Source organism: Stappia sp., from assembly GCF_048268045.1.
Taxonomy (GTDB): Bacteria; Pseudomonadota; Alphaproteobacteria; order Rhizobiales; family Stappiaceae; genus Stappia.
In genome coordinates this window covers 1-55,910 of the sequence record NZ_JBLWWG010000003.1, presented here as the reverse complement: position 1 = coordinate 55,910, position 55,910 = coordinate 1, and the positions used below count along the sequence as shown (strand labels likewise).

The window sequence follows — 55,910 nt, the reverse complement described above, 5'->3', positions numbered from 1 at the left end:
GGTTGCGCAGGCCGCTGACCGGCCGCAGGTAGGGATAGTGATAGTCCTCCGCCGCCGTGTAGCCGGCCGTCTCCAGTTCCGCGACCAGTCTGGCACGCGACAGCATCCAGAAATCGGCGACACGGCGATGCGGCTCGACGTCGCGTCCCGTCTCGAGCGGCGCGTCGTTGGAAAAGATCAGCCACGCGCCGGGCTTCGGCGCCAGCCGGCGCAGCGTGCCGAAGAAATCCGCAAGCCCGGTGTCGGACCGGTAGAGATGCCCGAGCAGCCCGTCGGCATAGATCGCGTCGAAACCCGACAGATGACCGTCGGGCAGGGTGAAGAAGTCGGAGACGAAGGCTTCCAGCCCCTTGCGCGTTGCCAGCGCCACGGCCTCCGGGTTGCAGTCGATGGCCTGCACGTGGCGCCCGCCGCCGACCAGATCGGCCTCGACGAAGGCGTTGCCGCAGCCGATGGAGAAAATGCGCGCGCCCGGCTGCGTCAGCGACACGATCTTGAGCCCGATATGGGCGCGGTAGTCGGGACAATAGGTCGAGGGGGTGACGGAATCATCATGCGCCTCGCCCGCCTCCCAGATCTCGTAAATGGTGCGCCGGCGCGCCGCCGGGGCGTCGAGCCGGGTGCAGTAGTAGGCGTGCACGCGGTCAAGGACCGGGGTCCGGGGCAGGCTGTCGGTGATCATCTCGGCCATCGGTTGGCTCCTTTCGCGGATCCTGTCGCCCGGTCCCTCGGGCTAGCTTGCCATGGCGACCGCGGCACGCGCCGCGTCCGCCGGTTCCTGCAGGTATTCGATCGTCGTCGCCGGGTGCGCGGCCAGACGGGCAACCAGCGGGGCGAGCCGGCGCAGGCCGCCGGACGGGCCGAAGTCGCGCGCCAGCGCCAGCGAGCGCTCGACATCGCCGGCGAGCAGCGTGTCGGCGAGCACCCGGGCGAGCGCGCGGAAGGCGGCAAGCACCGCATCGGGGGAGCCAGAAAGCCGGATGGCACGCCCGGCGCCGTCTTCGGCGATCTCCAGCACGCCGAAGTCCGCGAGCCAGGCAAGCTGGAGAAACATGCCGTCGCTGTCGGGAAAGAGCCCGAGGCCGCGGTCGACGTAACGCAGGCATTCGGCCAGGTGATAGGCGACCGCGTCCTCGCCCGTCGCGCCGGCGGCGGGCGCCAGCACCTCGGCCAGCGCGAGCAGGCCGAAGACGTCCGCGGCCGCCTCCTGCAGCACCACCGAGGTCCAGCGGTCGGCGGCGTTCAGCCCCTGGAACGACACGCCCCCTTCGCGGTGAACGAAATGGCCGGCCTCATGGGCGAAGACGCCAAGCGTCGGGATCGGCCCGAGCGCCGCGACAGTGCCGGGCAACGGCCCGCCGAGATCGAGCAGCGCCCGGGCATGGGCGAGCGACACGCGCTCGACCAGCGCCGCATGGGTGTTGGCGAAATAGCAGGTCTTCTTGTAGGGCGAGCGCTTCACGCCCTCGTCCTCCGGCAGGAAATAGGCGATGTGCTTGGGATGACGGTTGCCCTCGCCGGCCATGAAGAAAAGCCGCGTCGGCACGAAGGCGGGAAGCGCCGCCAGCCGCAGATGGGTGTGCAGGTCCCGAAAACAGGCTTCGACCGCCGCGAGCTGTCCGCAGGCCGCGCCGATGACCCCGGCTCCCGCCTCGTCGCGCCGGCAGGCGAAGGCCGTGGGCAGACCGCCCGTCTGCTTGCCGTACCAGGTGGCGATCTGGCCGATGACGACCATCAGGTCCTCATCGAGGGCGGCAAGCGTGCGCAGTCCCTCCTCGGTGTAGCCCGCGCGAATGGCGGCGGCGCGCAGGCGCAGCGCGGTGCGGTCGGCATCGCGCGGCAGATGCTCGGCCAGCCGCGCGAGCAGGTCGGCAACGGGTGCGGGATCGTGGAACCGGCCGCGCGACGGCGGCGGACTCGCCTTGCAGGCGGCCCATTCGCGCTCGATCAGCCGGCCCAGTTCGTCCAGAAGCGCAAGGGCTTGCGCATCGAGCGGCGGCGCAGCGGCAGCGATGTCGAGGCTGAACAGCGCATGCGCCTCGGCCGGTGGCCAGAATGCCCCGCGATGGGCGCGGTGATCACCGGCGCGGGCAAGGTTGCCGGCGTGGTCGAACCGGTCAGGCATGGCGCACACTCCTTTGAGGTTGCGGATCGAGCGGACGCGTCAGGAAGACGCTGAGCGGGTCGGGGCGATAGGCGCCGAAGGGCGGGCATGCGCCGAAACCGGCCGCGCGGTAGAGGGCCAGCGCCTCCGGTTGGGCGACACCGGTCTCCAGCCGCAGCGTGTGCAGGCCGTGCGCCGCCGCCTCCGCGTCGAGCCCGGCAAGCAGCGCGCGGCCGACGCCGCGCCGGCGGGCGTGCGCCGCCACGAACATGCGCTTGAGCTCGCCGAAGCCGCCGCCTTCCAGCACAAGCGCGCCGCAGCCGAGCGCGCGCCCGAGACCGTCGCGCGCGACGAGAAAGCGCACATGGTCATCGGCAAGCGCCGCGCGCGGCAGCAGATGCACGCTCTCTTGCGGATAGAGCGCGCGGGCAAGTTCCTCGGAGGCGGCAAGGAGCGCCACGACATCCGCCGCCAGTGGGTCTCCGGCGGCGACGACGAGGTCGCCCGGCCGGGCCGGCGCAGGGCTGACCCACGGCGCGACGGCGGCCGGGCTTTCGGCATCGGCCCGGATCATCGCAGCGCCCTTCTCGGCGATCATCATCGCCGCCGCCTGGGTGTTGCCCGAGACATGGGTCGGCATGATCGAGGCATCGACGACACGCAGGCCCGCCAGCCCGTGAACGCGCAGACGCGGATCGACGACGGCATTCGCTCCGGTTCCCATCCGGCAGGTGCCGACCGGGTGAAAGGAGGTGTCGGCGCTCTCCCGCAGATGTGCCAGCAACGCCTCCTCGCCGATGACGCCGGGACCGGGCACCAGCTCCTCGCCGCGACAGGCGTCAAAGGCGGGGGAGGCGACGATGCGCCGGGCCATGGCGATGCCGGCCAGCAGGCGCCGGCGGTCGGCGGCGCAGGACAGGAAGGCGGTGGCGATGGCGGGCGGAAGGGAGGGATCCGGCCCTTGCACATGGACCGTGCCTTCCGCGTCGGGCCGCATCGGATAGACGCCGATGGTCATGCCCGGTTGCCGGTCGAGCCGACGGCTCTTGCCGGAGACGGGATAGCTTGCCGGAGCGAAATGGAACTGAAGATCCGGCACCGGCTCGCCAGGGGTGGAGCGGGCAAAGCCGACGGCTACGGCGATGGGCTGGGCAAGCACGCCGGTGCGGCTCACCCCGTAACGCAGGATCTCGCGCAGCAGGGCGAAGCCGCGTGTGCGCTCGTTGAAGGTGAGATGCCGCGTCCCGGGGGGCGGGCGGACCCGCCAGCGCAGCCGCGCGGCCAGATGATCGCGAAAGCCCGTGCCGACGCCGGGAAGCGCGTGGCGGGGGGCGATGCCGGCGCGCGCCAGCACCGCGGGATCGCCGATGCCGGAAAGCTCCAGCAGCTTCGGCGAACCGATGGTGCCGGCGCAGAGCACCGTCTCCGCCCGGGCGCGCAGCATCGTCGTCTCGCCTCCCCGCGTCAGCGCGACGCCAAGGCAGCGTTCCTTGTCGAACCACAGGCCGGTCGCCTCCGCATCGCAGAGGATCCGCAGATTCTCGCGGCCGGCGGCTTCGGCGAGATGCCCGTCGAGAACGCAGGACCGACGGCCGGAGCGGGCGGGGATCTGTGCCGGCGCGAAGCCCTCCAGATCGCCGGAATTGTAGTCGGGATTGAGCGCGAAGCCGGCCTCGACGGCGGCCTTGAGAAAGATCTCGGCAAGCGGCTCGCGGTGACGCGGAAGCTCGACGCGGATCGGTCCGCCGACGCCGCGCGCGGTCTCCTCCCCGCCCTGCCAGTCCTCCAGCGCGCGAAAGAAGGGCAGGACATCGTCCCACCCCCAGCCCTCGCAGCCGGCGCGCGCCCAGCCGTCGAAATCGTCGCGCTGGCCGCGCACGAAGATCATGCCGTTGATCGCCGTAGAGCCGCCGAGCAACCGGCCGCGCGGCACGGCGAGCTGCCGGCCCTCGAGGGTGCCATCCGGCTGCGTGCAAAACCGCCAGTCGTAGCGCGGGTTGCCGAGAAGCAGCGTCTCGCCGGCGGGAACGGACAGGAGCGGCGAGCGCCGCCGCCGCCCGGCCTCGATGACCACGACGCGCACCCGCGGATCGGCGCTCAGCCGGTCGGCGAGCACCAGTCCGGCCGCCCCGCCGCCGACAATCGCATAGTCGCACTCGCCGATCATCCACCCCTCCTCTCGCCCGGCCGACGGGCCGCGTCAGTGTCGCGTGGCGGCCTCGTCGGGCCCGTGCCGCGCGGCCAGCGTGGTGCGGTGCATCAGGCGCCGCCAGCGGGTCATGTCGTAGCCGGTCGCCCGGTGCATGGCGCTACGGTTGTCCCAGAGGATGATGTCGCCGGCCCGCCAGCGATGCCGGTAGGTGAAGCGCGGCTGCACCGAGAACTCCTGGACGAAGGTGACCAGCGGCGCGCTATCGCTCTCCTCCATGCCGACGATCCGCCAGGGCACGTTGCCGCCGGCATAGACCGCCTTGCGGCCGTTCTCGGGGTGGGTCAGCACCATCGGCTGCGGCATGTCGCGCCATTCAGCGCGTTCCGCCTCCGTCGGCGGCGGCCGGTCGGGATAGTTGTAGGGCCGTGACTGGACGCGGGAGATGACCACCTCGCGCCCCTCGATGCGCCGCTTCACCTGCTCCGGCAGGTCTTCCCAGGCGGCGAACATGTTGGCGAACCAGGTATCGCCGCCCTGCGGGGGAACCTCGAGGGCATGCAGCATCGAACCGGCCGGCGGCTCGGCCAGATAATGGCCGTCAGTGTGCCAGACCCGCCCGCTCACCGGCGAGCCGATCAGCCGGCCGTTCCTGGCGATGTTGGACAGGATGAGGATCTCGGGACGCTCGGCGGCGAACTCCTTGCGCGTGTAGCTCACCACCTCGCCGAAGCGCCGGGTGAAGTCCACATGCTGGTCAGGCGTCATCGACTGGCCGCGAAACAGCAGGATGGTGCTGTCGATCCAGGCTTGATAGATCCGGTCGAAGTCCCGTGTCGAAATCCCCTCGGTGACGTCGACGCCGCGAACCTCGGTTCCGATCCGTTCGGTAATGGGAACAAGCTCAATCATGAAACCCCCTCTTTTTTGTGGGAGAGGCGGCGGAAAAACCTAAAGACACTTAAAACGTGTATAATACCAAGATTGCAACGGAGATTTTTAAGAGTCAAGCAGACTCTACCCCTACGTCATTTAAACCCCGCTCAGGAGCGCGACCGCGCGGCGAAACCCCGACGCGGCCGCAGCCGAGCGCACCAAATCCTTCCGATTTCCGCCAATCCTCCGCGCTCCGGACTGTCCTCGCCGGCTTTCAGGGGCGCGGAACAGACGGGAACCCAATGCAACGCTCGGAGGCGAGCGTCGATTATGCAGGCAATTTGGCAAGACTATATGTCCGAAAATCCGCTTGATTTTGCTGGCGCCTTCGAAGAACAAGGAAATATTCCGGCGCCAGGAAGCGGCTCTTCTCACAGGATGCAACCAACTTGCAGGGATTTCCCAGGCGATACGGCATGCCAAAGCCCCGCGCCCGACGCTCGCCCGCGCCGAGCGCGGTGGCCGAGATCGGTCACAACGGCGGCCCGCCGCTCGACGAGCCGCATGTGCCCGCCTGGGGGACGGGGCCGATCCGCACCTATGTGGCCTGGCGGGCGGCACGCAAGGCGGCGTTCCAGGCTCCCTCCCGCGACGTGGCGATGTTCCGGGTGAAGAAGGCGGCGCGGCTCGGCCTGACCTATGACGAGTACATGAGCGAATTGCTCGACACCGGCCGCCACCTGCAGGCCGAGGACGCGGACCGGATCGCGGAGATCATCGCCCGGCGCAAACCGCGCGGCTGAGGCCGCAGGACGCATCCCGCACAGCGTTGCGAACAGCCATTTCAGACGTCGAGATCGCGTTCCATCTCCACAAAGGTCGGTTCCAGGTGCCCCGGATGGGCATGAAAGGACACCTCGCGAAAGCCGGCGCGCGCGAACAGCCGGCGGTTGGAAACGAGCGGCAACCGCGTCTGCAGCACCAGCCGGCGCTGGCCGGCAGCGCGCGCCGCAGCTTCCGCGGCGGCCAGCAAGGCAAGCGCCAGCCCCTTTCGCCGATGCGCAGGACAAACGGCGAGGCGGGCAAGATGGAGCCCGCCCTCCACCGGGTGCCACAGGCAGGCGGCAAGCAGCGCGTCATCGGCGGAAGCTGTCGACGCGATCACCACGCCCGCGCCGCCGGCCGCCAGATGGGCCGCGACCCGCGCGCCGGTCTCGTGCAGGGCAGAGGGCGGTGGATCGACCCGCGCGGCGAGTTCGGCGAAGGCCGCACGCACCAGCGCCGCGACCGCCTCCGCGTCTCCGGCCTCGACCGCACGCAGAGCCAGCCCGGACGCACCGGTCTCCACCTCGCGGGGGTCGCTCATGTCGCTCGCCATTTCCATCGTCCGCCTGAAGTGCCATGGGGGAGGCGCATCGCCGGCCGGAGCCGCCTCTCACCGCAAAGAGATCCCGTAGTCCTTCACCCATTCGGAGAATTCGACAAGCTGAATCAGCATGTGCGGCAGGCTTGCGCCGCCGGGGAGCATGGTGCCGGACAGGCGCGCGGCATTTCCCCGGGAGATGTCCTCGACCAGGCCGGCGAGACGGGGGAGGTCGAACAGCTCCGCGACGGGCGAGCCGCCGTCAAGGGCAAGGGCGCGCGCCGCGCGCAGCAGGCCCGCGTCGTAGTCGGGATGCTGGACGTGCGGATAGGCGCTCTTGCGCCGGGTCAAGGTGTCGGGCGGCAGCAGGTCGGCCATGGCGCGCTTCAGCAACCCCTTGGTGCCGCCGTCCGCCTTCATGCTCCACGGCACGTTCCAGACGTACTGGACGAGATGATGGTCGAGGAAGGGCACCCGCAGCTCCAGCCCATGGGCCATGCTCATGCGGTCCTTGCGGTCGAGGATGACCGAGAGGGGGCCGGCCATGCCGAGGTAGAGCACCTCGCGCATGCGCGCCTCCGCCGCCGGCTCTCCCGCAAGCCGGGGCACATCCGCAAGCAGCGCCCGGCAGCGCTCGGCCTCCTGGGTGCGCGGCTCGCACAGGCGCGCCACGTCCGGGGCGAGATAGTCGGCAAGTCGCACCCCGTCACCGGCCCAGGGGAAGCCGTCGCGCGCCAGCAGCTCCGGCTTGAAGAAATGCGGGTAGCCGCCGAAGATCTCGTCCGCCGCCTCGCCCGAAAGACCGAGGCGGGCGGAGCCGCGCATGGCGGCGAAAAGCCGGTACATGGAGGCGTCGAACTGGCCCCAGGCCGGCAGATCGCGGGCGCGACGGGTGGCCGGCAGGACCGCGAGCAGATCCTCCGTCGAGGCGGTAAGCGTGGTGTGGCGCGTGGCGAGATGGCGCGCCGCCATCGCGGCGAAGGGCGCATCCACGTCCGGGCGCAACTCGCTCGCCTGGAAATGGCGCGTGTCGCCCTCGAAGGCCAGACACCAGGTCGACAGCGGATCTCCGCCGCCGCCATTGGCAACACGCCGCGCCGCCACCGCCAGCGCCGCGACAGAGGTGGAATCGAGCCCGCCCGAAAGCATCGCGGCCAGCTTCGCCTCTTCCGGCGCCTGGCGGGCGACGGCGCGGGCAAGAAGATCGCGGACCGTTTGCGTCGTGGTTCCGGCGTCGTCGGTGTGCGGGGCGCTTTCCAGCCGCCAGTAGCGGCGCTGTCCCAGCCCCTCGGGACACAGGCTGACAACGCTTGCCGGCGGCACCTCGTGCAGGTTCTTGAGCGGTGTCTCGCCAGCGGCGGCCATGCGCGGCTGCAGCACGATCGGCAGCATCGTCAGGTCGAGCCGCGCCTCGAACAGCGGATTGGCCATGATGCCCTTCGGCTCGGAGGCAAAAAGGCAGCCGGAGGCATAGGAATGGTAATAGAGCGGGCGCACGCCGAAGCGGTCGCGCACGAGATGCAGCGCGCGGGCGCGCCCGTCCCAAAGGGCAATGGCGAAGCTGCCGTCGAGGCGGGCGAAGGCCTCGATGCCAAGCGCCAGATAGGCGGCGAGAACGAGTTGCGTGTCGTCTCCGTCCGGCGCTGCCTCCCGCCCTGTTGGCGCAAGACCAGCCCCGGCACCCACGCCGACGAAGGCTTCGGCAAGCGCGTCGCGGTTGTCGAGTGCGCCGATCATGACGGCGGCAAGTTCCGACCCGCCGACGGCGAGATGGGCGGGGAGAAACCCGCCCGCCCCCGGTCCGCCGTGGCGCAGGCGGCGAAGGCCCAGCGCCGCGCGCGGCGTCACCCATGTGCCGCCGCCATCCGGCCCCCGGCTGGCCATGGTCGCGGTCATCGCCTCGACCACCGGCACGCGGGCGGTGAGATCCCGGTCGAAATCGACCCAACCGACGAATCCGCTCATGTCCGTGCCCCCAGGGTGCGGCGCGGCCGGCCGGCGGCAATGGACCCGCGTCCGCCCCGACACTGATACTATAGCGTGCTTTTTCTCCTTACAATTCGACTTGTGATTGCATTTTGTTTTACGGCCACCGGAGACGAAAAAGGCCGGCGCAAGCGCCGGCCTTTCGATATCGCGGGATCAATATCCGGCCCTAGAACATCATGCCGGGCAGCCAGAGCGAGATCGCCGGGATCGCCACCAGAATGGCAATGCGGACGACATCGGCGACCAGGAAGGGGCCGATGCCCTTGAAGATCGTCGCCTGGCGCACATCCGGGGCCGCGGCCTGGATGACGAAGAGGTTCATGCCCACCGGCGGCGTGATCAGGCCGATCTCGGCGACGGTGACGACGATGATGCCGAACCAGACGGGATTGAAGTCGAGGGCGGCGACCATCGGGAAGATGAACGGGATGGTGAGCAGCACCATCGACAGCGCGTCCATGACGCAGCCGAGCCCGATGTAGAACAGGATGACGAGAAACAGCACCGTGTAGGGAGCCAGCCCCGCGTCCTGGATCGTCCCGACCAGGAAGGAGGGAAGGTTCGAGGTCTCGATGAAATAGTTGAACAGGCCCGCGCCGATCAGGATCATGAAGATCATGCCGGAGGTCTGGGCGGTCTGGGTGATGCCGTCGATGAAGGTCGCGCGGCTGAGCCGGCCCGACAGCAACGCCATGGCGAAGGCGCCGAGCGCACCGACGGCGGCGGCTTCGGTTGGCGAGAACCAGCCGAGATACATGCCGCCGATGACCACCAGGAACAGCAGCAGCACGTTCCACACCCGCCCGAGCACGCGCAGTCGCTCGCGCCACGACTGACGCTCGCTCGCCGGCCCGAGCTCGGGCTTGCGGCGCACCTGCACCCAGATGGCGCCCATGTAGAGCAGCGTCGCGAGCAGTCCGGGCAGCAGCGCGGCGACGAAAAGCTGGCCGATGGAGGTTTCCGTCAGCAGGCCGTAGAGCACCAGGATCACCGACGGCGGGATGAGCACGCCAAGCGTGCCGCCGGCGGCGATGGAGGCGGTGGCGAGACGGTCGTCATAACCGTGGCGGCGCATCTGCGGCAGGGCGACCTGACACATGGTGGCGCTGGTTGCCAGCGAAGAGCCGCAGACCGCGCCGAAAAGGGCGCAGGCGCCGATGGTGGCCATGGCGAGGCCGCCGCGGAAATGGCCGGTGAAGGCGTTGACCGCGTCGTAGAGCGAGCGCGAGAGGCCCGCCTGTGCGGCGAAGACGCCCATCAGGATGAACAGCGGCACGACCGACAGGCTGTAGGGAAAGACCGCCTCGAAGGGGGCCGCGCCCAGCGTGAAGGCAACGCCCGACCAGCCGTTCAGATACCAGAAGCCGCCGATGCCGGTCAGCGCCATGGAGACGGCGACCGGCACGCGCAGCAGAATGAGGACGAGCGTCACGGCAAAGCCGAGAAGGCCCACGAGCGGTGCGGACATCAGCGTCTGGCTCCGGAGGAAAAGCGAAAGGCGAGCGCCGCCTCAAGGGCGACGAACAGGCAGGCGAGAACCGAAAGCCCGGCGCCGACGATGAGCGGCATCCAGTACCAGATCAAGGGAATGCCGATGTTCTGCGACTTGTCGCCGAACATCATCTGCAGCTTCGCCGCTTCCCAGCCGTAGTAGAGGATGAGCGCCATGACGACCGCCGAGGCAAGGGCGGTCAGGGCGCGCAGCAATTTCTGCACCGGGTCCGGGAAGGACTGGGTGACAATGTCGACGCTGACATGACCGTCGCTGAAGAAGGCATAGGGGATCGCCGTGAAGGCGGTCGCCATGATCAGCAGCTGGACAATGTCGACGGCACCGTGAATGCCGCTTTCGAACGCCCGCATGACGATGTCGACGACGGTGACGAGACCGGCGCCGAAGAGGCAGGCCATGCCGACAAGGGCGGTGACCCGGAAGACCAGCCCGGCGATGACGCCGAGCGGTCCGAGCGGAGAAACCGGCGCCGCTTTCGCGACGCCGGCCCGGTCATTATTTGGAGAATTGTGCGACATAGTCCTGGGCTGCCTTGTAGAGCGCCTGGGGATCTTCCACGCCCTCGCCCTTGAGCGTTTCCAGATAGGAAGCGATCATCGGGGCCAGAGCCTCGCGCCAGCGGGCGCGCTCCTCGTCGGAAAGAACGGTGATCTCGTTGCCCTTGGCCTTGGCGGCGGCGAGGCCCGGGGCATCCCAGGCATCCCACCAGTCGCCGAACCTGGCGACCAGACCATCGCCCGAGTACTGGTCGATGCAGCCGCGGACGTTCTCCGGCAGCGCGTCATACTTGGCCTGGTTCATCACGAAGAAGAAGGAGACCGTGTAGACGCCGGCGTCGAGGTGGTACTTCAGCACCTCGGAGAGCTTGAACGAGTTGACCGGATCCCACGGGAAGACGGTGCCGTCGATCACGCCTTTCTGCAGGCCCTCGTAGACCTGGCCGGGGGGCATGCCCTGGGGAATCGCGCCGAGCTGCTCGAGCATGGCGGAGACCGCCGGGCTCGGCGTGCGGATGCGCATGCCCTTCATGTCCTCCATGTCGGAGATCTTCTTCTCCGACGTGTGGATCAGGCCGCCATTGTGGGCGTGCAGCGCCAGGACCTTCAGGCCCTTGTACTCCGGCGCGAGATAGTCCGGGAACATCGCCCAAAGGGTCTGCGTGGCGACGCCCGCGTCATCGGTCAGGAACGGAATGTCGATGACCGAGGTGCGTGGGAAGCGGCCGCGCGGCAGGCCGGTCAGCCCGTGGGCGATGTCGACCACGCCGGCAAGCACCTGCTCCTGCTGCTTGGCGACATTGCCGAGCTGGGTGCCGCCCGGGAAGATCTGGATCTTGACCTGACCGTTGGTGCAGGCCTCGACGTCCTTGGCCCAGGGCTCGATGAAGTCGGTGTGGATGCCGTGGACGGGCGGCAGGAAGTGGCTGAGCTTCAGCGTGATTTCCTGTGCGGCGGCCGGCATGGCCGATGCGGCGGTCATCGCGGCGAGCGCGACACCGGCAAGTGCAGTCTTCATGTTCATTGAACGTCCTCTCCCTCATGGTCGCCACCACCGGAAAGCCCCCCGGTGGCGCGTCTCGCCGCCGGCTCACAGCGCCAGGCGGATCCTCCCTGTCGCACGCGAACAGCATGCCATCATACGTTTGCCATCCTCGCGTTCCGCGCGACTGAGCACCTTGTCACGATGATCGACCGGGCCGGAGACAACAGCGACCTCACAGGTTCCGCACAGACCTTCCTCGCAGTCGCTCGGGACGTCAATGCCGGCCTCGCGCAACGACTCAAGAAGGGTACGATCCGCCGGCACCGTGACGGCAAACCCCGAATCGGTCAACTCCACCTCGAACGCCTGCTCCCGGTTGGGATCGAGCGCCGCCGATCCGCCATGGAAATGCTCGACATGCAAGGTTCCGTCCGGCCATCCGGCGGACATGATTTCCAGCGCCGCCAGCAGCCTTTCGGGCCCGCAGGCATAGACCTGGACGCCGGAACCGGTTGCTGTGGAAAGTATCTCGCCAAGGTCCATGCGCGCGCCCTCGTCGGCCGCGTGCAGCCGCAGGGCCGCGCCATGATCGCCAAGCACGCGCTCGGCGAAGGCCATCGTCGCCCGCGACCGGCCGGCATAATGCAGCTCGTATTCCTTGCCGAGGCGCTTCAGCCGATCGGCCATGGCGAGGATCGGCGTGATGCCGATGCCGCCGGCGATCAACACGTAGCGCTCCGCCTCCTCGTCGAGGCGGAAGTGGTTCTTGGGCCCGCGCACGCGCACCGTATCGCCTTCGGCGAGATGCGCGTGGATATGGGCGGAGCCGCCGCGACCGGCCTGCTCGCGCAGCACCGCCACCTCGAAACGATCGCGGGCGGCCGGGTCGCCGCACAGCGAATAGGAACGGTCAAAGCCCTCGAACAGCAGATCGACATGCGCACCGGCGCTCCACTCGGGAAGCGGACGGCCCTGGGGATCGGCAAGCGTCAGGCCGACGACGTCCTCGGCGACCTGCGTGCGGGCGACGACGGTGAGCGTGCGGGCCAGATCCTTGACCTGCGGCGCGCCGATGGGGAAGTCGGCGCGCGGCACCAGCCTGGCGGGGTCCTCGCGCTCCGGGTTGAGCGCCGGATCCCAGGCGACGAGAAGATGCTCGGGACCGCGGAAGGAGGTGTTCGCCAGGAAGGTGAACTCCTGCTCCTTCAGCCGCATGTGCGGCAGCCGGCGGGTAAACTCCTCCAGGAAGATGCGCATCTCCATGCGGGCGAGGTTCTTGCCCATGCACTGGTGGCTGCCGTAGCCGAAGGTGAGGTGGTCGGCCGTGTTGTGGCGGTAGAGGTCGATCTCGTCCGGATTCTCGAAGTGGCGCGGATCGTGGTTGGCCGAGGCGGTGACGACCAGAAGGCGGGCGCCCTCGGGCACCTCGACGCCGCCGATTTCCGCCGGCGCGGTGGTGATGCGCCGCCAGGCGACGACCGAGCCGGAATGGCGCAGGCATTCCTCGACCGCATTGGGAATGAGGCCGGGATCGGCGCAGATCTCGTCCCACAACTCGCGGTTTTCCAGCAGCCTGCGGAACATGTTGGCCGAGGCATGGGCCGTGGTCTCATGGGCGGCGACGATGATCGCCATCATCATGGAGTGCAGATAGCTGTCGGTGACGACGTCCGGCAGATCCTTCTGGCGGCGGATCGCATAGGGCATCCAGCCATCACTGTCCGGATTCTGGCGCATGCGCTCGAGCACCTCGCCGGCGTATTGCCAGAAGCTGCCGACAGCCTCGGCGACGGCAACCTGCTCCTCGCGGGTCGGCCGGCCCCAGGTGTTGACCGTGTGGGCGACGGAGAAGTCGCGCAGGCGGTCCATGTCCTCCTTGGGCACGCCAAGGAAGTGCAGCGCCACGGTCAGCGGCAGCTCCCAGAGCATTTCCTCGACGAGATCCGCCTCGCCGCGGTCGACGAAACGGTCGATGTACTCGCGCGTCAGGCTGCGGACCATCGCCTCGTGATGGTGCAGCTCTTCCGGCTCGAAGGCCTTCATCAGCGCCCGGCGGCGCTCGGTGTGCTGGGGCTCGTCCTCGTTCACCAGCGTGCGGTTCATCGCGTAGTCATAACGCTTGAGCACGTCGAGCGCGTCCTGGGAGACCGGGGTGATCTTCTCCAGGGCGATGGCGGGCGAGAAGGTGATGTTGTCGCGGAAGACCGCCTTGATGTCGTCGTAGCGGCTGACCACCCAGTAGCCGAGCCCGGGGCTGTAGAACACCGGCAGCTCGTCGCGCGACCAGCGCAGCGCCTCGGCCGGATCGAGCTGGTACTCGGGACCGAAGGGATCGAACCCTTCCGCCCGGCTGGAAACGGGACAACCACTGGCCGCAGCGCCCGTGAACGGGCAGCCGCCAGCAGCACCGGACCGCGCCTGCGGTTCCGCCACATTGGACGTCATGAAGCCTCCCTCGTAGTCTGCCATTGCACGATTTGCAAATAACGCACAATATGTTCGTTATCTGAAACGATACCGGGCACCGGAATAGGTGTCAACACTGACAGGGGGCAGCGTCGGGCATGAGCCTGCAAACATTGTCGCGCGGACTGAGCGTGCTGGAACGGATCGCGGAAAGGGAAGACGGGCTGACGATTGCCGAGATCGCTCAGGCGCTCGGCGTGCACCGGGCCATCGCCTATCGGCTGGTGGCGACGCTGGAGGAGCATCTTCTGGTGGTGCGCGGCGACGGCGGGCGCATCTCGCTTGGCGGCGGCATCGTGGCGCTTGCCTCGCGCGTCGAGCCGCAACTGCGCGCCAGGGTCCGCCCGCTGTTGCAGGACCTGGCCGAGCGCGCCGGCGCGACGGCGTTCCTGTGTGTCGGTCACGGCAGCGAATGCGTGGCGATCCAGGTGGCCGAGCCCAAGGGCATGCTGCTCGGCGTATCCTACAGGGTCGGCAGCCGTCATCCGCTGGACCGGGGCGCGGCGGGCATCGCCATCGCCGCGCTGCGGCCGGAAGGGCCCGATGATGCGGAGGCGGTGCGACGGGCGCGCACCAACGGCTATGCCGTCACCCGGGGCGAGTTGCAGGCGGGCGCGGTCGGCGTCGCCGCCCCCATCGTCTATCCGGACCGCTCGGCCTTTCGCATCGAGGGTTGCGTCGGCGTGGTGGCGCTGCAGGACCTGGACATCGACGCGGCGGCGAAGGCGGCGCTCGATTGCGCCCGCCGCATCGCCGACCGGGAAGCCTGAGCGCGGCCGCGCCAGCAGGCCGGCCGGGGCGCGGCAGCGTCGCGCATGCAAAAAGCCGCGGCACGAAGGTCCGTGCCGCGGCTTTCTTTTTTCAGACAGTGTCGCGGGCCGGCAGGGCGCCGGCGCGACCTCAGACGGTGCGGCCGGGCTGGCGCGCGATGAGGTCGGCGAGCATCGCCTCCTCCTCGGCCGTCGGGTCGGTCAGCGGCGAGCGCACCGAACCGGCGGCGTAGCCCTGACGGCGGACGCCGGCCTTGATGAGCGAAACCGCATAACCCGGAGCGCGGTTGCGCAGGGCCATGAACGGGAAGAAGAAATTCTTCAGATGCGCCTCGCAGGCAGCGGTGTCGCCAGCGCGCAGGGACTTGTAGAAGTCCACCGCCATCGCCGGGATGAAGTTGAACACCGCCGACGAATAGGTGGTGAAGCCGGCCGCCAGATAGGCCTCGGCAAAGAGCTCCGCCGTCGGCATGCCGCCGAGATAGGTCAGCCGGTCGCCCATGGTGGCCGTGACCTGGCGCACAGAGCCCATCTCGCCGCTGCCGTCCTTGAAGCCGATCAGGTTCGGGCAATCCTCGCAGAGGCGGGCGACCGTGTCGGCCTTGTAGATGGCGTTGTCGCGGTTGTAGATCATCACGCCGATGGAAACGGCGTCGCACACGGCCCGGGCATGGGCGTAGAGGCCCTCCTGCGGTGCGTCGATCAGATAGTGCGGCAGCAGCAGCAGGCCGTCGGCGCCGGCGGCTTCCGCCTGCTTCGCGATCTCGACAGCCATCTCCGTGCCATAGCCGCAACCGGCGACGATCGGCAGCTTGCCCGAGGCTTCCTTGGCGGCGCGGACGATCCCGGGGATCTCCGAGGGGGCGAGCGAGAAGAACTCGCCCGTTCCTCCTGCCGCGAAAAGGCCCGCGGCCTCATAACCCGACAGCCACTCGATGTGCCGCCGGTAGCTCTCGCCGTTGAAACGCCCTTCGGCATCGAAGTGCGTGACCGGGAAGGAGAGAAGGCCAGACGCCAGCTTTTCCTTCAGTTCGATCGGGTCCATGGATGCGCTCCTCGTTAGCATTCATATGCTTCTGGAGCTTCTACCGGCTCTCAGATGAAAGTCAACTGTTGTATGATGTCTTATTTTATGATCGTATCCCGGACACAGAACATATCCCCTTTCCGGACCGCCCGACGGCAACGGCCGGCGTGCCCCGGAAGATGGCGGATCGCACCTGCCGCGCTGTCGGGCGCGGCGCCAGACAAAGGGATCGCCTCATGACCTATCAGCCCCATGGACACCATCTGATCGCAGGCGAGCGGGTGGACAGCGGCGCGCGCTTCGACAGTTCGCCCGTCACCGGCCCCGCCCACAGCTTCTGTCGCGGCGGTGCTGGCGAGGTGGACCGGGCCGCACGGGCGGCGGACGCCGCCTTTCCGGCGTTTTCGCGCACCACCCGCGATGAGCGCGCGGTGTTCCTGGAGCGGATCGCCGATGAAATCGAGGCGCGCGCCGAGGACCTGACCCGCCTCGCCGTCGCCGAAACCGGATTGCCGCAAGCCCGCATTCAGGGAGAGCGCGGCCGCACGACGGGCCAGCTCCGCCTCTTCGCCACGCATATCCGCAAGGGCGCGTATCTGGACCTGCGCGTCGACGAGGCCCTGCCCGACCGCCAGCCGCCACGCCCGGAGCTGCGCATGGTGCAGCGGCCGCTCGGTCCGGTCGCCGTCTTCGGCGCCTCCAACTTCCCGCTCGCCTTCTCCACCGCTGGCGGCGATACCGCCTCCGCGCTTGCCGCCGGTTGCCCCGTCGTGGTCAAGGGTCATCAGGCCCATCCGGCGACCGGCGAGATCGTCGCCGAGGCGATCGACGCCGCCCGCCGCGCCTGCGGCCTCGACGCCGGCGTCTTCAGCCTGGTGCAGAGCGACAGCCGCGAGGCTGGTACGGCGCTCGTCACCCATCCGCTGATCAGCGCCGTCGGCTTTACCGGCTCGCTTGCCGGCGGCCGGGCGCTGTTCGACCTTTGCGCCCGCCGCGCCGAGCCGATCCCCTTCTTCGGCGAACTTGGCTCCATCAATCCCGTCTTCGTGCTGGACGGCGCGCTGGCCACGCGCGGCACCGACATCGCCAGTGGCTGGGCCCAGTCGCTGGCCATGGGCGCCGGCCAGTTCTGCACCAACCCCGGGCTTCTGGTGATCGACGCCGCGGCCGCCGACAATTTCGTCGCCGCCGCGCTCGCCACACTCGCCGAGGTTCCGGCGCAGACCATGCTGACCGACGGGATCGCCACCGCCTTCCGCAACGGCGCGGACGAGCTTTCGGCGCTCGCCGGCGGTTCGCTCTGCGCGGCGCGCGAAAGCGGGGCGCGCGAGGCCGTGCCGGTGCTGCTGCGCACCGACGCGGCGCGCTTCCTCGCCGAGCCGAAGCTGGCGGAGGAAGTGTTCGGGCCGCTGGGCCTCGTCGTCACCGTCGCCTCCGACGCGGAGCGGCTCGAACTTGCCCGCGGACTCAAGGGCCAGCTCACGGCAACGCTGCAGATGGAAGCCGCCGACAACGCGACCGCCGCGGCACTGATGCCGGTGCTGGAGCGCAAGGCCGGCCGCGTCCTCGTCAACGGCTTCCCGACCGGCGTGGAAGTGTGCGATGCCATGGTCCACGGTGGCCCCTACCCCGCATCGACCAACTTCGGCGCCACCAGCGTCGGAACGCTGGCCATCCGCCGTTTCCTGCGGCCCGTCTGCTTCCAGAACGTGCCCGCGGAACTGCTTCCCGAAGATGCCGCGAACTGATCCGCACGCCAACTAATCAGACGTCATATCACTTGACTTTCAGCAAAGATATGTTGTCATACAACTGATACACTTTCTGGCGATACGCGGCGCAAGCCCGCGATCGCAGCCAACCGGAGACCCGACAAAGATGACGAAGGACGGCATGCAAATCAGGGTAGGGGCCGACATTGGCGGAACCTTCACCGATGTTGCCATGGAAGTCGGCGACACCATGCACTCGGCCAAGGTGCTGACCAACTACACGGCACCCGAGCAGGGCATCGTCGACGGTGTCAGACTGGTCGCCGAAAAGGCCGGCGTGGCGCTGTCGCAGATCGACACGATCATCCACGGCACGACGCTCGCCACCAACGCACTGATCGAGCGGCGCGGCGCACGCACCGCGCTGATCACGTCCAAGGGGTTCCGCGACGTGATCGAGATGCGGACCGAGAACCGGTTCGAGCAGTATGACCTCGACATCGTGCTGCCCGCGCCGCTGGTGCCGCGCGATGAGCGCTTCGTCCTCGACGCGCGCATCGACGCCTCCGGCAAGGTGCTGAAGGAGATCGACGCCAGCGAGCTCGACGCGCTGGTCGAGACGGTCCTTGCCGGCGGCTTCGAGAGCATCGCCATCGGGCTCATCCACTCCTATGCCAACGGCGACCACGAGCGGCAGGTGCGCGACGCGCTGCTGGCCCGCAAGCCCGACCTCTCGGTGTCGATCTCCTGCGAGGTCTCGCCGCAGATGCGCGAGTTCCAGCGCTTCAACACCGTCTGCGCCAACGCCTACGTCAAGCCGCTGATGGCCTCCTACCTGACCCGGCTGATCGACAGCCTGCGGGAAGCGGGCACCAACTGCCCGGTCTTCATGATCCATTCGGGCGGCGGCATCATCAGCGTCGAGAGCGCCATCGAGTTTCCGGTGCGCCTGCTTGAATCCGGCCCCGCCGGCGGCGCGATCTTCGCCGCCCACATCGCCAAGCGCCACGGCCTGTCGCGCGTGCTCTCCTACGACATGGGCGGCACCACGGCGAAGATCTGCCTCATCGACGACCAGATGCCGAAGACCGCCAAGACCTTCGAGGTGGCGCGCACCTATCGCTTCAAGAAGGGCAGCGGCATGCCGATCTCGATCCCGGTGATCGAGATGGTGGAGATCGGCGCGGGCGGCGGCTCCATCGCCTCCGTCGATTCCATGCGCCAGATCCGCGTCGGCCCGCACAGCGCCGGCTCCGAGCCCGGCCCGGCCTGCTACGGACGCGGCGGCGACCGGCCGACGGTCACCGACGCCGACCTCCTGCTTGGCAAGCTTTGCGCCGAGGGCTTCGCCGGCGGCACGATGACGCTGGACCAGCCCGCCGCAGAGGGCGCCGTGGCCCGCGACCTGTCCGGCCCGCTCGGCACGGATGTCGCCACCGCCGCCTTCGGCATCTGCGAGGTGGTCGACGAGAACATGAGCAACGCCGCGCGCATGCACGCGGTGGAGAACGGCATGGAGCTTGCCGACTACACGATGATCGCCTTCGGCGGCGCCGCGCCGCTGCACGCCGGGCGCCTGTGCGAGAAGCTTGGCATCGACGAACTGCTGGTGCCGCCGGGCGCCGGCGTCGGCTCGGCAATCGGCTTCCTGCGCGCGCCCTTCGGCTTTGAGTCCGTGCGCAGCTCCTACATCCGTCTCGGCGCCTTCGACGCCGGCCGGGTCAATGCCGTGCTCAAGGACCTGACCGAGGAAGCCACCTCCTTCGTGCGCTCCGGCGCGCCGGACGCGGTTCCCACCCTCGAGTGCACCGCCTACATGCGCTACGTCGGCCAGGGCTGGGAGGTGCCGGTCACCGTCGAAGTGCGCGATTACGCCGGCGATGACGTCGCCGCGTTCCGCAAGGGCTTCGAAACGGTCTACGAGCAGCTCTTCGGACGCCTGATCGACACGCTCGACATCGAGATCATCAGCTGGTCGCTGCGGGCAAGCTCCGAGGCCTATCCGGCGCCGCGGGTCGAGCGGGTCGACGCGAGCCGCAGGATCGAAACGGACGAACGCCGCCAGATGTTCGAGGCCAGGGCCGCGCGCTTCGTCGAGGCCTCCGTCGTCGCCCGCGACGCCATGGCGCTCGGCGACTGCATCGCCGGCCCCGCCATCATCACCGAGAACGAGACGACGACCATCATCACCGACGCCCAGGAGGCCGTCGTCCAGGCGGACGGCTGCCTGCTGGTCCGGTCGAAGGCATGATCGAGGAAGACACAATGACCGCATCCCCTCTCTCCGACGTCCACATGCAGGTCATGTGGAACCGCCTGATCTCCGTCGTCGAGGAACAGGCGATCACCCTCATCCGCACCGCCTTCAGCACCAGCGTGCGTGAATCGGGCGATCTCTCGGCCGGCGTCTTCAACCGCGGCGGCCTGATGATCGCCCAGGCGGTGACCGGAACGCCCGGCCACGTCAACGCCATGGCCGAGGCCGTCGGCCATTTCATCAAGGACATCGGCGAAGACAACATCTTCGAGGGCGACGTCTACATCACCAACGATCCATGGAAGGGCACGGGCCACCTGCTCGACATCACCATGGTGACGCCGTCCTTCCGCAAGGGCCGGCTCGTCGGCTTCTTCGCCTGCACCGCGCATGTGGTCGACGTGGGCGGACGCGGCTTCGGCCCCGACGCCAACGAGGTCTACGAGGAAGGTATCTTCATCCCGATCATGAAGTTCGTCGAGCGTGGCCAGGTGAACCGCGATCTCGTCAACATCCTGCGCAACAACGTGCGCGAGGCGGATCAGGTGGTCGGCGACATCTTCTCGCTCGCGGCCTGCAACGAGACCGGCCACCGCCGGCTCATGGACATGATGGGCGAATTCGACCTCGACGATCTCGAGGCGCTGGCCGACTTCGTCTTCGACCGCAGCTACACGGCGACGCTGGAGCGGATCGCGGCCCTGCCGAAGGGCTCCTACGACAACGTCATGCGCGTCGACGGCTACGGCAGTCCGGTCGATATCGCCGTGCGCATCGATGTCGCCGAGGACCATATCCTCGCCGATTTCGACGGAACCTCCGGCCCGAGCCCGCTCGGTATCAACGTGCCGATGATCTACTCCAAGGCCTATGCCTGCTACGGCCTGAAGTGCGCGCTGGCCCCGGACATCCCGAACAACCACGGCTCGCTGCAGCCGTTCCGCTTCGAGGCGCCGACGACCTGCATCCTCAATGCCCAGCGCCCCGCCCCCGTGGCCGTGCGCCACGTGCTCGGCCACTTCATTCCCGACGCGGTTCTTGGCGCGGTGCACAAGATGCTGCCGGGCAAGATCCCGGCGGAAGGCTCCGGCGCGCTGTGGAACCTGCATGTGAGTGCAAGGCCGCTGCAGGGCGACAAGGCGCCGGCCGACGGCGGCCGCCGTGCCGAGGTGCTGCTGTTCAACAGCGGCGGCGCCGGCGCGCGCGCCACGCTCGACGGGCTGAGCGCAACCGCATTCCCAAGTGGCGTGCACTCCATGTCGATCGAGGCGACCGAGCATGTCGGCCCGGTGATCTTCTGGCGCAAGGAGCTGCGCGAGGGCTCCGGCGGCGCCGGCCAGTACCGCGGCGGCCTCGGCCAGGTGGTCGAGATCGGCGCGGCGGAAGGCCACGAGTTCACCTTCAACGCCATGTTCGACCGTATCGACCATCCGGCGCGCGGACGCGCCGGCGGCGGCGACGGCCAGGCCGGCTCGGTGACGCTCGACGACGGCACCCGCCTTGCCTCCAAGGGGCGCCAGCACGTGCCGCATGACCGCCGGCTGGTGCTCTCGCTGCCCGGCGGCGGCGGCTACGGCCCGACGGAAAAGCGCGACCCGGAGGCTGCCGCGCGCGACGTCGCCTTCGGCTACGTGATCGAGAAATGAGCCGACCGCAAGCACAAGGGACAGATCCCATGACCTTCGAATCAGAACGCGCGCGGCGGATCAAGCTGTCGCCGGCGATGGCGGTGTCGGTGCGGGCCAAGGACATGCGCCGGCAGGGCCGCGACATCATCGACGTGAGCGTCGGCGAGCCGGACTTCGACACGCCCGCCCATGTCGTCGAGGCCGCCGTCGCGGCGATGCGCGCCGGCCAGACCCACTACACCGCCGCCGACGGCACCCCGGAACTGAAGGACGCCATCGCGGCGAAATTCGCCCGCGAGAACGGCCTGCATTTCTCGCGGGAGGAAATCTCCGCCGGCAATGGCGCCAAGCAGATCATCTTCAACGCGCTGATGGCCACGATCGAGCCGGGTGACGAGGTGCTCGTGCCCGCGCCCTACTGGGTCTCCTACACCGACATGGCGCTGCTCCTGGGTGCCGCGCCGAAGGTGGTCCGATGCCCGTTCGAGGAGGGCTTCAAGCTGACGCCGGGCCGGCTGGAGGCGGCGCTTTCGCCGCAGACCCGCTGGCTGCTGCTCAACTCGCCAAACAACCCGTCCGGTTCCGCCTACACGCAGGCCGAGCTGCAGGCGCTCGGCGAGGTGATCAAGCGTCATCCGCGCCTCATCGTGCTTTCCGACGAGATCTACGAGCACATCCGGCACGACGGCGCTGAGGCGCCCTCGTTCCTGACCGCCTGCCCAGACCTGCGCGCGCGCACGTTGATCGTCAACGGGGTGTCCAAGGCCTATGCGATGACCGGCTGGCGCATCGGCTATGCCGCGGGTCCCGCCGACCTGATCAAGGCCATGGCCAAGATCCAGTCGCAGTCGACCTCCAATCCCTGCTCGATCTCGCAGGCCGCGGCGGTTGCCGCCCTGACCGGCCCGCAGGATTTCATCGCCACCGCGGGCAAGGAATACAGCGCCCGCCGCAATGCCATGCTGGAAGGACTGAAGGCGGTTCCGGGAATTCGCGTGCGGCCCCCGGAAGGCGCGTTCTATGCGTTCATCGACTGCAGCGACCTCATCGGCCGGCGCACCTCGGACGGGACGGTGCTCACCGACGACGCGGCGATCGCGGAACATGTTCTCGAGGCGGCCGGCCTGGCCGTCGTCCCGGGGGCGGCCTTCGGGCTCTCGCCCTATATCCGCATGTCCTTCGCCATCTCGCAGGACATGGTGGAAACCGCCTGCGCCCGACTGGCCAAGGCGTTCTCGGACCTTGCCTGAGATGACGAGCCCCTACGAGAAGCTCGCGGCCCTCGGCCTTGAGCTCCCCGCGATCCGCAAGGCGGCCGGTGCCTATGTGCCGGCCCGCCGCGCGGGCGACCTGCTGTTTCTGTCCGGCCGGGGAGGCGCCAGCGCCGACGGTACGGTCGCCAGCGGTCGCGTCGGCGAGACCGTCACGACGCAGGAGGCCCGGGAGCACGCCCAGTCGGCCGGGCTCCAGCTCCTGGCCGCCGCCCACGCCGAGCTTGGCGATCTCGGGCAGATCCGCGCCGTGGTCAAGCTGCTCGGCATGGTCAACGCGGTGCCCGGCTACCGCGAGCATCCCAAGGTCATCGACGGATGCTCGGACCTCTTCATCGCCGTTCTCGGCGATGCCGGGCGGCACGCGCGCAGTGCCATCGGCGTCGGCTCGCTGCCCCACGACATGAGCGTCGAGGTCGAGGCTATACTGCTGGTCGATCCACGGAATTGACGCGGCGCAATGGCCGCAACCGCTGGTCTGCGGGCGTGGTCTGTTATATGATGGCTCACTTGTGACAACGCGCCAAGAAGGACCGAAAATGCTCGGCAGACGGGAGAGCCTTTCCTCTCAGCTCAAGAAGCAGCTGATGCTGAAGATCGAGGACAAGGTCTATCTCCCGGGCGAAAAGATCCCGACCGAGACGGACCTGTGTCGCGAATACGGCGTCAGCCGCACCGTCGTGCGCGAGGCCATCGCCTCGCTGCGCGCCGACGGGTTGCTGACCTCGCGCCAGGGCATCGGCGTCTTCGTCAATGACGCGCCGCGCCTGCTGCCCTTCGAAATCTCGCCGGTTCCTGAATCCGCCGTGCAGGAGATCCTGCACATCCTGGAGCTGCGCCTCGGCGTCGAGCTCGAGGCGGCGGCCCTCGCCGCCGAACGCCGCAGCGCCAAGCAGCTCAAGGACATCCGCCTCGCACTGTCCAGGATCGAGGCGGAGCCCGTCGATGGCGAGGACGCCGGCGGGCGGCTCGATTTCGACTTCCACATCGCCATCGCCCGGGCAACCGGCAACGCCTATTTCGAGCGCTTTCTCGATTTCCTCGGTCCGCAGATCATCCCGCGCCTGCGCATCCGCGCCGGCGCCCTGCGCCCCGAGGCGACCGGGTATCGCGAGAAGCTCCATGAGGAGCATCTCGCCATTCTCGACGCGATCGAGAAACGGGACCCGGAAGCGGCGCGCGACGCGATGCGTGTCCATCTCGGCGACAGCATGAACCGCTACCGTCAGGCCGTGGCCTGACAGCGCTTGCCTGACCCCGCAGACGCTGGCCGTCCAGCGTCTGTTCTCGCCTGAAATCCCGACAAGCCCCCCTCGGGCGGAAGATCCCGACAAGCCGGTCCATCGGTCGCTGGCCTTCTTGCGCCGGCCTCCGCGCGCCCCGCCGAAAGGGCGGTGCGGCGCGATATTTTTTTGACACATATGACAACATATGACAGTCTACACACACAAGTAGAGAGGCAAGTCCAATTGCCCGTTCCGACCTTCCGAAAACAGCTGGGTACCGCCCCGACAGACGGAGAATGAAATGTCTCTCAAGCGCCTTTTCCGCGTGATGGCCCTGGCCTCCGCGACGCTCGCCACAGCCTCGTCCGCCATGGCCGCCACACAGTGGACGATGGCTTCCGGCTACCCGGAAAGCAGCTTCTTCACGCAGAACATCCGCAAGTTCATCGAGGCCGTCGAGGAGCGCACCAAGGGTGAGCTGAAGATCGACCTGCGTTCGAACGACAGCCTGATCAAGCTCGACAACATCAAGCGCGCCGTGCAGTCCGGCCAGGTCGAGATCGGCGAGATCCGCATGGGCGTCTACGGCAACGAGCAGGAGATGTTCAACCTCGACAACATCCCCGGCGTGGTGCCGACCTTCGACAAGTCCTGGAAGCTGATGGAGGCGCAAAAGCCGTTCTACGACAAGTGGTTCGGTCGCTACGGCATGCAGGTCCTCACCTATGTGGCCTGGCCGGGACAGGGCTTCTACACCAAGGAGCCGATCAAGTCGCTTGACGACATCAAGGACGTGCGTCTGCGCATCTACTCGCAGCAGACCCAGGTCATGGGCAAGGAACTCGGCGCGATCGCCATCATCCTGCCCTTCGCCGAAGTGCCGCAGGCGTTTGCCACCGGCATGATCGACGCGCTGTGGACCAGTGCCCAGTCGGGCACCGACGTGCAGGTCTGGGACTATCTCAACGTCTTCACCTACACCGGCACGATGCACAACAAGAACGCCATCATCGTCAACCAGCGCGCCCTGCGCTCCCTGCCCGACGACGTGCGCGCCATCGTGGTTGAGGAAGGCGAGAAGGCAACCGCGCGCGGCTGGGAAATGGCCAAGGCTGCCAGCGCCGAGCGCGAGCAGGTGCTCAAGGACCACGGCATGACCATCAACCAGGCGCCGCAGGACGTCCTCGACCGGATCGACGTGATCGGCAAGCAGATGGTCGCCGACTGGATGACCCGGGCCAGCGATGAGGAAAAGGCCGTCTACGAAGCCTATCAGGCGTCGCTGAAGTAAGCCGAAACCACCGAACCCGGAGGAACCGACCATGATCCGACGCACGTTGGACGGTCTTTATTCGGCAGCCGGCTATGCCGCCGCCCTGTTCCTGGTCGGCATCGGCGTCACGATCATCGTTCAGGTCGTCGCCCGGTGGATGTCGGTCACGGTCGATTCCACGGAGGCGGCCGGGCTATGCCTGGCCGCCTCCACCTTTTTCGGCCTGGCCCACACGTTCCGAAAGGGCAGCCACGTCCGCATCACCCTGCTGGTCCGGCTGCTTCCCAGGGGCCCGAAGCGGATCTTCGAGATCCTCAACTGCCTGATCGCCGGTGCGACGATCAGCTTCCTGGCCTGGCACGTCATCGCGCTGACGATGCAGTCCTACGAATACCACGACGTCAGCCCCGGCCTGCTCGCCATGCCCTTCTGGATCCCCCAGCTGGGCGTCTCGATCGGCGTCACGCTCTTCGCCGTCGCCATCCTCGACGACCTCGTCACGATCCTCCTCGGCCGCGTCCCCAGCTACGCCGTCGACGAGCATCCCGAAGACACCCACGCGGACTGAGGACGCACCATGGACATGACATTCATTTCCGCGATCGTCCTGATCGTCCTGATCTTCGGATTTCTCGCCGTCGGCGTCTGGGTCTCCGTCACGCTGCTCGCCGTCGGCATGCTGATGATGGGCATCTTCACCTCGGCGCCAATGGGCTCGCTGATCGCCTCGACGCTCTGGGACAACAGTTGGGGCTGGGCGCTGACATCGCTTCCCCTGTTCGTCTGGATGGGCGAGATCCTGTTCCGCTCGAACCTGTCCTCGGACATGTTCCGAGGGCTGTCGCCGCTGGTCGGACGGCTGCCGGGAGGCCTGCTCCACGTCAACATCCTGGGATGCGGCGTGCTGGCGGCGATCACCGGCTCCTCGGCCGTCACCTGCGCCACCATCGGCCGGATGACGGTGCCGGAACTCGGCAAGCGCGACTATCCGATCAAGATGACGGTCGGTACGCTCGCCGGCTCGGGAACGCTCGGCCTGCTGATCCCGCCGTCGATCATCATGATCGTCTACGGCGTGACGGCGGAGCAATCCATCGGGCGGCTGTTCATCGCCGGCGTCGTGCCGGGCCTGCTGCTGATCACCCTGTTCATGGGCTACACGGCAATCTGGAGCCTGATCAACAAGGACGCCATGCCGACCCGCGAGGGCAGGATTTCCTGGCGGGAACGGATGATGGCGATCCGCAGCCTCGGCCCGACCGTCAGCCTGATCGCGCTGGTCATCGGCTCGATCTACGGCGGCTACGCCACCCCGACCGAGGCCGCCGTCGTCGGCGTGCTCGGAGCGCTCGGCCTGTCGGCGATGAGCCGCTCGCTGACCCGCGAGAGCTTCATGGACGGGGTCATGGCCGCGGTCAGAACCTCCTGCATGATCTCCTTCATCATCGGCTGCGCGGCGTGCCTGTCGATCGCCGTCGCCTTCGTCGACCTGCCGCGCGAACTGGCTCAATGGGTAAACAGCCTGAACCTGTCGCCCTATGCGCTGCTTGCCGTTCTGGCGGTGCTGATCCTGGTGCTCGGGTGCTTCCTGGAAGGCATCTCGATCATCGTGCTCACCTCCTCGGTGATGCTGCCGATGGTGCAGGGCGCGGGCATCGATCTCGTCTGGTTCGGCATCTTCATCACGATCCTGATCGAGGCGGCGCAGATCACACCGCCGGTCGGCTTCAACCTGTTCGTGATGCAGAGCGTGACGGGGGAGAACATCCTGACGATCGCCAAGGCGACCTTCCCGTTCTTCCTCCTGCTGATGGCCCTGCTCGTGGTGATCGCGGCCTTCCCGGACATCGTGCTCTGGCTGCCGGAGCTGATGCGCTGACAGCCTTTTCCGCCGGCGGCTGCCCCCCGTCGCCGGCGTCGCTGCCCCGCCTCTTCCCGTGATCGGAAGACGGAGCAGGCACCTGGACGCCGCCTCCTTCCATCGGAAGACAGGCGGCGTCTTTTTTTATTACTGCAGGGAGAAGAAACGCCGTGATCGGCAGAGGCTCAGTGACCGCCGCCGCCACCGCCCATGGCCTTCGGCCGCTCGACGAAGAACAGCGCGAAAAGCAGCGCGAAGAACAGCCAGGTGAGCAGGTAGAACACATCCGCGAAGGACATGACGAAGGCCTCGCGGGTGACGATGCCGGACAGTGCCTTGAGCCCCGCCTTGTCAGCGAGATCGCCGAGCGAACTGTAGGCGCCGGTCATCATGTTCAGCGTCTCGTTGACAACCGGCCGCGACCAGTTGAGGCTTTCTGAAAGCCGCGCATAGTGGAAATCCTGGCGGTTGGTCAGCACCGTGCCGATGACCGCAAGCCCCACGGCGCCGCCAAGATTCCGGGTCAGGTTGAACAGGCCGGAGGCGTTCTTGATCATCGACGGCGGCAGCATGCCAAGGGCGATGTTGTTGATCGGCACCATGCAGATCATCAGCGAGCAGCCGCGCAGGATCTGCGGCACGAACAGCTCCCAGAAATCCCAGTCGTGGGTGAGGCCGGTCACCATCCAGGTGCCGATGCCGAAGCCGGCGAAGCCGATGCCCATCATCACCCGCGGATCGAGAAGGCTCATCAGCCGCCCGGCAATCGGCGCGGTCAGGAACATCGCCGCGCCGGAGACGAACATGGTCTCGCCGATCTGCAGCGAATTGTAGCCGCGCACCGAGCTCAGATAGACCGGGTAGAGATAGGTCAGCCCGTAGAGGCCGATGCCCATGGTGAAGCTGAAGATGCAGCCCATGGTGAAATTCTTGTCGGAAAACGCCCTGAGATCGACCACCGGTTCTCGCGCGGTGAAGGCCCGCCAGAAGAAGATCATGGCCGCCGTCGCCGAAACCACGGTGAAGAGCAGGATCTCCTCGCTCTGGAACCAGTCGTCGCCGGCGCCCTCCTCGAGCACGAATTCGAGCGAGCCGAGGAAGATCGCCATGGAGGCGAATCCCACCCAGTCAAAATGGTCGATCAGCGACCAATCCGGCTCGTCGAAGTCGATCAGCGTCACCGCCGCGATGGTGACGAGAATGCCCGGCACGACGTTGATCAGGAACAGCCAGTGCCAGGAGCCGAACTCGGTCAGATAGCCGCCGAGCGTCGGGCCGATGGTGGGCGCGAGCGTCGCCACGAGGCCGATCATCGGCGAGACGACGGAAAATTTCTCGCGCGGGAAGATGATGTAGGCGGAGGCGAAGACCGTCGGGATCATGCCACCGCCGATGAAGCCCTGGAGCGCACGCCAGACGATCATCTCGTTGATGGTCGTGGCGGTGGCGCACATCATGCTCATCAAGGTGAAGCCGGCGGCGGAGATGGCGAACATCCAGCGCGTCGACAGCATCCGCGACAGGTAGCCCGACAGCGGGATCATGATCACCTCGGCGATCAGATAGGCCGTCTGCACCCAGGCGATGTCATCGCGCGAGGCGCCAAGGCCGGCCTGGATCTCGGGCAGCGAGGCGGAGACGATCTGGATGTCCAGGATCGCCATGAACATGCCGAACACCATGCACAGGAAGGTGAACAGCTTGCGCCCGTCGAAGCTCGGCTCCGCCACCGCGCCTCCAGCGACCTTGCTCGACATCGTCCGCCCCCTTAGCGCCTGTCGGCGATGCTGGAGCCGTCGGCCCCGGCCAGGCGCCCGCCGGTGCGGGTGTCGACCTCGACGATGACCGACATGCCCGCCCGCAGCGGATGGTCCGCGGCGTCATGCGCGTCGACCAGAATCTTCACCGGCACGCGCTGGACGACCTTGGTGAAGTTGCCGGTGGCGTTTTCCGGCGGCAACAGGCTGAAGACGGACCCGGTCGCCGGCGAAATGCTCTCGACCTTGCCGCGCATCACGACGTCCGGATAGGCATCGACGGTGAAGGTCACGTCGCCGCCCTCGGCGATGCCCCCGAGCTGAGTTTCCTTGAAGTTGGCCTCGACATGGGCCGACTTGAGGGGAACGATGGCGGCCAGCCGGCTGCCGGCCTGAAGAAAGCTGCCGACCTGGGCGGCGCGGTTGCCGAAGATACCGTCGACGGGGGCGCGCACGACCGTGAAGCCGAGATCGCGCTCGGCCTTCTCAAGTGCGGTCTCGGCCGATTTCACTGAGGTTTCCGCCTCGTTCTTCTGGCTTTCCAGAACCGCGACATTGGCCTTGGCGAGTTCGACGGCGGCTCGAGCCTTCTCCACATTGGCGTCGGCCGCCTTGCGGTCGGTGCGGGCGGTATCGAGAGTCGCCTGGCTGACGACGTTGTTCTTCGTCAGCTTCTCGCGGCGCTGGAAGATGAGTTCGGCATCCTCGCGTGTCGCCTGGGCGACCAGAACACCTGCCTCGGCCTCGCGCACGGAGGCCTGGCTGGCGATGACCTGCTCGGAGATCCGCGCAACGGCGGCCTTCGCCGAGGCGAGACTGTCGCGGGCGGCCTCGACCGCGAGCCTATAGTCGCCGTCGTCGATGCGCAGAAGCACGTCGCCCGCCTTCACCGGCGCGTTGTCCACCGCCTTGATGCTGGCGACATAGCCTGACACCTTGGACAGGACCACGGTGATGTCGGTGTCGACATAGGCGTCGTCCGTCGTTTCCATGAACCGGCCGTGGGTCCACCAGGCGTGCCCCTCATAGGTGCCGGCGGCAAGGCCGATAAGCGCAAGCACCAGAAAGATGCGCTTGGCCTTGCCGCCGCTCTTCTTCGGCTTTTGCGGGGAAGCCTCCGAAGACGAGATGGACGAGGACGCCGTTGCCGGAACACCGCCCGAGCCACCCTGGTCGCCGTTTGCGGCGCTCACGGCGCCGCCCGCCGGCGCGGAGCCGGTCCGAGTATCATCTGCACTCACGATAAAGACACCTTGCTTGCGCATTGATCGGCCTTCGCGCGCCTTGCGGAAAAGCCGGGGCGAAGGCTTCAGCCATTCGCAAATATCTCTCTTGACTGAACGGTTCGGTCAGTCGCTTATATAGAGCGAGCCGGCGCCCTTTTGCAAGAGCGCTTGCGTGTGTGCAGTGCGAAATGATTGCCGCCCTCCGGCAACAGGGTTAAGCAAAGGCGCGGTTTGGCCGTCGCTGCCCTGCGCTGCATCGCAACAATATCGGGCAGATGGCGCGGACGGCGCCTCTTGCCCGGCGACTATCACAAACGCGGAAAACGCGATGGCCGGAATGGGCCGAACGGGATATCTGTCGGAGAGCTTTCGAGGATCCCGCGAGGTGGCAAGGGGGACCGGTCAGGCTGAGGCGACAGGAATGACGAAGACAGCAATCCAGCCCGGAGCCCGGGGAACGGACAGCGATAACGACACGCAGGACCAGCCCGACACGACAAAGCGTCGGCAGATCCTGGCTGGCGCGCGTTCCGCATTCCGCGCGCATGGCTACGACGGCGCCTCGATGGAAATGGTGGCGCGCACCGCGGGCGTTTCCAAGGGCACGCTCTACGTCTACTTCGAGAACAAGGCAGCGCTGTTTCGCGCGCTTATCCTGGAAGAGCGGCTCGACCAGGCCGAGACCTTCCTGCAGTGCGACGACATGTCGGGCGACATCCGCGACCAGCTCGTCAACGTGGCCCAGCGCTTTCTGGCCAAGATGATGCGCCCGGAACGGCTGTCGACGCTGCGCATGGTGATCGGGGCAACCGAACAGTTCCCCGAGTTCGGCAAACTGCTCTATGAGGCCGGGCCGATGAAGGGGATCGGGCGCCTGGCCAAGGTGCTCGACCGGCGCGTGGCCAGCGGTGACCTCACCTGCCCGGATACCGAGCTTGCCGCCAGCCATTTCATCGACTTGTGCGGCTCGAGCCTGCTGAAGCGGGCAATGTTCGTGCCCGGCACCGAATTCACCCAGGCGGAGATCGACCGGGTCGTCTCCTCCGCCGTCAGCGTGTTTCTCGCCGCCTACGGCAAGAAAGCCTGAGGCAAGGGGTTTCGGACACGCCCGCCGCGACGCGGGCGTGTCCCTGCGCCATCCGCCTCAGACGCGGAAGACCTCGGCGTGGCTTGCCACGAAGGTCTCGCCCTGCGGCGTCACCCAACCACGGAACATGCCGTCGGTGTTGTAGGGAGCGGCGATGGACCCGTCCGCGCCGACCGCGACGAGACCGGCACCGACCTTCACCTCGGCCAGATCGCCCCGGATCACCTTGTCTGCCGCCGCTTCCAGGCTTTCGCCCAGATAGGCGACACGGCTCGCAACTTCGTGGCCGACCGCATGCAGGATGAAATACTCCCCCTTGCCGGTGCCTGAAACGGCGCAGACGCCGTCGCGCGCGTAGGTTCCGGCCCCGGCGATGGGGCTGTCGCCGATGCGCCCCGCCGGCTTGTCGTTGTAGCCGCCGGTCGAGGTCGCGGCGGCGAGATGGCCGCGGCCATCGAGCGCAACCGCGCCGACGGTGCCGTGCTTTTCCGCCTCGCTCGCCTTCGCCGCCGTTCCCGCAGCCCGATGGGCCTTCATGGCGGCCAGAGCCTGAACCCGGCGCGGGGTGGTGAAATAGTCGGGCTCGACCATGGCAAGACCGGCGGAACGGGCGAAATCATCCGCCGCCGGGCCGCCAAGCAGCACCGCATCGCCAGCTTCCATCACCTTGCGCGCCGCCTTTACCGGATTGCGGATGCGGGTGGCCAGCGTCACGCCGCCGGCGGAAAGGCTCGCGCCGTCCATGATCGAGGCGTCGAGTTCATGAGCGCCGGCGGTGTTCAGCGCAGCGCCGTAACCGGCGTTGAAATGGGGGCTGTCCTCCATGACCACGACCGCCGCCTCGACAGCGTCGAGCGCCGGGCCACCTGCCCTGAGGACAGCCCAGCCCGCAGCGAGCGCGCGGGCCAGGTCGGCGCGCGCGGCGACCCATTCCTCCTCGCTCAGGTCGAGCTTCGCCATGACACCGCAACCGCCGTGAATTGCCAGCGCGACAGGACCCATATCCGAAATCTCCAATGCTCCCGCCACCTGCGGCGGAATGTCCAAAAAAAGGCCGGGTCCCGACGGACCCGGCCCGATCTGTCAGCCAGCCCGCGCGATCACTTGGCCGGGCGGATGTTCATCGCCAGCGTGTCCTCGTCGGAGCGCGGGGTGATGGTCAGCCCGTTCTTCATGCCCCAGGCGGTGACGATCGAGGCGATCGGCAGGTTCGGCCGGTCGCTCGCCACCAGCGCGTTGGCATCCTGGAGCGCCTTCTTGCGCTTGGCCACGTCCATCTCGGAGGCCGCCGTCTCGATCAGCTTGTCCATCTCGGGATTGGAGTAGCCGCGCACGTTGAACGCGCCGAGCTTCTTTTCCGGCTCATTGGTGTGGACCAGCGAAGAGAGCGTGTAGTTGGCCTCGCCCGTCAGCGTGCCCCAACCCGACATGGTCAGCGAGAAGTCGCCGCGCGTGTTGGCAGGGAAGAAGACGGCGCCCGGGAGAGCGTTCGCCTCCGCCTCGATGCCGATGGCGGCCAGCATCTGCGCGATGGTCGTGCCGACGTCCTTGTCGCCCGGCAGGCGGTCGTTGGTGAAGGAGAACACCACCTTGAAGCCGTCCGGATAGCCGGCATCGGCCAGCAGCGCCTTCGCCTTCGCCACATCCGGCGTCGGAACGGCAATCTCGGGATTGTAGCCGAAGATGTTCGGCGTCACGAGCTGCGACTGGGCGGTACCCATGCCTTCCATGGCGATCTCGGTGATCGTCTCGCGGTCGATGGCGAGATCGAAGGCCTCACGCACGCGCGGATCGCGGAAGGGATTTGCGGCGAGCGCCGAACCGTCCTTCGCCGTGACCTGCGGTGTGTTCTCGCGGAAGTCGAAGGAGACGTTGAAGAGATAGACGCTGTTCTCGCGCACCAGATTGACGCTCGAATCCCGCTCCAGCGTCGCAATGTCGGAGGCGGGAACGCGGGCGATCAGGTCGACCTGGCCGGCCTTGAGCTGGGCGACGCGGGCGGCATCGTTGGGGATCTCCTTGCGCACCACCTTGTCCCAGGGCTCCTTGCCGCCCCAGTAGCCATCGAAGCTCTCGAGCACCAGCTCTTCCTTCGGCGTCCACGACACGAACTTGTAGGGCCCGGTGCCAATCGCGGCCTTGCCGGAGTTGAAGCCCTCGGAAGCCACGTCGGCGCTCGCGGAATAGTCGGCGGCAGCGGTGTGGGAGACAACGAACAGGCGGATGAAATCGTTCGGCAGCGTCGGCGCCGGACCGTCGGTCTTCACCCGGATGGTCAGCGGATCGACGATCTCCACCGACTTGACGCGCCGCACGTAGATCGTCGTCGGGTTCGGGCCGGTGACATTGGGGATGCGCTCGATGGAGAACTTGACGTCCTCGGCGGTGAAGTCGGAGCCGTCGTGGAACTTCACGCCCTCGCGCAGCTTGAACTCCCAGGTGCTGTCGTCGATCGGCGTCCAGCTGGTGGCGAGACCCGGCTCGAGCTCCAGGTTGTTGCCCGACTTCACCAGCGAATCGTAGATATGCTTGATCGCCTCGGCATGGGTTCCGGCAGCGGTGAAATGCGGGTCGACCGAAAGCGGGCCGGCGCGCACGCCGATGGTGAGATCGGCCGCAAGAGCCGCGCCCGAAACGCCGCCCAGCAGCACCGCCGCCACGGCGGCCGTCCGCAATGTCTTGAGAATGCTCATTCCTCGTTCTCCTCTGGGGCTATCATCTGTGGCCAGTTGTGGGAATCCACGACGACCTTCGCCAGAAGCTCGGAAAGCATCAGCGTCTCTGCCGGGGTGAGCCCGCAGAGCATCGCCTTCTCGCGCTCGACCATGAACTGCATGGTTTCGTCGACGATGCGCTTGCCCTCGTCCGTGATGAACAGGACGAAGCTTCTGAGGTCGGCCGGGTCCACCTCACGGCGGACGATCTTCTTGTCGATGAGCTTCTGGATGGCCCGGCTGATCGTGTTCTTGGGAAATCCGGAAGAGCTGCAGATGGCGCTCGCCGTCAGCCCGTCGGCCAGGCCGAGGGAATAGAGCACCACGAATTCCGGCCGCGGCAGACCGAATTCCTTCTCGATCCGGCGGTAGACCGGAACGTTGAACTGCAACGCCACGAAGTTGATGCGGAAGGACAGCCAGCACGGGTTTTCCCAGAGCTTCACCGCGACGAGATCGTCGACGCGCTCCGGGCTCGCGGAGGCCTTGCCGCCCTGTCGCAACTGGTTGTCAAAGGATGGGTTTTCCGTTTCCAAGTCGCCAACCTCTTCCGCAAGTCATCCGGTTTTTGTTCCGTATGGAACTTGACGCTGGCAAAATTGGCTGTCAATTTCTTTTTTTAGTTCCGTATGGAACTGTGCATTTGGCAAGCGCATCTCTTGCCGATGCCTATTTCTTGTGCTTTTTCAGTTCTTTCGAGCGGACGGAAGCGCAGGCGAAAGAAGGATGCGAACGCATGGAGAGGCAATGAAGATCGCGGACATGAACTGGATGCAGGCGGAAGAGCGGGCGCAAGCGGACGACCGCTGCGTGCTGCCGATCGGCAGCGTCGAGCAGCACGCCTATCTCAGCCTGGCGACCGACATGATCCTGGCGGAGAAGGTCTCCCTCGACGCGGCCGAGCCGCTCGGCGTGCCGGTCTTCCCGGTCGTGCCCTACGGACTCGCCTCGTCCTTCGCCGCCTTTCCCGGGACGGTCAGCCTGTCGCTGGCGACCTACGCCGGCGTGATCCGCGACATTCTCGACAGTCTCCACCGCTCCGGCTTCCGCAAGATCCTGATCGTCAACGGCCATGGCGGCAACACGCCGGTCGCCGCGGCCGTCTCCGAATGGCTCAATGGCCACGCCGACGCCCGGGTGAAGTTCCACGACTGGTGGCGGGCGCCGCAGACCATGGCCAAGGTGCGCGCCACCGACCCGGCCGCCTCGCACGCCTCCTGGATGGAAAACTTCCCCTGGACGCGCACCGGCGACCCGCGCCAGCCGGAGACGGCCAAGCCCGAGATCGACTATGCGCATCTCGCCCGCGTCGGCGCCGCCGCCAAGCGCGAGCTGCTTGGCGACGGCAACTACCACGGCCTGTACCAGCGGCCCGACGCGGACATGCTGGCGATCTGGGAGGTCGCCGTCGCCGAGACGCGGTCGTTGCTGGAAGCCGACTGGACCTGACGCCCCCGCGCCGCGGATGACGCGGCGCGCGCCTCCGCCGACAAGGGAACGAGGATCCGATGCTAGCATTCCTCCTGCAACGCCTGTGGCAGGCGATCATCGTCGTGGTGGCGATGTCGGCGCTGGTTTTCAGCGGCGTCTATGCGGTGGGAAATCCCATCGACGTGCTGATCGCGCCGGACGTCACCCAGGACATCCGCGCCCAGGTGATCGCCCAGTACGGCCTCGACCTGCCGCTCTGGAAACAATATTTCGCCTTCATGGGCCGGCTGCTCGAAGGCGATTTCGGACGCTCCTTCGTCTACAACATGCCGGTCAGCGAGCTGATCATGTCGCGCCTGCCGGCGACCCTGGAACTGACGCTGACGGCCGTGCTCTTCGCCAGCCTCGTCGGCATTCCGCTCGGCATGTACGCCGGCTACCGGCCCAACAGCCTGGTCGCGCGCACGATCATGGCCGCCTCGATCCTCGGCTTCTCGGTTCCCACCTTCTGGTTCGGCCTGATGCTGATCATGGTCTTCGCCGTGCAGCTCGGCTGGATGCCGGCGGGCGGGCGCGGTGAGACGGTCAACCTGCTTGGCATGGAATTCAGCTTCCTGACCCTGAACGGCTGGTCGCATATGGTGCTGCCGGCGCTGAACCTGGCGATGTTCAAGTTCGCGCTGATGATCCGGCTTGCCCGCGCCGGCACCCGTGAACTGATGCTGAGCGATACGGTGAAATTCGCCCGCGCCGCCGGCCTGTCCGAATACACGGTGCTGCGCCGGCATGTGCTCCGGCTGATCTCGATCCCGCTCGTCACCGTCTTCGGCCTCGAGCTCGGCTCGACCCTGGCCTTTGCCGTCGTCACGGAAACGATCTTCTCCTGGCCGGGCCTCGGCAAGCTCATCATCGACAGCATCACGTCGCTCGACCGGCCGGTGATGGTCGCCTACCTGATGCTCGTCGCGATGCTCTTCATCTTCATCAACCTCGCCGTCGACGTGACCTACGCGCTGCTCGATCCGCGACTGAGAAAGGGGCGTTCCTGATGCGTGACACGCTTCTCGCCCGCTTCCTGGCGGAGTTCTCCCGCAACAGGATCGCAACCGCGGCGGCGCTCGTCGTCCTCCTGATTGTGCTGACGGCGCTCTTTGCTCCCTTCATCGCGCCGCAGGACCCCTACGACCTCGCCCATCTGGTGCTGCGCGACGCGCGCCGGCCGCCGGGATATGTCGGCGCCGGCGGCTATGTCCACTGGCTGGGCACGGATTCGCAGGGTCGCGACCTGCTGTCGGCGATCATCTACGGATTGCGCATTTCGCTGGAGATGGGCGTCATCGCCGGCGGCGTTGCCTTCACCGTCGGGGCCATCGTCGGCTGCTCTGCCGCCTATATCGGCGGGCGCTTCGAGAGCGTGGTGATGCGCGTCATCGACCTGCAGCTGTCGTTCCCGGCGATCCTGCTCGCCTTCGTCATCGCGGCGATCCTCGGCCAGGGCCGCTATCAGCTGATCATGGCGCTGATCTTCGCCCAATACGCCTATTTCGCCCGCACCGCCCATGGCGCAGCGGCGGCGGAGCGGCAGAAGGACTATGTGGAGGCGGCACTCTCCGTGCCGCTGTCCCACGGCCGGGTGGTGCTGCGCCACATCCTGCCGAACTCGATGCCGCCGCTGATCGTCGTCGCCACCGTGCAGATCGCAGCAGCCATCGCGCTGGAAGCGACACTCTCCTTCCTCGGCGTCGGCCTGCCGCCGACCGAGCCCTCCCTCGGCATGCTGATCTCCAACGGCTTCCAGTATCTCCTCTCGGGGCGCTACTGGATCTCGATCTACCCCGGCATCGCCCTGATCCTCTTCATCGTCTCGCTCAATCTGGTCGGCGACCAGGTGCGCGACCAGCTCAACCCGAGGCTCCGCCGATGACCGCGCCGCTGCTCGAAGTCACGAACCTGCAGACCTGGTTCCCGAGCGGGCGAAGCGAGCTGAAGGCCGTCGACGGCGTGTCCTTCTCCATCGCTGCCGGGGAGGTCCTGGGCCTCGTCGGCGAATCCGGCTCCGGCAAGTCGATCACCGGCTTCTCGATCATCGGCCTGATCGACGAACCCGGCCGCATCGTCGGCGGCTCCATCAAGCTCGAGGGGCGCGAGCTGATCGGTCTGACCTCCTCCGAGCTGCGGGCAATCCGCGGCAAGGCCATCTCCATGGTCTTCCAGGACCCGATGATGACGCTGAACCCGGTGCTCACCATCGGCACACAGATCCAGTTGGCGCTCGAGGCCCATGAAAAGGTCGACGCGGCAACCGCGCGCGCACGCGCCATCGCCGCGCTCGCGCAGGTGCGCATCACCGAGCCGGAGCGCAAGGTCGACTTCTACCCGCACCAGTTCTCCGGCGGCATGCGCCAGCGCGTCGCCATCGCCATCGCCCTGCTGCATCGGCCGAAACTGATCATCTGCGACGAGCCGACCACCGCGCTCGATGTTTCGATCCAGGCCGAGATCCTGACCGAGATGAAGGAACTCGTCTCCGAACTCGGCACGGCGCTGATCTGGATCAGCCACGACCTGGCGACGGTCTCCTCCATCGCCGACCGGGTGGCGGTGATGCGCGCCGGCCGGCTGGTGGAAATCGGTCCGGCACTCTCGGTGCTGACCCGGCCGCAGCACGACTACACGAAGGCGCTGCTCGACGCCCTGCCCTCGCGGGCGAAGCCCGGCGAACTGCTTGCCCGCGGCGGCGGGCTGGAGGACGCCGCGCCGCCGCCGCGCGAGCGGGTGCACGCCGACCTGCCGCCCCTTGGGACGCCCTATCTCGTCATCGACGCGGTGTCGAAGCGCTTCCAGAAGCCCGCCGGCCTGTTCCAGCGGCTGGCGGAACGTGCCGGCCTCGCCCGGCCGCTGCCGGCGGTGCAGGCGGTCGACGGGGTGAGCCTGACGCTGAAGCGCGGCGAGGTTCTGGGACTTGTCGGGGAATCCGGTTCGGGCAAATCCACGCTCGGGCGCATGGCCGCCGGCATCCTGCCGCCGAGCGCGGGAACGGTGCTGCTCGACGGCAAGCCGGTGATGAGCGCGGGACGCGGGGCACGCAAGATCACCACCCGCATCCAGACCATCTTCCAGGACCCCTTCGCCTCGCTCAACGGGCGCATGCGCATTGGCGACATCGTTGCCGAGGGGCCGCGCGCCCACGGCATCGTCACGCGCGCGCAGGCCCCGGCCTATGTGCGCCAGTGGCTTGCCGCCGTCGGCCTCGACCCGGAGGTGGCCGGACGTTTCCCGCACCAGTTTTCCGGCGGTCAGCGCCAGCGCATCGCCATTGCCCGGGCGCTTGCCATGCAGCCTGACGTGGTCATCTGCGACGAGCCGGTCGCCTCGCTCGATGTCTCGATCCAGGCACAGATCATCAACCTGCTGATCCGCCTGCGTGCCGAACTCGACCTGTCACTGGTCTTCATCAGCCACGACCTCGCGGTGGTGCGTCACCTCTGCGACCGGGTGGCGATCATGTACCTGGGCAAGATCGTCGAGGAAGGCGAAGCCGGCGCGATCTACGACCATCCGGCGCACGACTACACCAGGCGGCTGCTCGCAGCTGTGCCTGTGCTGCCAGAAGCGGCGGAATAACAAGGAGATGCGGGCCATGGAGCCGTGGGAATGGGACGAAGCGACCTGGCGCGGCCGGGTCGAGAAGGTGCGCGCGGGCCGCTCGCTGAAGCCGAAGGCGTGGAAGGATGGCGCGCGCTGCGCCGTGGCGCTGTCCTTCGACAGCGATCATGAGACCAATGAGCTGCGCGACGGCGGCACCTCCATCGGCCGCATGTCGCAAGGCCAGTACGGAAACCGCGTCGGCGTGCCGCGCATCCTGAAGGTGCTGGAGGACGCCGGTGTGCCGGCCACCTTCTTCGTGCCGGCTGTCGTCGCCCTGCTCTATCCCGACGAGCAGAAGCGCGTGGTCGGCGCGGGTCACGAGATCGGCCTGCACGGCTGGATCCACGAGGTCAACACGCAGGTGCCGCCGGAGAACGAGCGCGAGCTGCATCTGCGCGCCGCCGACACGCTGGAGGCCGTCACCGGCATCCGCCCCGTCGGCATGCGCACGCCGTCCTGGGACTTCTCGGATGCGACCCTCGGCATCGAACGCGAGCTGGGGCTGCTCTACGATTCCTCGCTGATGGCCGATGACGACCCTTACGAGCTTGTCGAGGACGGAGAGCCGACGGGCATCGTCGAGCTGCCGGTCGAGTGGATCCGCGATGACGCGGTCTATTTCAACATGAACCGCTTCACGGCGCTGCGCCCCTACACGCCGCCGACGGCCGTGCTTGACATCTTCCGCCGCGAGTTCGACCGCGCCCATGAGGAAGGCGGGCTGTTCCTGCTGACCATGCACCCGCATGTCACCGGCTACCGCTCGCGCATCTTCGTGCTTGAGGAGCTTATCCGGCACATCCAGGGCCATGACGACGTGTGGTTCGCGACCCACGCCGACGTCGCCCGCTTCGCCAAGGAGAACGGCGGTGAGTGAGGCGGGGCGCAGGCTCGCGCTTGTCACCGGCGGCGGGCGCGGCATCGGCCGCGCCTGCGCGCTCGACCTGGCCAGGGCCGGCTTCGACATCGCGCTGGTCGATCTGCTGGAGGATGACCTCAAGCGCACCGAGGCCGAAATCCGCGCCCTGTCGCGCTGCGCGCTCACCTTCGTGGCGGACGTGCGCGACCACGCCCGCGCCGCCGACGTGGTGCGCCAGGTGGATGCAGCCTGGGGCCGGATCGACGTGCTCTTCAACAACGCCGGGCGGCCAATGCCGAAAGGCATAACAGAGATCTCGGAGAACGAGTTCGACGACACCATCGCCATCAATCTCAAGGGTGCGTTCAACTACATCCAGCCGGTGGTTCCGGTGATGCGCAGAAACGGCGGCGGCCGCATCATCAACATGTCGTCGATGAACGCCCATACCGGCGGCGTCACCAGCGCGGTGAGCAAGTTCTCCTACACCGCCGCCAAGGCCGGCGTCCTCGGCATGACCCGGGCGCTGGCAAAGGAGTTGGGTCCGGAGATCGCGGTCAACGCGATCTGTCCGGGCGTGATCAAGACCGAGCGCTCGAACGCCATGATCGAGGCCCGCGAGGCCGAGCTTGCCGCCGGCATCGCGCTGAAGCGCGTCGGCACGCCCGAGGACGTGGCCAGCGTCGTCACCTTCCTGGCGACGGCGGAGCCCAACTTCCTCACCGGGCAGGACATCTCCATCGACGGGATGCAGTGGATACGGTGACCTGTTCCCCCCGGGTCGCCGCATGCGCCGGGTCGTGCCGCTCTCAGCGCAGGACCCGGCGCAGCCCTTCCTGAACCTTGAGCAGCGCCGGAAGGTAGAGGCGGACGAGATCCTCCGGCTCCGCATGCACCGCCGCAACGCCGGTGTTGAGCGCGGCAATCACGCGCCCGCGCATGTCGAAGAGCGGCACGGCGATCGAACGCAAACCGAGCTCGACCTCCTGATCGATCAGCGCATGGCCAATGGCGCGCACCTGCGCAACGCGCGCCAGGATCTCCGACGGATCAGTCAGGCTCGCCGGCGTGCGCGGCGTCAGGTCCGAGCGCTCGACAAGCTCCAGCGCCTCGTCCTCGGGACGCGCGGCAAGCAACACCCGGCCCATCGAGGTGCAATGGGCTGGCAGCCGCGAGCCCGGCATCAGGCCGATCGACATGACCCGCTTCTGCGCCGCCCGCGCCACATAGACGATCTCCGTCTCGTCCAGGATCGACACCGAACAGGACTGGCCGATGCGCTCGCAAAGCTGGTCGAGCCAGGGCTGGACGATCTGCGGCAGGGGCAGCGCCGCAAGCGCGCCCATGCCGAGGCGCAACGCCCTGGGCGTCAACGCGAAATACTTGCCATCGTAGTCGGCATAGCCTTCCGCATGGAGCGTGAGGAGACAGCGGCGCGCCGTCGCCCGGTCGAGGCCGGTCGCCTCCGCCACATCGGCGATGGCCAGGCGCGGCGTTTCGGCGCCGAAGCAGGCAAGCACCCGAAGCCCCTTGGCGAGCGAGGCGATGGTGTCGGTCTTGTTCAACATGCGAACAGCAAGTTCCACAATCCGAACAAGTGTCAAGATCCGCACGCCAGCCATTGCACCCGCAGCCGGGGTACCGCAGGCTTGCGACGACATGCGGGTGCCCAGCGCGCCTGCGGGGGAGAGATGTCATGGACAAGACCATCGCGACCGCCCATGAGGCGGTTTCCCGGATCGGAACCGGTGCATCGGTGATGATCGGCGGCTTCGGCGGCTCCGGCGCGCCGATCGAGCTGATCCACGCTCTGATCGACCGCTATCTGGACACCGGAGCGCCAGGGGACCTCACCGTCATCAACAACAATGCCGGTAACGGCCGGGTCGGCATCGCCGCGATGATAGATGCCGGCATGGTGCGGCGGATGGTCTGCTCCTTCCCGCGCTCGAGCGAGCCGCGCGCCTTCACCCAGAAATACCTTGCCGGCGAGATCGAGCTGGAACTGGTGCCGCAGGGCACGCTCGCCGAACGCATTCGCGCCGGCGGCGCCGGCATTCCGGCCTTCTACACGCCGGCGTCCTACGGAACGGAGCTTGCCGAGGGTAAGCCGACGGGTAAATTCGACGGGCGCATGTATGTGCAGGAACGCTGGTTGAAGGCAGATTTCGCGCTGCTGAAGGCCGAACGCGCCGACCCGCTCGGCAATCTCGTCTACCGGCTGGCGGCGCGGAACTTCAACCCGCTGATGGCAATGGCAGCGGCACGCACGATCGTGCAGGCACGCCACATCGTGCCGGCCGGCGGCATCGACCCGGAAGCGGTTGTCACCCCTGGCATCTTCGTCGACGCGGTTGTCGAGGTGGCCGACCCGGCGCAGGAGGAAGCGCTGATCCGCGCCGGTGTCGCCCACCGGGGCTCGGTCGTGTCCCCCCGGGAGGGCACGGCATGACCAAGCTGACAAACGCGCAGATCGCCTGGCGCGCGGCCCAGGACATTGCCGACGGCGCCTATGTCAACCTCGGCATCGGCTTTCCCGAACTGGTTGCCCGCTTTCAGCCCGAGGGGAGAGAAGCGATCTTCCACACCGAAAACGGCGTTCTCGGCTTCGGCAAGGCGCCTCCGGCGGGCGAGGAGGACTGGGACCTGATCAATGCCGGCAAGAAGGCGATCACACTGAAACCGGGAGCCGCCTTATTCCACCACGCCGACAGTTTCGCCATGGTGCGCGGCGGTCACCTCGACGTGGCGATCCTCGGCGCCTACCAGGTGGCGGAAACCGGCGATCTCGCCAACTGGCGCGTCGGCACGAAGGGCGTGCCGGCGGTCGGCGGGGCGATGGACCTGGTTCACGGCGCAAGGCGCGTGGCGGTGATCACCGAACACGTCACCAAGGACGGCCAGCCCAAGCTGGTTGAACGCTGCAGCTTTCCGCTGACCGGCGTTGCCTGCGTCACCCGCGTCTACACCAGCCTCGCCGTCATCGACATTGCGGACGGGCGCTTCGTGCTGCGCGAGAAACCAGCCGGCCTGTCGCTGGAGGCGCTTCAGGCGCAGACCGGGGCAAGGCTTCATCTCGACGGGCCGGTCGGCGATCTTGTCGCGCCGGACATGAACGAGGAAGCAGGAGCCTAGGAGAGGGGAACCTTCATCGTCGCCTTCACGGTCTTCATCACCGTGTAGGTCTGGAAGGACCGTACATTTGCATTGGCGAAGAAGGCGCGCTCGGTAAAGGCGCCATAGGCCTCCATGTCCGGGGTCACGACGACGAGGACAAAATCGGCGTCACCGGTGACATAATAGCACTGGGTGACTTCCGGGCGGGCGGAGAGCTCGGCACGAAAGGCCTCGAGCAGGTCGAGACGTTCGCGCTCCAGCGACACATGCACAATGGTGGTGACGCTGGGACCGACGGCCGCCGGATCGAGCAGCGCCACATCGGCGCGAATGACGCCCGCGTCCCGCAGCTTGCGGAGCCGCCGCTGGCACGCGGAAGGCGAGAGGCTCACCCGCGCCGCCATCTGCTCCGCCGTCAGCAGGTTGTTCTCCTGGACGAGGTTCAGGAGTGCAATGTCGTGATCGTCGAGCTTCACCGATTTTCGCGCCGATCCGGCCATGGCCTGCGTTCCTTCTCCTGATTTCGGCGTTTTCTTTCAGAATTTGCAGAAATCCAGCGCTCAATCCAGTCTTCCCTGTGACAAGGCAACGGACCATGGGAAAACGCGATGAACGCAACGCTCTGGCAGGGAGTGGCCGAAGAGGCGACGGACTGGCGGCGGCACCTGCACGCCCATCCGGAATTCGGATTCGAGGAGCACGAGACGGCCCGCTTTATCGCCGCGAGGCTGCGCGCGTTCGGCCTCGACGTCCACGAGGGCATCGGCGGCACCGGCGTCGTCGGGCTGCTGCGGCGTGGCGAGGGCACGGGCAGCATCTGCCTGCGCGCCGACATGGACGCGCTGAGGATCACGGAGAAGACCAACCTGCCGCACGCCTCGCGCAATCACGGAACCATGCACGCCTGCGGCCATGACGGGCATACCGCGATCCTGCTCGGCGCGGCGCGCGCGCTTTCCCGCGAGGCGGGCTTTTCCGGCACCGCCGTCTTCCTGTTCCAGCCGGCGGAGGAACACGGACGCGGCGCGCGGGCGATGCTCGACGACGGGCTGCTCGAGCGCTTTCCCTTCGACGAGATCTACGGCCTGCACAACCTGCCGGGCCTCGAGACCGGGCAGTTCGCGACGCGGCCCGGCGCGCTGATGGCCTCGGAAGACAATTTCGAGATTCGCCTCACCGGGCGCGGCGGCCACGCGGCGCGACCGCATGTCTCCAACGACCCGATCGTCATCGCCGCCCATGTGACGCTGGCGCTGCAGGCGATCGTCTCGCGTCGTGCCGATCCACTCGACAACGCGGTCGTCTCGATCACCGAGATCCTCAGCGACGGAACACGCAACGTGCTGCCCGAGACGGTGACACTGAAAGGCGATACTCGCAGCTTCACCCCAGCGATGCAGGCGCTGATCGAACGCGAGATGCGGCAGATATCGCAGGGCGTGGCCGCGGCCTTCGGAGCCGACATCGAGATGAGCTACACCCATGAGTTCGCCCCGACCGTGAACCATCCGGCCGAGACCGGCCACGCCTTGGCGGCTGCGCACGCCGCGCTCGGGGCCGAGGCCGTCGACCCGGATCCGGTGCCGATGATGGGGGCGGAGGACTTCGGCCTGTTCCTGCAACATCGACCCGGGAATTTCGCCTATCTCGGCAATGGCACCCAGGGTGCCCACGGCATGCCGCTGCACAGCGCCCATTATGATTTCAACGATGCCGCGCTCGCCGCCGGCATCGCCTATTTCACCACGCTGGTGCGCCAGCGGCTCGGAGACTGACCAATGGATGCCGCTTCCCTTTCCACCTCCTCGTCGCCCCGCCCCTGGTGGTGCGCGCCCGGCGCTCCGGAGGAGGTCGCCCGTTTCCTCGGTCCGACGATGGGCCTTGCCGCAACGCCGCTGCGCCACCGGCCGGATCTCGCCTCAGCCCTTGGCCTCGGTGCGCTCTTCCTCAAGGACGAGACCGCGCGCATGGGTCTTGGCAGCTTCAAGGCGCTTGGCGGTGCCTATGCTGTGATCCGTCTCGTCCACCGGGCGGCGGAAAGCACCCTCGGCCGCTGCGTCGAGCCCGCCGAGATCGGCCGCGACACGGAGGTCCGCGAGATAGCAAGCCGGCTTACCGTCACCACGGCATCGGCGGGAAATCACGGTCTCTCGGTCGCCGCCGGGGCACGGCTTGCCGGAGCGAAAGCCCGGATCCTCATCCATTCGGCAGTCGGGACGGAGGTTGAGCGGGCAATCGCCACCCTTGGCGCCGAGGTCGTTCGCATCAACGGCAGCTACGAGACGGCAGTCGCCGAAGCCGCCAAGGCTGGCCGACGCGACGGCGTGCTCGCCGTGCCCGACATCGCCGAGGAAGGCGAGCCGGGGTTCGAGGCGAGCCAGTTCGTCATGCAGGGCTACAGCGTGCTGGCCAGGGAAATCATCGACGCGCTCGAGGCCGCTGGCGAAGCGCCGACACATGTGTTCGTGCAGGCCGGCGTCGGCGGGCTTGCCGCCGGGGTCATGGGCTACTGGCGAACCCGCCATGGTGCGACGGCGCTGCCGCGCTTCGTCGTGGTCGAGCCGGAGAGCGCTGCCTGTCTCGCGGCGAGCGCGCGGGCCGGACGGCTGAGCGAGATCGCGACGGACGGGGAAACCATCATGACCCGCCTCGACTGCCTGAAGCCCGCCGCCGGCGCCTGGCCGACGGTCGCAAACCTCGCGTCGAACTATCTGTCGATCTCCGACGGAGAGACCCGCGCGGCGATGAGCCAGCTCGCGGCGGGCACGCAGGCAATCAGCGTCGGCCCTTCGGGGGCGGCCGGCCTGGCGGGACTTTGCCGCGCCTGCGGCGATCCGGACCTGAGGGCCGCGCTCGACCTCGGCGAGAATGCGAAGGTCGTCGTCCTGCTCACCGAATGTGCGACCTAGGTCGCCCGAGGGCCGGCAGAACGGCATCGGGCCCGGTCGCATGACCAGGCCCGATGCTTATTTGTCCCATGCCCTTCGGCGCAAGGGCTCAGAATGCCGGTTCGACGCTGTCGACATTCTCGCTGGTGACGACCGTCAGCGGGATCGGCAGGCGCGCCTTGACTTCCTTGCCGTCCAGGATCGCCGCCATGGTCTCGATGGCAAGCCTGCCGTCCTCGACCGGTGACTGAACGATGGTCGCGTACATCTCGCCGGACTTGATCGAGGCGAAGGCGTCCTTCTGGCCGTTGATGCCGACAATCGGCGGCGTCGCCTCGCCCGGGTTCGCTTCCTTCCACGCGTCGATGAAGCCGCGCGCCATCGTGTCGTCATTGGCATAGACGCCATGGATGCGGTCGCCGAAGCGGGTGATGAGGTCGCGGCTGACGACGAGCGCCTTCTGCTGATCGAAGTCGGCGTTGACCGTGTCGAGAACCTCGATTTTGCTGCCGATCTCGGCAAGCCGGTCGACGAAGCCACCAACGCGACCGATGGTCGTGCCGTTGCCGGCCTGCCCCGCGATGACGACGACGGAGCCCTTGCCGCCCAGTGCGCCGTTGAGCGCATCGGCCGCCATCTCGCCCTCCTCGTAGACGTCGGGGCCGGTGAACGACTTGATGAAGGCATTGGCCTGCTCGCTCATCGGCGAGTTGATCAGGATCGAGGGAATTTCCGCCTGCTGCGCCCGGGCAAGACCGGGGATATAGGCCTGCGGATCGAGCGGCCACAGGATGATGCCGTCGACGCCGCGTGCGATGCAGGTGCCGATCTGCTCGGTGCCCGTCTGCACGTCGAAATTCTGGCTAAGCGTGATGACCTCGAGGCCGAGTTCCCTGGCCCGGGCAGCCAGCGCCTCGTTTGCCGGCGTGGCATAGGCGTGGGCGTCCGCCGCCGTCACGTAGCAGACGCTCTTCGCCTCGGCCACGCCGACGCTTGCCACCAGCATCAGCGCCCCTGCCAGAAGTCCTGATTTTCTCATGCGCATGTTCTTTCTCCTCCCAAAGACAGGCAATCAACCAGAGGCGCCCGCCGCAGCATGGCTGCGCGGCCCGGGCCGCACGGTGCGGTCGAGCACGACGAGCACGATCAGAATGACGCCGGCGACGACCTGCTGGACGTAGGCGGGCACCGACTGAAACTCCATCGCCGTCGTCATCGAAGCGATGGTAAGCACGCCTCCCAGCGTGCCCAGCGCCGACCCGCGCCCACCCTCGATGCGGGTGCCGCCGACGACGACCGCAGCGATGACGGTGACGAGCAGCTCCGAGCCGAAGACCGGCGAGCCGGTGTTGGTGATCAGGCTCTGCAAAACGCCGGCGACGCCGGCCAGCATTCCAGCGAAGACGAAGGCAAGAAACACGGTACGACCCGGAGAGATGCCGCTCGCCTCGGCGGCGGCGGCGTTTGAGCCGACGGCGAAGAGATTGCGCCCGGCGACCGTGTGCGTCAGCCAGACCTGAAGCAACAGGATGGCGCCGACGAAAAGGGCGCTGCGCAGGGTGAACACATCGAGGAAGATCTGTGACAGGGAGACCGACAGCATGATGTCCGTGCCCGGCAAGGGCTGACTGTCGGTCAGCCAGTGGGCGGCGGAGCGGAAGATCAGCATGGTCGCAAGCGTCGCCACCAGTGCGTTGATCCGCATGCCAACGACGAGGATGCCGTTGATCGCTCCCGCCAAAGCGCCGGCGAGAACGCCCAGCCCCGCCGCCGGCCAGATGCCGACGACGGGCTGAAGCCCGATGGCGACGATGCCCGCCAGCGCGAAGGTCGAGCCGACCGAGAGGTCGATCTGGCGGGCGATCAGCAGCACGGTCATGCCGATGGCGATGATGCCGATGGTCGAACCCCGGTCGAGACCGAGGCTGAGCGTCGTCACCTTGACGAACCCGGGCACGAACAGGACGGCGGCGAGAAGCGTCAGGCCGAGAATGAGGGCAACGCGGTAGCGCACGATCCGGGCAAGCGGTTTCATCATGCGCCTCCCCGCCGGCGCAGCGCCATGTCGAGCGCCACGGCGCCGGCGATCAGCAAGCCGAGAACCAGCCCCTGCACCGGCGTACGCACCCCCTGAAGCACCATGATGTTGGTCAGGAGCTGAACGAAGACCAGCCCGGCGATGGCCCGCGGCACCGAGCCCGCCCCACCCATGATCGAGACGCCGCCGACCACCACCGCCGTGATGGCGCTGAACTCGTAGCCGGTGCCAACGAGTGGACGCGCACTTTGAAGCGTCAGGCCAAGCAGCGCGCCGCTCAGCCCGGAGCACAGGCCGGTGATGACGAAGGCGCCCGCCCTCACCGCCCGAACCGGCACGGCGCTGGCCTCGGCGGCGGAGAGGTTACCCCCGGTTGCGAAGGTCCAGCGGCCCCACCACGAGCGGGCGAGCAGGAAATGGCCCAGAAGGGCGACGGCCAGAAAAACGAGGACAATGAAGGGAATGCCGAGCACGCGGCTTTTCAGCAGGACGGCGGTCTCCGGATTTGCGCCATAGACAATCACGCCGCCGACCGCGGACTGGACGATGCCGAGCACGATGGTGCCGACGCCGAGCGTCGCGATGATCGGGTTGATGCCGACGTAGCCGACGAGAATGCCGCTCACCAGTCCGCAGACGCCAGCCAGCGCAATCGCCGCTCCAAACGCCGGCACCGGGCCGATCACGGGCTGGAGCGCCAGCGACAGGATCGCCCCGCAGGCGATGGTGGCGGGGACCGAGAGGTCCGCGAGCCCGCCGACGACCAGCACGAACGTCATGCCGACGACGACGATGCCGATGATCGCCATCGACATCAGCACGTTGAGCAGGTTGTCCGCCGTCAGGAACATCGGGCTAGCAATCCAGCCGTAGACAAGCACCGCGAGAATGGCCAGCGCCAGCCCGCCGCGCGACAGAAGACCCGCCAGCGCGCCTTCGGCCCTGAAACGTTCGGCGTCTGCGCTGCGTTGCATGGGTGCGGGGATATCCGTCATGCGGCCTCTTCTCCCGTGGCAAGTGCCATGATGCGTTCCTCGGAGAGTTCCGCGCGCTCGAGCGGGGCGCAGGCCCGCCCGTCACGCATCACAACGACGCGATCACAGACGCCCAGAACCTCGGCAAGCTCGGAGGAGATCATCACCACCGCCAGGCCGCCGGCGACGAGTTCGCCGACGATGCGGTGGATCTCCGCCTTGGCGCCGACGTCGACGCCGCGCGTCGGTTCGTCGAGGATGAGCACCTTTGGGCCGGTCGAGAGCCATCGGGAGATGACGGCCTTTTGCTGGTTCCCGCCCGAAAGAAGGTCGATGCGCCGTTCGGGATCGGGCGGGGCGATGGAAAGCTCGCGGACGAAGCGAGCGGCAAGCTCGCGGTCGCGGCCAAGGCTGACACGGCCGAAGCGGGACATCCTGCGAAGCACCGGCAGGCTGATGTTCTCGCGCACGCTCATCGAGGGAACGATGCCATCGGCCTTGCGGTCCTCGGGTACAAAGCCGATGCCGGCGCGCACGGCCGCCGCCGGCGAACCGATGCGCACCTCGCGGCCGTCGATCTCGATCCGCCCGGCCGTGACCGGCGCGAGACCGAAGATGGCGCGGGCCAGTTCGGTTCTCCCGGCACCGACAAGCCCCGTGAGGCCCAGGATTTCACCGGCGCGCACCTCGAAGCCGATGTCGCGAAAATTGTAGCCGTCGCCAAGCCCCTCGACCCGAAGCACGGGCGCGCCGATCCGCGACGGCGTCTTGGGAAAGACATTCGTGACCTCGCGCCCGACCATGCAACGGATCATCTCGGAGGCACTGATGCCCTCCGCCGGCCGGGTCTCGATCAGGTTGCCATCGCGCAGGATCGTCACGTCATCGGCGATCTCCAGCACCTCCTTGAGGCGGTGGCTGATGTAGATGATCGCCAGCCCCTGGTCGCGCATCCTGCGCAGGATGCGAAAGAGCGCGGCGGTCTCGTGCTCGCTGAGGCTCGAGGTCGGCTCGTCGAGCACGATGATGCGCGGCCCCGCCACATAGGCCTTGGCGATCTCGACGAGCTGTTGCTGGCTGATGGACAGATCGCCGAGGCGGGCGGCGGGATCGATGGAGGCCCCGAGTTCCTTCAGGACCACCTCCACGTCGCGGATCATTCGCGCCCTGTCGGCGAAGCCCCAGCGGCGCGGCATGCGTCCGAGGTAGACATTCTCCGCGACCGTGAGATCGGGAACGAGATTGAGCTCCTGATGCACCATGCGGATGCCGAGGCGTTGCGCGTCGGCCGGCCGACGCATCCTGACCTCGACGCCATTGACTTCGGTGCTGCCGGAAGAAGGAAGATAGGCGCCGCTCAGGATCTTCATCAGCGTCGATTTGCCAGCGCCGTTCTCGCCGACGATCGCATGCACCCGACCGTAGTCGACAGAGAGCGTCACGTCGCAAAGCGCCTTCACGCCGGGAAAGGTCTTGCTGATGCCCCGCATGCGCAAGGCGCAGGTCGATGCGCTCATGTCCCCCTCCGCGCCCGTGGCCGCCCCTCCTCCAAGGGCCGGATGCCACCGGACACCTACCTATTACACTAATATAATAGTAAGGACAAGCGATGCCCCCTTGATGGCATTCGCCAGTTTCGCGCCCGGGACGATCACAGCTCCAGACCATAGAAACGCACGGCATTGCGGCCGAAAACGTCGGCGAGCGCTGCCGCCGGAAGCTTGCCGCACAGCACGCTGCGCAGGGCATTCATCGCCTCGGCATAGCTGCCCGCGAGCAGGCAAACCGGCCAGTCACTTCCGTAGAGCAGGCGCTCGGGCCCGAAGACGGCAAGGACATGGTCGACGAAAGGCTCGAGGTCGCACGGCCGCCAGGCTCCCGCGTCGGCCTCCGTGATCATGCCAGAGAGCTTGCAGTGGACATTGGGGAAGTCGGCGATGCGGGCAATGTCCCGCGCCCAGCCGCCGATCCCCCCGCCAGCGATATCCGGCTTGGAGAGATGGTCGACGACGGCCCGCAGATCGGGCACCCGCTCCAGGGCGGTCGCGACATACGGCAGGTGGCGGGGATAAGTGAGAATATCGAAGGCGATGTTGCTCTGCGCCAGGACGGCGAGGCTGTCGAGAACCGCGGGCCGCAGGATGTAGGCATCATCCTCCAGATCCTGCAGCATGGGCCTGATGCCGACGAACTTCGCATGGGTGCGGAACGCTTCGAGCCTTTCGGCAAAGCGCGGATCCTCCATGTCGAGCCAGCCGACGACACCGGCGACGAAGTCCGTCGCCTCGGCGAGGTCGAGCAGGTAGAGCGTTTCCGCCTCGCTTGCCGCCGCCTGCACCACCACCGTCGCGTCGACACCCGCCCTGCGCAGCAGCGGTTCGAGGTCGGCGGGTCCGTAGTCCCTGTAAAGCGGCGCACCCATCTCCGGCGACATCCAGTGGTAGTCACCGCGCGCGACACGCCAGAAATGATGATGTGCGTCAACAACAGGATGGTGCGTCATGGGTCCCCTCCCGTGCCCGCGACGGAGCGGACTGCTCCCCTTGCGAGAAGAGAAGGCATCGCTTGTCGGCCCCTGTTACACTAGTATAATAAATTGCCGGGCGTCGAGAGCGAAGGTTGGCGCATTGACGCCAGGCGCGTTTCGCGACACTCCGGGCACGCGGCCGGATCGGCTGCGGACAAAAGCGGGGTCGAATGGCATGGCAGCGAGAATGCCGCGCGCGGGCGAGAAGGACAAGCTCGCGGAATTTCTGGACGGGGTGGTGCTGAACCGCGCCATTCCCCTGCGCGACCAGGTCTATGCGCTGGTGCGCAAGGCCATCGTCACCGGCCGGATCGGGCCGGGCGCGCCGATCAACGAGATCGACATCGCCACGAAGCTCGGCATCTCGCGCACGCCGGTGCGCGAGGCGGTGAAGAAGGTCAGCGACGAGGGGTTGATCGAGGTCTTCGCCCAGCATGGTACCTTCGTCTCGGAAATCAGCCGCAAGCAGGTCGAGGAGGCCTACATCATCCGCATCGCGCTGGAGCTGGAGAGCATCAAGCGCGCCGCGCCGGTCATCGCACCGGCGCAGATCCAGGATCTGGAAGACATCATCCTCGCGCAGCAAACGGCGGTGTCCCGCCAGCGCTACGACGAGGCAATCGCCCGCGACGACGATTTCCACCGAATGATCGCCGAGGTCAACGGGCTCACCATGCTCTGGAAGGTGGTCGACGTTTCCAAGGCGCAGATGGACCGTTGCCGGCTGCGCACCTTGCCGACGCCGGGCGCCGCCGGCGAAACCATCGCCCAGCATCGCGCCATCCTGAAGGCGCTCGAAAGCGGCGACCCGGAGGCATCGATGAACGCGTTGCGCGAACACCTGGAGACCTCCTTGCGCAACACGCTCGCCTATCTCGACAAGGAGCCCGCAGGCCGGCCGGCCAGCGAGCCGGCGGCCTGAGCGCGAAGCGGCGGGGCGAAACGACCCGGGGAGGGATGACGTGAAGGTATCTGAACGACGCAGGCTCGAGCGGGCCGGTATCGAGGTGACGGCCCTCGGGCTCGGCTGCGCGGCCTTCGGCGGCCTCTACCGCGAGGCGCCACTTTCCCAGGCGCAAGACACGCTGCGCGCCGCCTGGGAGGCGGGCATCCGCTATTTCGACGCGGCCCCCATGTACGGCCTTGGGCGCGCCGAGCATCTTCTCGGCCATTTCCTGCGCGAGGAGGCCGACACGGCATCCACAGCCACCGTCAGCACCAAGGTTGGCAGGTTGATGGCGCGCCGGCGACCCGGGCGCGACCTGCCTCCGGCCGCGCCACGCAATCCCTTCGATTCCGGCTGGCGCAACGGGCTGAATTTCGAGGAGATCTTCGACTACAGCTATGATGGGCTGATGCGCAGCTTCGACGACAGCCAGCAGCGGCTCGGCCGGCCGGAGGTCGACATTCTTTTTGTCCACGACATCGGCCGCGTGACCCACGCGGAGCGCCATGAGAAACATTGGGGCGACCTGACGAAGGGCGGCTTCCGGGCGCTCGAGGAGCTGCGCGCGGCGGGTCTGATCAAGGGCTTCGGGCTGGGCGTCAACGAAACCCGGGCCATCGAGGAAGCAATGGAGGAGGCTGATCTGGACTGCTGCCTGCTCGCCGGCCGCTACACGCTGCTCGACCGCTCCGGCGAGGCGCTTCTGGCGCGGGCCAGGCAGCGGGGCGTCTCGATCGTCATCGGCGGCGCCTACAATTCCGGCATCCTGGCAGCGCAAAAGGGCGGCGAGACGAAGTTCAACTACGCCGACGCGCCGACGGAGGTGCTGCGCCAGGTGGACAGGCTCCACGAGGTGGCCGAGCGCCACGGCATACCACTTGGCGCTGCGGCGGTGCAGTTCCCGCTCCGCCACCCCGCCGTCGCCTCGGTGCTCGTCGGCACGCGCAGCCCGCAGGACCTGGCGACCAGCGTCGACTGGTTCGAGCGCGACCTGCCCGCGGAAATATGGGATGCACTCGACGCCGCGCTCTGATCCGCGCGGTGTCTGCCCGTCTCACATCGTCGCGCCGACCGACCAGGGCACGAACTCGCTGTCGCCGTAGCCGAGCTGCTCCGACTTGGTACGCTCTCCTGAGGCGACGGCAAGGATCTTCGACAGGATCTCCTCGCCCTTTTCGGCAAGCGACACACCGTCGAGCACGTCGCCGCAATTGATGTCCATGTCCTCCTCCATTCGCTCGTAGATGAAGGAGTTCGAGGCAAGCTTGATCGAGGGCGTCGGCTTGCAGCCGAAGGCGGAGCCGCGGCCGGTGGTGAAGCAGAGCATGTTGGCCCCGCCGGCGACCTGCCCGGTCGCCGAAACGGGATCGTAACCGGGCGTATCCATGAAGACGAGGCCGCGCACGTCCACCGGTTCGGCATAGTCGTAGACGCCGGTGAGATTGGTCGAACCGCCCTTGGCCGCAGCGCCGAGCGACTTTTCCAGGATCGTCGTCAGACCACCCGCCTTGTTGCCGGGCGAGGGATTGTTGTTCATCTCCATGTCGTGGCGGGCTGTGTAGTCCTCCCACCAGCGGATGCGGCCGGCAAGCTTCTCGCCGATCTCGCGGCTTTCAGCGCGGCGCATGAGCAGATGTTCCGCGCCATAGATCTCCGGCGTCTCCGAGAGGATCGCCGTGCCGCCCTCGGCGACGAGAAGATCCACCGCGATGCCAAGCGCCGGGTTGGCGGTGATACCGGAATATCCGTCCGATCCGCCGCACTGGAGCGCGAGCATCAGTTCCGAGGCCGGGGTCTCGCGGCGGCTTGCCTCGTTGACGACCGGCAGCATCTCGGCAATAGCCCTGACGCCGGCCTCCACCGTCTTGCGGGTGCCGCCGATTTCCTGGATCGTCAGCGTACGGAAGGTGGTATCTTCCGTGATGCCATAGGCATCCATCCAGCGCGGAATCTGGAACGCCTCGCACCCGAGGCCGACCATCAGCACGCCCCCGACGTTGGGATTGGTGGCGAACCCCCATTGGGTGCGCTTCAGCAGCTCATAGGCCTCGCCGTTGATGTCGAGACCGCAACCCGTGCCGTGCACCAGCGGGATGACGCCATCGACGTTCGGATAGTCGGCAAGCAGGCCCGAGCGCGTTACTTCCTCGGCGATAAAGCGGGCGGCGCTGGCAGAGCAGTTCACCGAGGTCAGGACGGCGATGTAGTTGCGCGTGCCGACCTTGCCGTTGGCGCGCGGGAACCCCAGGAACGTCCGCCGCCGCGCCGGCGCGACGAACGCGGTCGGGCGCGCCTCCGCGCCATAGGCGTAATCCCGGTCGAACGCGTGCAGATAGACATTGTGTTCATGCACCCAGTCGCCGGCGGCGATCGCGTCCCGAGCGAAGCCGATCACCTGGCCGTATTTGACGACCGCGTCGTCCTTGGCGAGCGGAGCGACGGCCATCTTGTGGCCGCGCGGAACGCGCGCAGTGGCGATGACACCATCCGCCACGTCCCCAGGGTTCAGGGTCTCGATCGCCACGACGATGTTGTCGGCATCGGTAAGTTTGAGGAAGCGCGCCATGGAGCCTTGATGATCTCGCCGGAGATGGGAGGGGCCGGCTTGCATTCCGGCATCATTGATGAATACTAATATAACAATAAAACTCGGTCAAGGACGGCCACGGTCCGTGGCGATCTCGCCGACGTGAGGGGGACTGGAGCGAAATGACGAGAATGGGTCTTTGCATCGGGCTGAAGCCGGACGCCGTCTTGCGCTACAAGGAGCTGCACGCAGCGGTCTGGCCGCATGTTCTCGACGCGATCACACGCGCCAACATCCGCAACTACACGATCTTCCTGAAGGAGCCGGACAACCTGCTCTTCGCCTATTGGGAATACACCGGCGACGACTTCGAGGCGGACATGGCCAGCATGGCGGAAAACCCGGCGATGCAGGATTGGTGGAAGATCTGCGATCCGCTGCAGACACCGTTCGCCACCCGCAAGAACGGAGAATGGTGGGCCGCGATGGAGCCAGTGTTCCACCATCCGTAGGCAGGGCGGCGCTCTGCGCCTGAGCCCCGGGGGGCTCGATAGCCGCCAGCCAGAAAGAAAGCCTCTCCGCTCGCGCAGCTGCCAGCATTCGAGGCGAGGAAGATCACCGCGCCGACCATGTCGTTCGTCCTACCGCCCATCCCGTTGAGTGTGCGGTCATTTTGCCTTTTGTTTTCCGGGTTTTGTCTTCTTCCGCTTGGCCTTCCGGGTCTCATTCTGGGCGTGGCGGGTGTTTTGCGTTTGCGATTCGCACAGGGATGCGGGTCGGGCGGACGTGATGGCCGAGCCGGTTTTCCTGGTGGCTTCCCGCGGGCTCGTCGGCCGAGGCTTATGGGGGGACTGATTCTGGAGATGCGGTGGAGGTCTATTTCCGGCGACGGTCGGTGTGTTGGCCGGCTGCCGTCCATCGACCTCTCGCTTGCGCCCTGGCGAATCGTTCGCTGCCGCTAGGTTCGGCCGAGGGGCAGCGTCATCCTTGCGTCGGCTGGGGCGAAGGAGCGGGCGCAGAAACGCAAAAAGCCGCCTCGAGAGAGGCGGCTTGGATATGAGTGGTTATCGTTTTCATAGACATTCGATTGCGTTTTGCGGGCCTGGCGGCGACCGACTCTCCCACGTCTTAAGACGCAGTACCATTGGCGCTGGGGCGTTTCACTTCCGAGTTCGGGATGGGATCGGGTGTTTGGTTCCCCGCC

General features: G+C 67.3%; 49 protein-coding genes and 1 rRNA gene (1 of these 50 running past the window's edge). 25 read left to right on the top strand and 25 right to left on the bottom strand.

Features of this window, described 5'->3' with window-relative positions; genetic code table 11:
- The 4 genes in view from ACN0WF_RS05360 to ACN0WF_RS05345 are tightly spaced (at most 42 nt apart) and all read right to left on the bottom strand, a layout consistent with a single transcriptional unit that may run on beyond the window.
- On the bottom strand, nt 1-691 hold the 5' portion of the coding sequence (locus ACN0WF_RS05360) for a class I SAM-dependent methyltransferase (protein ID WP_417771767.1). 77 nt of this gene lie to the left of the window's left edge; the window shows 691 of its 768 coding nt (coding positions 1-691); the start codon lies at nt 689-691; its stop codon lies off the left edge, out of view.
- A gap of 42 nt (nt 692-733) precedes the next feature.
- The gene (locus tag ACN0WF_RS05355) at nt 734-2,125 is read right to left on the bottom strand and encodes a hypothetical protein (protein ID WP_417771766.1); all 1,392 of its coding nucleotides are present in this window, start codon (nt 2,123-2,125) and stop codon (nt 734-736) included.
- Nucleotides 2,118-4,271 (bottom strand): GNAT family N-acetyltransferase, encoded by a 2,154-nt coding sequence (locus ACN0WF_RS05350; protein ID WP_417771765.1) that lies wholly within the window; start codon nt 4,269-4,271, stop codon nt 2,118-2,120. Before ACN0WF_RS05350 ends, ACN0WF_RS05355 begins: the two co-directional genes overlap by 8 nt.
- Nucleotides 4,272-4,304: 33 nt before the next feature.
- On the bottom strand, nt 4,305-5,165 hold the full coding sequence (locus tag ACN0WF_RS05345; RefSeq protein WP_417771764.1) for a TauD/TfdA dioxygenase family protein: 861 nt from the start codon (nt 5,163-5,165) through the stop codon (nt 4,305-4,307).
- 440 nt (nt 5,166-5,605) lie between these two features.
- Between ACN0WF_RS05345 and ACN0WF_RS05340 the strand changes: the two genes are divergently transcribed.
- Nucleotides 5,606-5,932 (top strand): hypothetical protein, encoded by a 327-nt coding sequence (locus tag ACN0WF_RS05340; RefSeq protein WP_417771763.1) that lies wholly within the window; start codon nt 5,606-5,608, stop codon nt 5,930-5,932.
- A gap of 41 nt (nt 5,933-5,973) precedes the next feature.
- On the opposite strand, the gene ACN0WF_RS05335 is transcribed toward ACN0WF_RS05340, so the two are convergent.
- From ACN0WF_RS05335 to ACN0WF_RS05310, 6 genes are all read right to left on the bottom strand, one after another.
- On the bottom strand, nt 5,974-6,495 hold the full coding sequence (locus tag ACN0WF_RS05335) for a GNAT family N-acetyltransferase (RefSeq protein ID WP_417771762.1): 522 nt from the start codon (nt 6,493-6,495) through the stop codon (nt 5,974-5,976).
- A gap of 69 nt (nt 6,496-6,564) precedes the next feature.
- A complete protein-coding gene (gene asnB, locus ACN0WF_RS05330; RefSeq protein WP_417771761.1) occupies nt 6,565-8,457 on the bottom strand; it encodes an asparagine synthase (glutamine-hydrolyzing) in 1,893 nt (630 codons plus the stop codon).
- Nucleotides 8,458-8,647: 190 nt separating this feature from the next.
- A complete protein-coding gene (locus tag ACN0WF_RS05325; RefSeq protein WP_417771760.1) occupies nt 8,648-9,949 on the bottom strand; it encodes a TRAP transporter large permease in 1,302 nt (433 codons plus the stop codon).
- Complete coding sequence (locus tag ACN0WF_RS05320; RefSeq protein ID WP_417771759.1) at nt 9,949-10,512, bottom strand: TRAP transporter small permease; 564 nt, start codon at nt 10,510-10,512, stop codon at nt 9,949-9,951. Before ACN0WF_RS05320 ends, ACN0WF_RS05325 begins: the two co-directional genes overlap by 1 nt.
- Complete coding sequence (locus ACN0WF_RS05315; RefSeq protein WP_417771758.1) at nt 10,490-11,515, bottom strand: TRAP transporter substrate-binding protein; 1,026 nt, start codon at nt 11,513-11,515, stop codon at nt 10,490-10,492. The genes ACN0WF_RS05320 and ACN0WF_RS05315 overlap by 23 nt, the downstream gene beginning before the upstream one ends.
- A 66-nt stretch (nt 11,516-11,581) precedes the next feature.
- The gene (locus ACN0WF_RS05310; protein ID WP_417771757.1) at nt 11,582-13,921 is read right to left on the bottom strand and encodes a cytochrome P450/oxidoreductase; all 2,340 of its coding nucleotides are present in this window, start codon (nt 13,919-13,921) and stop codon (nt 11,582-11,584) included.
- 119 nt (nt 13,922-14,040) lie between these two features.
- Here ACN0WF_RS05310 and ACN0WF_RS05305 point away from each other — a divergent pair, with 119 nt between their 5' ends.
- Entirely contained in the window at nt 14,041-14,712 is a 672-nt protein-coding gene (locus ACN0WF_RS05305; RefSeq protein WP_417771756.1) for an IclR family transcriptional regulator, read from the top strand.
- Between the two features lie 130 nt (nt 14,713-14,842).
- On the opposite strand, the gene kdgD is transcribed toward ACN0WF_RS05305, so the two are convergent.
- Complete coding sequence (gene kdgD, locus ACN0WF_RS05300) at nt 14,843-15,757, bottom strand: 5-dehydro-4-deoxyglucarate dehydratase (RefSeq protein WP_417771755.1); 915 nt, start codon at nt 15,755-15,757, stop codon at nt 14,843-14,845.
- A 218-nt stretch (nt 15,758-15,975) separates the two neighbouring features.
- Between kdgD and ACN0WF_RS05295 the strand changes: the two genes are divergently transcribed.
- The 9 genes from ACN0WF_RS05295 to ACN0WF_RS05255 all read left to right on the top strand — a co-directional run bounded on the left by ACN0WF_RS05295 (nt 15,976) and on the right by ACN0WF_RS05255 (nt 26,985).
- Nucleotides 15,976-17,487, top strand: a complete 1,512-nt coding sequence (locus ACN0WF_RS05295) for an aldehyde dehydrogenase (NADP(+)) (RefSeq protein ID WP_417771754.1) — start codon at nt 15,976-15,978, stop codon at nt 17,485-17,487.
- Nucleotides 17,488-17,617: 130 nt separating this feature from the next.
- On the top strand, nt 17,618-19,702 hold the full coding sequence (locus ACN0WF_RS05290; RefSeq protein ID WP_417771753.1) for a hydantoinase/oxoprolinase family protein: 2,085 nt from the start codon (nt 17,618-17,620) through the stop codon (nt 19,700-19,702).
- Between the two features lie 14 nt (nt 19,703-19,716).
- A complete protein-coding gene (locus ACN0WF_RS05285) occupies nt 19,717-21,354 on the top strand; it encodes a hydantoinase B/oxoprolinase family protein (RefSeq protein WP_417771752.1) in 1,638 nt (545 codons plus the stop codon).
- 29 nt (nt 21,355-21,383) lie between these two features.
- The gene (locus tag ACN0WF_RS05280; protein WP_417771751.1) at nt 21,384-22,586 is read left to right on the top strand and encodes a pyridoxal phosphate-dependent aminotransferase; all 1,203 of its coding nucleotides are present in this window, start codon (nt 21,384-21,386) and stop codon (nt 22,584-22,586) included.
- Nucleotide 22,587: 1 nt separating this feature from the next.
- The gene (locus ACN0WF_RS05275) at nt 22,588-23,058 is read left to right on the top strand and encodes a RidA family protein (RefSeq protein WP_417771750.1); all 471 of its coding nucleotides are present in this window, start codon (nt 22,588-22,590) and stop codon (nt 23,056-23,058) included.
- Between the two features lie 88 nt (nt 23,059-23,146).
- Nucleotides 23,147-23,848 carry a FadR/GntR family transcriptional regulator gene (locus ACN0WF_RS05270; protein ID WP_417771749.1) on the top strand — a complete coding sequence of 234 codons (702 nt, stop codon included), beginning with the start codon at nt 23,147-23,149 and terminating at the stop codon, nt 23,846-23,848.
- A 286-nt stretch (nt 23,849-24,134) separates the two neighbouring features.
- Nucleotides 24,135-25,124, top strand: a complete 990-nt coding sequence (locus ACN0WF_RS05265) for a TRAP transporter substrate-binding protein (RefSeq protein WP_417771748.1) — start codon at nt 24,135-24,137, stop codon at nt 25,122-25,124.
- Nucleotides 25,125-25,155: 31 nt separating this feature from the next.
- Entirely contained in the window at nt 25,156-25,674 is a 519-nt protein-coding gene (locus ACN0WF_RS05260) for a TRAP transporter small permease (RefSeq protein WP_417771747.1), read from the top strand.
- 9 nt (nt 25,675-25,683) lie between these two features.
- Entirely contained in the window at nt 25,684-26,985 is a 1,302-nt protein-coding gene (locus ACN0WF_RS05255; RefSeq protein WP_417771746.1) for a TRAP transporter large permease, read from the top strand.
- Nucleotides 26,986-27,152: 167 nt separating this feature from the next.
- Here the strand turns inward: ACN0WF_RS05255 and ACN0WF_RS05250 are convergent, their stop codons facing one another.
- Both ACN0WF_RS05250 and ACN0WF_RS05245 read right to left on the bottom strand, forming a co-directional pair.
- Nucleotides 27,153-28,724, bottom strand: a complete 1,572-nt coding sequence (locus ACN0WF_RS05250; protein ID WP_417771745.1) for a DHA2 family efflux MFS transporter permease subunit — start codon at nt 28,722-28,724, stop codon at nt 27,153-27,155.
- 11 nt (nt 28,725-28,735) lie between these two features.
- Nucleotides 28,736-29,917, bottom strand: coding sequence for an HlyD family secretion protein (locus ACN0WF_RS05245; protein ID WP_417771744.1), 1,182 nt, complete (start codon nt 29,915-29,917; stop codon nt 28,736-28,738).
- Between the two features lie 454 nt (nt 29,918-30,371).
- Between ACN0WF_RS05245 and ACN0WF_RS05240 the strand changes: the two genes are divergently transcribed.
- A complete protein-coding gene (locus ACN0WF_RS05240; protein ID WP_417771743.1) occupies nt 30,372-31,037 on the top strand; it encodes a TetR/AcrR family transcriptional regulator in 666 nt (221 codons plus the stop codon).
- A 57-nt stretch (nt 31,038-31,094) separates the two neighbouring features.
- On the opposite strand, the gene ACN0WF_RS05235 is transcribed toward ACN0WF_RS05240, so the two are convergent.
- The 3 genes from ACN0WF_RS05235 to ACN0WF_RS05225 all read right to left on the bottom strand — a co-directional run bounded on the left by ACN0WF_RS05235 (nt 31,095) and on the right by ACN0WF_RS05225 (nt 34,287).
- Entirely contained in the window at nt 31,095-32,039 is a 945-nt protein-coding gene (locus tag ACN0WF_RS05235; RefSeq protein ID WP_417771742.1) for an isoaspartyl peptidase/L-asparaginase family protein, read from the bottom strand.
- Between the two features lie 98 nt (nt 32,040-32,137).
- Nucleotides 32,138-33,730 carry an ABC transporter substrate-binding protein gene (locus ACN0WF_RS05230; protein ID WP_417771741.1) on the bottom strand — a complete coding sequence of 531 codons (1,593 nt, stop codon included), beginning with the start codon at nt 33,728-33,730 and terminating at the stop codon, nt 32,138-32,140.
- Nucleotides 33,727-34,287, bottom strand: a complete 561-nt coding sequence (locus ACN0WF_RS05225) for a MarR family winged helix-turn-helix transcriptional regulator (protein WP_417771740.1) — start codon at nt 34,285-34,287, stop codon at nt 33,727-33,729. Before ACN0WF_RS05225 ends, ACN0WF_RS05230 begins: the two co-directional genes overlap by 4 nt.
- Nucleotides 34,288-34,498: 211 nt before the next feature.
- Here ACN0WF_RS05225 and ACN0WF_RS05220 point away from each other — a divergent pair, with 211 nt between their 5' ends.
- From ACN0WF_RS05220 to ACN0WF_RS05195, 6 genes are read left to right on the top strand one after another with little or no spacing between them, the layout of a single operon-like run.
- Nucleotides 34,499-35,200, top strand: coding sequence for a creatininase family protein (locus ACN0WF_RS05220; protein ID WP_417771739.1), 702 nt, complete (start codon nt 34,499-34,501; stop codon nt 35,198-35,200).
- 59 nt (nt 35,201-35,259) lie between these two features.
- Nucleotides 35,260-36,231 (top strand): ABC transporter permease, encoded by a 972-nt coding sequence (locus ACN0WF_RS05215; protein ID WP_417771738.1) that lies wholly within the window; start codon nt 35,260-35,262, stop codon nt 36,229-36,231.
- The gene (locus ACN0WF_RS05210; RefSeq protein ID WP_417771737.1) at nt 36,231-37,106 is read left to right on the top strand and encodes an ABC transporter permease; all 876 of its coding nucleotides are present in this window, start codon (nt 36,231-36,233) and stop codon (nt 37,104-37,106) included. The genes ACN0WF_RS05215 and ACN0WF_RS05210 overlap by 1 nt, the downstream gene beginning before the upstream one ends.
- Nucleotides 37,103-38,806 (top strand): dipeptide ABC transporter ATP-binding protein, encoded by a 1,704-nt coding sequence (locus ACN0WF_RS05205; protein ID WP_417771736.1) that lies wholly within the window; start codon nt 37,103-37,105, stop codon nt 38,804-38,806. Before ACN0WF_RS05210 ends, ACN0WF_RS05205 begins: the two co-directional genes overlap by 4 nt.
- A 16-nt stretch (nt 38,807-38,822) precedes the next feature.
- Complete coding sequence (locus ACN0WF_RS05200) at nt 38,823-39,707, top strand: polysaccharide deacetylase family protein (RefSeq protein ID WP_417771735.1); 885 nt, start codon at nt 38,823-38,825, stop codon at nt 39,705-39,707.
- A complete protein-coding gene (locus tag ACN0WF_RS05195) occupies nt 39,700-40,455 on the top strand; it encodes an SDR family NAD(P)-dependent oxidoreductase (protein WP_417771734.1) in 756 nt (251 codons plus the stop codon). Before ACN0WF_RS05200 ends, ACN0WF_RS05195 begins: the two co-directional genes overlap by 8 nt.
- 43 nt (nt 40,456-40,498) lie before the next feature.
- On the opposite strand, the gene ACN0WF_RS05190 is transcribed toward ACN0WF_RS05195, so the two are convergent.
- Nucleotides 40,499-41,257 (bottom strand): IclR family transcriptional regulator domain-containing protein, encoded by a 759-nt coding sequence (locus ACN0WF_RS05190; RefSeq protein ID WP_417771733.1) that lies wholly within the window; start codon nt 41,255-41,257, stop codon nt 40,499-40,501.
- Between the two features lie 128 nt (nt 41,258-41,385).
- Between ACN0WF_RS05190 and ACN0WF_RS05185 the strand changes: the two genes are divergently transcribed.
- Entirely contained in the window at nt 41,386-42,141 is a 756-nt protein-coding gene (locus ACN0WF_RS05185) for a 3-oxoacid CoA-transferase subunit A (RefSeq protein ID WP_417771732.1), read from the top strand.
- Entirely contained in the window at nt 42,138-42,824 is a 687-nt protein-coding gene (locus ACN0WF_RS05180; protein WP_417771731.1) for a 3-oxoacid CoA-transferase subunit B, read from the top strand. The genes ACN0WF_RS05185 and ACN0WF_RS05180 overlap by 4 nt, the downstream gene beginning before the upstream one ends.
- Here the strand turns inward: ACN0WF_RS05180 and ACN0WF_RS05175 are convergent.
- Nucleotides 42,821-43,306: an Lrp/AsnC family transcriptional regulator gene (locus tag ACN0WF_RS05175; protein WP_417771730.1), complete on the bottom strand. Its 486-nt coding sequence runs from the start codon at nt 43,304-43,306 to the stop codon at nt 42,821-42,823. The two genes, ACN0WF_RS05180 and ACN0WF_RS05175, sit on opposite strands and share 4 nt — an antisense overlap.
- Before the next feature lie 108 nt (nt 43,307-43,414).
- Here ACN0WF_RS05175 and ACN0WF_RS05170 point away from each other — a divergent pair, with 108 nt between their 5' ends.
- Both ACN0WF_RS05170 and ACN0WF_RS05165 read left to right on the top strand, forming a co-directional pair.
- On the top strand, nt 43,415-44,581 hold the full coding sequence (locus ACN0WF_RS05170; protein WP_417771729.1) for a M20 aminoacylase family protein: 1,167 nt from the start codon (nt 43,415-43,417) through the stop codon (nt 44,579-44,581).
- 3 nt (nt 44,582-44,584) lie between these two features.
- A complete protein-coding gene (locus tag ACN0WF_RS05165; RefSeq protein ID WP_417771728.1) occupies nt 44,585-45,715 on the top strand; it encodes a diaminopropionate ammonia-lyase in 1,131 nt (376 codons plus the stop codon).
- An 88-nt stretch (nt 45,716-45,803) separates the two neighbouring features.
- Here ACN0WF_RS05165 and ACN0WF_RS05160 read toward each other — a convergent pair whose 3' ends face one another.
- The 5 genes from ACN0WF_RS05160 to ACN0WF_RS05140 all read right to left on the bottom strand — a co-directional run bounded on the left by ACN0WF_RS05160 (nt 45,804) and on the right by ACN0WF_RS05140 (nt 51,209).
- Complete coding sequence (locus tag ACN0WF_RS05160) at nt 45,804-46,739, bottom strand: sugar ABC transporter substrate-binding protein (protein WP_417771727.1); 936 nt, start codon at nt 46,737-46,739, stop codon at nt 45,804-45,806.
- A gap of 27 nt (nt 46,740-46,766) precedes the next feature.
- Nucleotides 46,767-47,732, bottom strand: a complete 966-nt coding sequence (locus ACN0WF_RS05155) for an ABC transporter permease (RefSeq protein ID WP_417771726.1) — start codon at nt 47,730-47,732, stop codon at nt 46,767-46,769.
- Nucleotides 47,729-48,727 carry an ABC transporter permease gene (locus ACN0WF_RS05150; RefSeq protein WP_417771725.1) on the bottom strand — a complete coding sequence of 333 codons (999 nt, stop codon included), beginning with the start codon at nt 48,725-48,727 and terminating at the stop codon, nt 47,729-47,731. Before ACN0WF_RS05150 ends, ACN0WF_RS05155 begins: the two co-directional genes overlap by 4 nt.
- Nucleotides 48,724-50,223, bottom strand: a complete 1,500-nt coding sequence (locus ACN0WF_RS05145; protein ID WP_417771724.1) for a sugar ABC transporter ATP-binding protein — start codon at nt 50,221-50,223, stop codon at nt 48,724-48,726. The genes ACN0WF_RS05150 and ACN0WF_RS05145 overlap by 4 nt, the downstream gene beginning before the upstream one ends.
- A gap of 134 nt (nt 50,224-50,357) precedes the next feature.
- Nucleotides 50,358-51,209: an amidohydrolase family protein gene (locus ACN0WF_RS05140; RefSeq protein WP_417771723.1), complete on the bottom strand. Its 852-nt coding sequence runs from the start codon at nt 51,207-51,209 to the stop codon at nt 50,358-50,360.
- A 199-nt stretch (nt 51,210-51,408) separates the two neighbouring features.
- Between ACN0WF_RS05140 and ACN0WF_RS05135 the strand changes: the two genes are divergently transcribed.
- Together ACN0WF_RS05135 and ACN0WF_RS05130 are read left to right on the top strand one after the other, a co-directional pair.
- Nucleotides 51,409-52,155, top strand: coding sequence for a GntR family transcriptional regulator (locus tag ACN0WF_RS05135; protein WP_417771722.1), 747 nt, complete (start codon nt 51,409-51,411; stop codon nt 52,153-52,155).
- A 40-nt stretch (nt 52,156-52,195) separates the two neighbouring features.
- Entirely contained in the window at nt 52,196-53,212 is a 1,017-nt protein-coding gene (locus ACN0WF_RS05130) for an aldo/keto reductase (protein ID WP_417771721.1), read from the top strand.
- A 21-nt stretch (nt 53,213-53,233) separates the two neighbouring features.
- Here ACN0WF_RS05130 and ACN0WF_RS05125 read toward each other — a convergent pair whose 3' ends face one another.
- Entirely contained in the window at nt 53,234-54,745 is a 1,512-nt protein-coding gene (locus ACN0WF_RS05125; protein ID WP_417771720.1) for a UxaA family hydrolase, read from the bottom strand.
- Between the two features lie 143 nt (nt 54,746-54,888).
- Here ACN0WF_RS05125 and ACN0WF_RS05120 point away from each other — a divergent pair, with 143 nt between their 5' ends.
- Nucleotides 54,889-55,218, top strand: a complete 330-nt coding sequence (locus ACN0WF_RS05120) for an L-rhamnose mutarotase (RefSeq protein WP_417771719.1) — start codon at nt 54,889-54,891, stop codon at nt 55,216-55,218.
- A 588-nt stretch (nt 55,219-55,806) separates the two neighbouring features.
- Here the strand turns inward: ACN0WF_RS05120 and rrf are convergent.
- Nucleotides 55,807-55,910 (bottom strand): 5S ribosomal RNA (rrf, locus tag ACN0WF_RS05115); the annotation flags it as partial.

Bases quoted from the DNA above. Each gene is read 5' to 3' on its own strand.
- ACN0WF_RS05355 (WP_417771766.1), bottom strand. From the start codon at position 2,125: ATGCCTGACCGGTTCGACCACGCCGGCAACCTTGCCCGCGCCGGTGAT.
- ACN0WF_RS05350 (WP_417771765.1), bottom strand. From the start codon at position 4,271: ATGATCGGCGAGTGCGACTATGCGATTGTCGGCGGCGGGGCGGCCGGA.
- ACN0WF_RS05345 (WP_417771764.1), bottom strand. From the start codon at position 5,165: ATGATTGAGCTTGTTCCCATTACCGAACGGATCGGAACCGAGGTTCGC.
- ACN0WF_RS05340 (WP_417771763.1), top strand. From the start codon at position 5,606: ATGCCAAAGCCCCGCGCCCGACGCTCGCCCGCGCCGAGCGCGGTGGCC.
- ACN0WF_RS05335 (WP_417771762.1), bottom strand. From the start codon at position 6,495: ATGAGCGACCCCCGCGAGGTGGAGACCGGTGCGTCCGGGCTGGCTCTG.
- asnB (WP_417771761.1), bottom strand. From the start codon at position 8,457: ATGAGCGGATTCGTCGGTTGGGTCGATTTCGACCGGGATCTCACCGCC.
- ACN0WF_RS05325 (WP_417771760.1), bottom strand. From the start codon at position 9,949: ATGTCCGCACCGCTCGTGGGCCTTCTCGGCTTTGCCGTGACGCTCGTC.
- ACN0WF_RS05320 (WP_417771759.1), bottom strand. From the start codon at position 10,512: ATGTCGCACAATTCTCCAAATAATGACCGGGCCGGCGTCGCGAAAGCG.
- ACN0WF_RS05315 (WP_417771758.1), bottom strand. From the start codon at position 11,515: ATGAACATGAAGACTGCACTTGCCGGTGTCGCGCTCGCCGCGATGACC.
- ACN0WF_RS05310 (WP_417771757.1), bottom strand. From the start codon at position 13,921: ATGACGTCCAATGTGGCGGAACCGCAGGCGCGGTCCGGTGCTGCTGGC.
- ACN0WF_RS05305 (WP_417771756.1), top strand. From the start codon at position 14,041: ATGAGCCTGCAAACATTGTCGCGCGGACTGAGCGTGCTGGAACGGATC.
- kdgD (WP_417771755.1), bottom strand. From the start codon at position 15,757: ATGGACCCGATCGAACTGAAGGAAAAGCTGGCGTCTGGCCTTCTCTCC.
- ACN0WF_RS05295 (WP_417771754.1), top strand. From the start codon at position 15,976: ATGACCTATCAGCCCCATGGACACCATCTGATCGCAGGCGAGCGGGTG.
- ACN0WF_RS05290 (WP_417771753.1), top strand. From the start codon at position 17,618: ATGACGAAGGACGGCATGCAAATCAGGGTAGGGGCCGACATTGGCGGA.
- ACN0WF_RS05285 (WP_417771752.1), top strand. From the start codon at position 19,717: ATGACCGCATCCCCTCTCTCCGACGTCCACATGCAGGTCATGTGGAAC.
- ACN0WF_RS05280 (WP_417771751.1), top strand. From the start codon at position 21,384: ATGACCTTCGAATCAGAACGCGCGCGGCGGATCAAGCTGTCGCCGGCG.
- ACN0WF_RS05275 (WP_417771750.1), top strand. From the start codon at position 22,588: ATGACGAGCCCCTACGAGAAGCTCGCGGCCCTCGGCCTTGAGCTCCCC.
- ACN0WF_RS05270 (WP_417771749.1), top strand. From the start codon at position 23,147: ATGCTCGGCAGACGGGAGAGCCTTTCCTCTCAGCTCAAGAAGCAGCTG.
- ACN0WF_RS05265 (WP_417771748.1), top strand. From the start codon at position 24,135: ATGTCTCTCAAGCGCCTTTTCCGCGTGATGGCCCTGGCCTCCGCGACG.
- ACN0WF_RS05260 (WP_417771747.1), top strand. From the start codon at position 25,156: ATGATCCGACGCACGTTGGACGGTCTTTATTCGGCAGCCGGCTATGCC.
- ACN0WF_RS05255 (WP_417771746.1), top strand. From the start codon at position 25,684: ATGGACATGACATTCATTTCCGCGATCGTCCTGATCGTCCTGATCTTC.
- ACN0WF_RS05250 (WP_417771745.1), bottom strand. From the start codon at position 28,724: ATGTCGAGCAAGGTCGCTGGAGGCGCGGTGGCGGAGCCGAGCTTCGAC.
- ACN0WF_RS05240 (WP_417771743.1), top strand. From the start codon at position 30,372: ATGACGAAGACAGCAATCCAGCCCGGAGCCCGGGGAACGGACAGCGAT.
- ACN0WF_RS05235 (WP_417771742.1), bottom strand. From the start codon at position 32,039: ATGGGTCCTGTCGCGCTGGCAATTCACGGCGGTTGCGGTGTCATGGCG.
- ACN0WF_RS05230 (WP_417771741.1), bottom strand. From the start codon at position 33,730: ATGAGCATTCTCAAGACATTGCGGACGGCCGCCGTGGCGGCGGTGCTG.
- ACN0WF_RS05220 (WP_417771739.1), top strand. From the start codon at position 34,499: ATGAAGATCGCGGACATGAACTGGATGCAGGCGGAAGAGCGGGCGCAA.
- ACN0WF_RS05215 (WP_417771738.1), top strand. From the start codon at position 35,260: ATGCTAGCATTCCTCCTGCAACGCCTGTGGCAGGCGATCATCGTCGTG.
- ACN0WF_RS05210 (WP_417771737.1), top strand. From the start codon at position 36,231: ATGCGTGACACGCTTCTCGCCCGCTTCCTGGCGGAGTTCTCCCGCAAC.
- ACN0WF_RS05205 (WP_417771736.1), top strand. From the start codon at position 37,103: ATGACCGCGCCGCTGCTCGAAGTCACGAACCTGCAGACCTGGTTCCCG.
- ACN0WF_RS05200 (WP_417771735.1), top strand. From the start codon at position 38,823: ATGGAGCCGTGGGAATGGGACGAAGCGACCTGGCGCGGCCGGGTCGAG.
- ACN0WF_RS05190 (WP_417771733.1), bottom strand. From the start codon at position 41,257: ATGTTGAACAAGACCGACACCATCGCCTCGCTCGCCAAGGGGCTTCGG.
- ACN0WF_RS05185 (WP_417771732.1), top strand. From the start codon at position 41,386: ATGGACAAGACCATCGCGACCGCCCATGAGGCGGTTTCCCGGATCGGA.
- ACN0WF_RS05180 (WP_417771731.1), top strand. From the start codon at position 42,138: ATGACCAAGCTGACAAACGCGCAGATCGCCTGGCGCGCGGCCCAGGAC.
- ACN0WF_RS05175 (WP_417771730.1), bottom strand. From the start codon at position 43,306: ATGGCCGGATCGGCGCGAAAATCGGTGAAGCTCGACGATCACGACATT.
- ACN0WF_RS05170 (WP_417771729.1), top strand. From the start codon at position 43,415: ATGAACGCAACGCTCTGGCAGGGAGTGGCCGAAGAGGCGACGGACTGG.
- ACN0WF_RS05165 (WP_417771728.1), top strand. From the start codon at position 44,585: ATGGATGCCGCTTCCCTTTCCACCTCCTCGTCGCCCCGCCCCTGGTGG.
- ACN0WF_RS05160 (WP_417771727.1), bottom strand. From the start codon at position 46,739: ATGCGCATGAGAAAATCAGGACTTCTGGCAGGGGCGCTGATGCTGGTG.
- ACN0WF_RS05155 (WP_417771726.1), bottom strand. From the start codon at position 47,732: ATGATGAAACCGCTTGCCCGGATCGTGCGCTACCGCGTTGCCCTCATT.
- ACN0WF_RS05150 (WP_417771725.1), bottom strand. From the start codon at position 48,727: ATGACGGATATCCCCGCACCCATGCAACGCAGCGCAGACGCCGAACGT.
- ACN0WF_RS05145 (WP_417771724.1), bottom strand. From the start codon at position 50,223: ATGAGCGCATCGACCTGCGCCTTGCGCATGCGGGGCATCAGCAAGACC.
- ACN0WF_RS05140 (WP_417771723.1), bottom strand. From the start codon at position 51,209: ATGACGCACCATCCTGTTGTTGACGCACATCATCATTTCTGGCGTGTC.
- ACN0WF_RS05135 (WP_417771722.1), top strand. From the start codon at position 51,409: ATGGCAGCGAGAATGCCGCGCGCGGGCGAGAAGGACAAGCTCGCGGAA.
- ACN0WF_RS05125 (WP_417771720.1), bottom strand. From the start codon at position 54,745: ATGGCGCGCTTCCTCAAACTTACCGATGCCGACAACATCGTCGTGGCG.
- ACN0WF_RS05120 (WP_417771719.1), top strand. From the start codon at position 54,889: ATGACGAGAATGGGTCTTTGCATCGGGCTGAAGCCGGACGCCGTCTTG.